Raw genomic sequence first — 56,493 nt, 5'->3', positions numbered from 1 at the left:
GATTTAGAGCCGGGGGATTTAATCAGGGTATCCGTTATAATGATCCCAATATAGGGGTTGATGGCTTTGATAATCCATACAGTTATACAGAGACATCCTATAAAGGAACATACTGGGCTCCGTATATAGCCCCGAAGCTTTATCTCCCGATAGCATATGACGATAAAAAGGACCGGGCTAAATATATTTTTATAGAAAACAGGTTTTCATATACCCGTATCAACCTGAATAAAGCAAAAGGAATGGATGCGGCTGCTCATAAGTACCGCCTGATATACGAAATAAGGTTAGGGTATCAGTTCCCGATAGATGACAGATGGGCTATGAGTTGCTGGCTGGGATACAACACATTTGATTTTTCGAAAGTGAAACCGGAAGTTATTGAATATAAAAACGCAACACCTATACAGATAGGGATAGGCTTTAATTATATTATCAAGCAATAGAGGATAACTACCTGCATGCCCCAATTATTATGTAATTGGAGTAATTAAGTTTAATTAGGAGTCGGTAGGGGCAAAGATTCATTTTTTTTGATTATCTATACATGATTAAAACTGATAAGTAAGCATAAATAGAAAAAGAAAATTCGGATTTATTATAATAATGTTATCTTTGCCGCATTTTAAAACCAAAATATTGTAGATGACCAAGACAGCAATTATAATAGGAAGTTCAGGACTTACAGGCTCACAACTACTAAAAGCATTACTAACCAGTAATGTATATGGAAGGGTTATCAGCTTTGTGCGTAAAGGATCGAAAATATCACATCCTAAACTGGTACAGCATGTCGTCGATTTTGATAATCCTGAATCGTATCAGGATTTGATCGTGGGAAATGATATGTTTTGTTGTATGGGAACAACAATTAAGAAAGCCGGGACCGAAGAGGCTTTTGAGAAAGTAGACCTGCACTACCCTGTTCAGTTTGCTAAAGCCGCAGTAAATAGAGGTATAAAACAATATTCAATTATTTCGTCGGTTGGGGCGAATTCAAAGTCCGGTAATTTCTATTTGCGGACAAAGGGCAGGTGTGAAGAAGAATTAAGAAAACTTCCGTTCCAGTCTATTTCCATATTTCGTCCTTCGTTGCTGCTGGGAAACAGGAAAGAATTCAGGCTTGGGGAAAAACTGGGTGAATATGTTATGAAGATATTCGGGGTTTTCTTTGTGGGTAAGCTGAAAAGATATAAACCCATTGACGTGAAAAAAGTGGCGTATGCCATGTTTGATACCGCTCAAAAAAATACAGTAGGCTACCATATTTACGAATCCGAAGAGATTGCCGAAATATACACGGAGAGCCATAGATAAAGTCCGGACTCCTTTCCTCCCCAAAATTGTATTATATAAACAGTTAAGTATTACTGAATACTTATTCGTCCTTACATAATATTTCTGGAAAATGCGGCAGTAATTTTTATTGATTACTTATTTCTGTAAATTTTTTCCTGTTCATTATTAATTCATTATCTTTATGGAATAGATAATCTCTTGTAACCATGGAGGATAAAAACATGAAAGTCGAAATAAGACAGGAGGAAGCATGTGACTTTCCGGCAGTTTACGATATCAATCTAAAAGCATTCAACAGAAAAGAAGAGGCGCGGCTTGCAGACCGTTTACGCCTGAGTGACGGATTTATACCCGAACTTTCACTTGTCGCGATAGTGGAGAATAAGATAGTAGGGCATATCTTATTTACAAAAATCAGTATAATAGATGAGGAAAAACGTCAGGATAGCCTTGCTCTGGCTCCCATGGCAGTGAGCCCGGATATGCAGCGCAAGGGCGTTGGAGGGCAGCTGATCCGTTTCGGCCTGGATAAGGCCCGGCAGCTTGGATATAAGTCCGTTGTTGTTTTAGGGCATACCGGGTATTACCCGCGTTTTGGCTTTGTCCCTACAAGTAAATGGGGTATAAAGCCTCCGTTCAATGTTCCTGCCGATGTATTTATGGCAAAAGAATTAATTGATGGCGGCTTGTCGGATATTAAGGGGATAGTAAAGTATGCCCGGGAATTTGAAGAACTGTAAAGCCTTACTGTTCGTTTTCTATTATTCTTTTCAATTTATCCGGAGTCAGTATTTCATTTGTAAAGAATTTTCCGTTGATGAAAACACAATAGCTTGTCACCGGGGCTAAATGGTTTTGTGCCATTTCTTTTGTCGTGATCTGATGTAGCCGTACCGGATAATCGGAAGCCAGGATAACGGGTTCTAATAATTTTGTATATGGCACGGTAAACGGACATTGTGCCGTATAGAAGATGTCAATCCCTTTTATTCCGTCTCCCATTCCTTTGCGCGCCGAATCATTGAAGCGGGGTAGGGGCGCATCTTTGTCGAAGCGTTTTACGGCCAGTTCGAAGAAAGGAGGGCAGCTATCGCTTATTTCATATCCATGACACAACATAAACGCCTTGTCGGAAAGGAATGGCTTTTTCTTTTGCCCGACAATCAATACTACACCTTTATATCCGTTTTTGAGTGCGTCGGCCTCGCAACCGGCGAGTAATTGTTTCCCGTAGCCCTTTCCTTTAAACGAACCGGATACCCAGAAACAATTAATATATAAGTATCCGTCTGCCATTATCGGTACCCATGCATTGACCGCGGGAATATATTCTATAAACACTTTCCCCCGGGCATCGAGTTTCTTAAACCTCAGTCCTTCCTGCATACGGCAACTGAGCCATTCTTTTTTAGCAGCAACACCTGTTTCGGTTGATTTGCTGCTTATCGAGCAGCAGATGTGTTCGGTTGCAATATTCCCGGGAGATAGTGTAATTATATTCATCTTATACTGATTTTAGAACGTTCTTTTTGCGGTTTCTAAAACTCTAACAGTTGATATGATCTATCACATGGTTTACGGCTTTATCGTACCCGTCTTGAGTTGTTTTTCTCATTCTTTTATGCAGATGCCCAGCGTTTTAATGTGGGGAAATATTCCTTCATCTGAGCAACAGCCTGTTCTTTGGTTAGTTTTTGTTCAGTATCCTTGTTGAAATCGTCCAGATATTGTACGCAATGTTCTATCATCTCGTCCATTGTAATATCTTCGGTGAACTCACCGTCTGTGAAGCAATACCGGCAATATTCATGATTCTTGCTTTGGTCGGCGTTTGTTCCGAAATCTTCATCTGCATTTAGGGGCATGCCACAGCTTTGGCAAAATTGTTGGTTCATAATGTTCTGTTTTAATGGTTAATAATCTTAATGCAAAGAAAAGGATTTATACGACATGTCAGGTTGTCCATTCTTGCTAAATTAGGATATTTTTATCCGGCCGGTTAATTAAAGTTAAACGGGATTGTTGCGATTAATCCTTTTTGTCGTTATCATATCAAAGATACAAAGAGATGAAATTCAGTATTCACCTTTTAATATTTAAAGTTATGAAAAAGTTTTTATTAGCATTCGCATTATTCATAGGTGTTACATCATTTTATAACACTGCCGAAGCTCAAAATATAAATGTAAGTATCAATATAGGCCGTCAGCCGGCGTGGGGCCCTGTGGGATATGATTATGTAGGATATTATTATTTCCCGGATATAGATTGTTACTACGACGTGAATGTAGGTTTATTCTATTATTTCGACAGGGGGAGATGGATTTCTGCACGTTACTTACCATACGGATACCGTAATTATGACTTGTACGGACTATATAAAGTGGTGTTGAATGTGCGTGATCCGTGGAGATATCACCATATCCACTACAGAGATTATGCCCGCTACAGAGGACACCGTAACCAGATCGTAATACGTGACAGCCGTGACCACCGTTATCATGATAGCCGTAATAACAGGGTGATTTGGTATTCAGACAGCAGGAAAGACCATAAAAATAACAGTGGCCGTCCAAATTATAATTATAACAACCGTAAGGACAATAATTATCGCCCTGACAATAACTATAACAATAGCAGAAAAGATAATAACCGCAACAAGGATAAGAATTACAACAGCGGTCAAAAGAATGACAATAAGCGATCCGACTACGGTAACCGTGATAACCGTTCCAACAGGAATGACAATGTAAAGAGCCGCCCGTCTACAAGCCGCGACAATAACCGTAACAGTAAGGCTACGCAGTCATCTTCGGGTAGGAGTGATTTTAGGATGGCGTCGAGTACAGGCTCGGAAAGAAGTAACAGGAGATAATTAAATATAGGTTTAGGTGAATGGTTTTTTGAATGAAAGTGACAGGTGTATATCTATCAGGATATACACCTTAATCTTTATAAAATTGAAAAGCTTATCGTACCTTTGTATATATAAACACAAATAACACAAACCCCAATAATGAGAAAATATCTATTGATTATAGTTCTTCTTCTCGGCTTTACGCAGCTGATGAAATCACAGGACAGCCTGTCTGTACAATCTTTCCCAAAAGAAAATATTGTAGGCAGATGGGTTGAGGCTGAACGTACGGAAGGTGAGAAGACAAAACCTGCCGGAGAATTTCCCGATACATATATATTCCGCGATAATATGGTGTTTCACAAAGGTGAAGCTGCAGAAGGAGTCATCGTATTTAATATAACCGGAAGATATGAATTGGAAGGTGATTCTGTAACCATCTACTATAACAATTATTTGCTGAATAAGGCGAACAGGACAAAACCGAAGAGAATCCGCTTTACAGTGCTGTCTGTCTCTGATAAGGAGATGCTTGTCCAGGTGAAAGATTATGACTATGAATACAAAATGCTGTTGAACAAGCAGGCTCAATAGTACAATATATCAGGTATTTTGTCGTTTATATTCCTGTAAAGTTGTTAAATATAGATGTTTAAGCATTGCATAAACATAAAAAAACATATGGACAGATGAATCTTGCGACAGAATTGTATATCTTTGCCATTTAATTAAAACACAATAGTCCATTACTACAAAACGATGAAGAAAATCTTATTTATTCTATTTTTCTCATTACTTGGGTTATCCGGTTGCGTCAATAATGGTGATGAGCCTGATCAGCCTGTGATACCTCAGCCGGAACCTCCGGTAAATGCGGCAGCAGATGACCTGATAGGTACCTGGGAGACTTATTATTACAAGAAAGATATAATCTATATTTATTCGCCAGGCGAACAGCAGATATTTCCCGGCTTGCGGCTTGTTGATTATGACGGGTACAGGACCGAGTTCTATCTCGATCCGGCAGATAATAAATACAAATTTAAAAGTTATAATGTAATCGATCATTTAAATGATGAAGGAACATATTCGGCAAGTAGCGACACCATATACTTTAAATTTACTTATTTGGGCGGTGTGGCAACGGATACCACAACAAAACAGATCATCCGCCGCTTAGACCCGTCGAAGGGAATACTTAAGACGGAAGATATTTATCCGGGAACTATAGCGAATACAGGTATGAAATTTATAGTAACAGACATGAAGGCCCAGCGAAATGTCGCAATTGCCCCTACATTTACAGATGTATCGAAGGTGATGGTCAATACATACTTCGATGAATTGTCGGAGGCTCCTTGGGATGTAAAGGCATGTGCCTATTATTACAATGGTCTGTACCAGCCCGGTGAGACGGCGAAAATGGAGGAAGCCCTGACAAAAACTCAAACTTCATATAGATTCTATAAAGATGCGCAGGGGAAGAAGTTTTGTGTCATTAGTTCTCTAAATCCGGAGACAAACGAAATAGAAGCTGATAAGAACTCCCCTTATCCAATAATCATAGTAGATGATGTGATCTATTTTTTCTACACGGATAAAGTAACAGGAGAAATGAAAGACTTTGCGGCATGGGTGACCGAATGGAAGACTGCTAACGGAGCCCGGACATATATAGATAAGAGAAGCGAGAGGCTTGGCAATGATATATCTGCGATAGTAACAAGGGACCTTCTTCTTGTCCAGAGAAAAAACTGAGAGAACTTATATCGATAGACAGGATAGGGCGGTAATAACAATATTATTGCTCTGTTTTTTTATATATCCATTTGTTATCAGCTATGGAGAGGATGAGTGAATCTTCGGACAGGATTTCGATATCCAGACTTCGGAAAGGGATCTCGCCTTGATACAGATCCAATTCATAATTGTGAATTATAAACCTGAAAACCAGGGAGTCTTTCCTTTCAGACATATGCTGGGTACATTTATCCCCATCAAAAATAAGGTAGGTACGGTCTTTATTATAATCTACATCTACATTGTCGTAGATAGTTCTGTCCACATCTGCCAATATCCATTTTCCTTGTATAAGTGAGGTGTTTACCTTATCTGCATTGTAAGGGGTACAACCGCAGAGCAGGTATCCGGCAAGGGATAGGATGAAAATGTAAGCATCTCTTTTCATAGATTATATGTATTGAATGCAAATTAACGAATAAATTCTCATTATATATACCTTGTAGAAAAAAACCGGACAATAATTAAATATATTGTTTTTACTGCTATATTTGCTTAAACGTAATGTATAATCGATATGAAAACAATAGGTAATATTATCTGGGTATTGTTCGGAGGCTTTATGATAGCTTTGGAATACTTTATAGCAGGCTTTCTGATGATGATCACGATCATAGGTATTCCATTCGGTATCCAGTCTTTCAAACTGGGTATTCTTGCATTATGGCCTTTTGGCAGCAAGGTTGTAGAGGATGAAAGCTCTATTGGCTGCCTTAATCTGATAATGAATATTATCTGGATCATTATCGGTGGATTCTGGATTGCGCTTACTCATTTGTTTTGGGGAATTGTATTCTGTATCACAATAATTGGCATTCCTTTTGGTAAGCAACACTTCAAGCTGATACATCTGGCACTGTTTCCTTTCGGGAAAAAGGTAGAATAGGTGCGATACCGGGTGTGCAATCAGAACGAATTTTTACTTATTTAGACCTGAAACCCTCTTGTAAACTTCTACCCCGTGTGGTTACAGAGCTTATATCCTGATATTTCCCCAGGGCATCGGCCTGTAGTACTGTGCACGGAAAAGGACTTTCGAAGCATACAAAACGTCCGTCAGGTATTTCCGGGGACTTACTGATATAAATGGTTGCCCCATTGTCCAGTTTGTAAGGAAGAAACTCATCTGTATATAGGGTAAGCGATTTGAGTAGTTCCCTGTAAGGGTACTGCCTTATAATGATGTCGGATACAGGCCTGCTATTTGCTTTAGGGGTTTTTAAGTCAAACATATTGTAAAACTTGATAGAACGGCTTACAGCCCAGTATCCCATAAGAAGGGCAAAAGCTGCAGTAAGTATTGTACCCGTTTTAGGGTACAGTTTTTCTTCTCTTGTAGCGAGTAAAAGATAGCAGATATAATATATAATAGCAAACAATATTCCTCCTATAAACCGGGGGTCGGGCCCTCCCATATACCATAATCCTATTATTACCAGTAATACGATATAGACGAAATAGATATTCTTGTTCAGGTACCTCTTCTTCATCAGAGAATATACGACAACAACAGGGGAGAGCAGGGTAGGAACTATAAAAATGAGATTCATTCCCCACTTGTATATTCCGCCGAAACTACTTAATTCCGGATTTAAAATCTGCCACACAACATCTTTCAAGACACCTATCCCGCACGAAAGGATAAAATCTTTTTCTTCAATGGCGACAAATGCAGGAAGTTTCCAATCAACAGAAAATATATCTATTTCGTGAAGCGGAAAAACCAGATAGCCCGAAATAATAACGTTTCTGGTAAACCAAAGTGCCAGTATTACAGCAAGGATGAAACTCAGGAATAAGACTGCGCGGTATTCTTTACTCCGGATCAACCGTCCCAATATATATAACGAAATGAGGCCAAGCGGAATTGTGGTAAGTTTGAATGTGATCAAGGCTATCGGAATAACTATGAAAAATAATTTTTTGTTATCCGGTGAGTTTGGATATAATAACAGTTTTGCTATCAGGTATAGTGATACCAGGCTGGGTATGGCATCGGTAGATGTTGCCGCCAATGAATAGCCGAATGTGAAGATGTATCCTGTTATTACCAATAAAAGCAGGATGCGTTTTATCTCATAGCCGGATTGTATGATCTCCTTTATTGTCCAGCATATTATAGCCGCTAATACCAACACCTGCAGACTATATACTCCTTCGCCAAAAAGAACCCGTAGGCTGAAAATAGCCGACAGTAAAAGGTAATTGGAATTGAAACTAAACCGATGTTCTATATTTCCCAATCCGGGTACTATGGCAAATTCCTCATTCCAGCGTATATTCTGTTGATGGTAGAGCAGGGAGTCGAATACGCCTACCTGCCATATGATGGCAACCATCAGGCTGATAATGGGTATAATGAAAATGGCTGACTGAAAAGCATGTAAATGGACAAAGCTTGATTTTACTTTGCGGACGACAGCCCGAAGGTGATTTCTCCTTATGATCCAGTATATAATGCATGCTGTAATTAGTGCCGATAATATATAATGATTGGACGGCAACCAGAATGAAGTAATGGATACCGGTATCAGGGTAAAGCACATTCCAAGCAGGAATGTATCCGTAAGTCCATATTGTTCATCTTGTTTGCAAAGTCTGTTATATAAGGAGATAAAAATGTCTCCCAAAGAAAGGAAAACTACCGCGATAGCAATCCATGATATAATTATAGCGAGCATCTTCGACTAAATTTGATTACAAAGATACGGATTTTCTTTTAAATTTTCTTTATTGCTGATAATCACATACAAAGAAGAAAGTATAGTCGCCGACAGTTTCACTATCGACTTGTAACCACCTGATATTATTTTTGGCCGGAGTTGTTTTAGCGATGCGTTTCCCAGTAGAGTCATAGTCTTCGACCGATAGTATTCTGAATCTTTTGTTTGTACACTCATACAGGCAGTTATAAATACAGTAACTGAAATCATTCCATTTATCGGCTTTCTCAGTTTTCCCCATTTTAGTATATTCAGCCCTGATCTTGTCTATATACAACTTCTTGCTTTCCGGGCTTATATAAACCCTTTTCTCGCGGGCATAGGCTACCGCACCTTCGTGCCGTATGCTGGCTGTATCCGTATATATTTCCACATCTTCGGCTACAGCAATGTTAAACCACCCTTCATATTTTGGATGTACACTGCTTGTTGTGGATTTACAGCTCGATAAAAATAGTATAAGGCTTATGAGAAAGACAATGTATTTCATATTATTCTGTTATTGTTTATAGTTAAAACAAAGATAGGTTATCAAAAGATTATATATTGGTAAATAGCTTATAATTTTTAAGAAAGTTTATCTATAGATAGGAGCTGTTAGCCTTTAGCTTACAGCTTATAGTTCTTTGAAAGAATGAAATGGCCCCTCCAACTTCCCCAAGGGGCAGGGCTGTTAAGTTCTCTTCTTTGTTCTGTTATTTTCTGCTGTCATTGGCTCCGCTTCGCTCTGCCGAACGTTGTTTCTGAGTGGAACGAAGGACCCCGACCCTGAGAAACGAGATGTTTCACTCCGTTCAACATGACACAGAGGGTATAAATAATTAGAACTTAACAGCCCTGCCCCCAAAGGGGACTTACAGAGAGGGAAAAAAGTAACGGATAGAAAATAGTGGAAAAAGTGTAACTTTTGTAACTTTTTAACAGTTACGAGTTTGCCTCGCCTTCGCTTCGGCGAATGTTATTTCTGCGCCCTTTGGGCAGTTACAAGTTACAAGTTACGAGTAGACAAGATACGAGATACAAGATACGGGTTGTTAACTGCTTACTGTTGACTGTTAACTGATATATCTGTTACCTTTTTAGGTATGCCAGATGAATTTGTATTGATTATACTGTTTGCTACTAATGTTTTACGTGTGGTAGTTGAAGTCCTGTATAAATTTAAAAAAAAGTTTCCATTTTCTATTGCATATATAAAAATATGCCATATATTTGCAGTGTACTAATAAACTAATACACTAAATGTATGATAAAAATAAATGACTTAAGCTTCTATTACAATAAGAAACGGCCTGTATTTGAGCATGTTTCTTTTGATATGCAAGGGGGGATATACGGTCTGTTAGGCGAAAATGGAGTGGGCAAAACCACTTTGTTACATTTAATTAGCGGATTATGCTTTCCGAAAAATGGTAGTTGTAAAGTTTTTGAGTATGAATCCGCATATAGAAATCCGGAGATGTTGAAGCAGCTTTTCTTTTTGCCGGAAGAGTTTCAGGCTCAGAATATGCTGATAAAAGACTTTATAAGATATAACTCATCTTTCTATCCCAATTTCAGTGAAACACAGTTCGACGTTTATCTGAATGACTTTCACGTAGAAAAGGACAGGAAAATGGCTGAATTATCTTTCGGACAAAAAAAGAAAGTAATGATAGCATTTGCTCTCGCGCTTAATACACCAATTACTTTGCTGGATGAGCCTACAAATGGTTTGGATATTCCATCCAAGGCGCAGTTCAGGAAAATAGTGGCTTCAGCATTCGAAGAAAACAGATGCATCCTGATCTCCACGCATCAGGTACGTGATCTTGAAAGCCTTATAGACCCTATTATTATACTGGATCGTAATCAGGTGTTGTTGAATAATTCGGTGGAAGAGATTACTCAAAAACTTTTGTTCTCGTACACATCTTCCAAGCCGGAAGAAGCGCTGTATTGTGAGCAGACAATGCAAGGTTATGCATCGGTGCAGGTAAATAAATATAAGGAAGAAAGTACCCTGAACATAGAAACTCTGTTTAATACGGTTGTTAATAATAAGACGAAAATTAAGGAATTATTTAACTCTAATCAGTGATAGAATGAATGCTATATTTAATATAAATCGTTTTTGGGAACTGGAAAAACGTAACTTTTTTTTGTCCAGGATGCAATATATCTATATTGCGGGCGGACTTACAGGCCTGTACTTTTTATCCATGCTTTTGAATGTACTGACAAACAATAGTAATTTGATCTGGTTGATAAATTTTATTGCGGGTACGATCATAATAGCGGGTCCTTGCTTTTTTGAAAAGTCGAGGGGAAAGCATTCGAGTATTTTCGATTTCACATTACCGTCATCAACTTTCGAAAAATTTATAAGTCTCTGGACTAAATATGTGATTGTACTGCCGCTAATGATTTTCATATTATTGCTATTGCTGAATATTATAACAGGTTTTATCCCGGTGGATGGGGTACAGGCACATGCTAAGGAAATGAGATTGACAGAAAATCTTTATGCATTCAAAACTTTATCTACGGTGCTGTTTTTCCAATCTATATTCATGTGTGGATATTATTACTTCAAGCGGTATGCCTTTGCCAAGACCTCTGTTGTTTTATTAATACTGTTTATAGTAGTCGTATTCGGCGCGATACTGATGGTGCATCTGTCCATGCAGCATGGTAATATGACTTTTAATCTGGACAGCGACCAGCAACAGTCTTTCAGGGTCGGTTACGAAGCCGGGCATTCAATGGGTTTTATCGCTTTTACTTCCGATGTCATAGTTAAAACCTGCAGTATTGTAATAAATGTGGTTGTTCCTGTGGGTATGTGGATTGTATCCTTTTTTAAACTGAGAGAAACTGAAATTTAACATTATGGATTTTAAATCAAATAAACCGATATATCTGCAAATAGTAGACTTCTGCTTCCAGAAGATGTTGACCGGTGAATGGGCGGAAGAGGAACGTGTGCCTTCTGTCAGGGAATTGGGGACAACATTGCAGGTGAATCCCAATACCGCTATGCGGGCGTTTGAATATATGCAGACAGAAAATATCATTTACTCAAAGCGTGGTATGGGATATTATGTGGCGGAAAGTGCCCGTAAACAGATACTGAATCTTCAGAAGAAAGAATTCTTCGAGGAAATGCTTCCTGAAACTTTCAAGACTATGGAATTGCTGGATATCAGTATAGATGAAGTGGTTGATAGGTATAATAAGTCAAAAGGATAGAGATATTATGAAAAAATATGCAAATAAAATTTTAGCCGTTATGATAGCAATCGTTGTAGTATGTATAGTTGTTATAGTGTACAAACTTATTGATATACTAACAGCGTCTCTGTGACAAAAATAATAAGGGAAGGGAGCCCCGACACCATATAAAATACCCATTCTTTCCCTGATAAGAATGGGTGTTGATTTTTATTTCTTGTCTTCGGTTCCTTCGGTTTGTTTGCTTTGCTCTTTCGCAGGAGTGCTGCTTCTTGACGAGGTACTGTTGCCGGAGCCATAAGACGGGCGTTCTGTTCCGCCGGACGATGGTCTACCGCTATTTCCGGGTTTATTATCTTCCGTCGGTCTGGTACTAGGCCTGCCTGAATTGGAGGTATTGTTATCCGGACGATTTGAAGGCCTGTTGTTTTCCGGCCTGTTTGGTTGTGATGGCCGGTTAGGCATTGGCCTGTTCGGATAAGTGGTGTATGGCGGACGCGGAGAAATTCCGGCAGGAGGAACGTCTTCATACATGAAATCGTACCGCGATAATCGTCCGTTCCAGAATTCTATCGCATAGGCTTCATTTCTGTAAGTATAGTATTCGTACACATCCAGCTGTCCGTCTTGTGTGTAAGAAGATGATAATACTCGTATAGGTGCGCCCATTATCTGGTTCACCTCATTCTGGGTCATTCCTACAGACAGGCTCGATACATCTGCAAGCCGCATAGTGCCACAGGCAGAGAATAACAGAACTATAAATATAATGATGAATGCTGACTTTTTCATAACAGTTCTTTTTGGTAGTTTAGTTTCCTATTAGAATAGAGAAGGGTATGAAAGGTTTAACTCTGTTTAGATAAATTATGAGATATCCTATTTCCCTTTTCCGAAATATACAACCTGTTTCACAACAGCGTTCGTTATGCGTATAGACGATATTAACCGTCCTGTGTTTTCTGAAAATACATCGACATTCCATACATGTGTAGAACGTCCTTTGTGTTGGATTACGCCTTTGGCGCGGACTGTGTCACCTACATTCGCACTCGATATATGACTGGCGCTTATCTGCATACCAAAGCATCGTTCATCGCTTGCGCATACGTTATTAGAGCCTGCCCCTGCCAGCGATTCGGCGAGAGAGATCGTTGCCCCGCCATGCAGAACGCCCATTGTTTGGGTCATCTGCTGGGTGACAGGCATAATCGCTTCAAGAGACATTGGGTCATCAGATTCTATGAATGTGATGTTCAATGTCTCCAGAAAAGTATTCTTCATTCGCTCTTGTATATTGTTTGTATCGAGCCTCATTCTTTATTAATTCTGGCCTACGAGAAAACCATTAGCTATGATGGCACCGTCCCCTTCCAGTTCTATTATATAGGTTTGGGTTGGTTCCATTATGCCTTGTATAACGGTAATTTCTACATAGTCTGTACTTGTTACATTATAGAAAAGCGCGAACTCTCCTAATTGACAACGTTTTACATCCGGATATTTTTTATTCGACTTAGTCAGTTCAGGATCAACTGATACCCAGCCTTTTTCGGCAAGGAACGGGCAATCGCTGGTCATGGTAAGTTGCACTCCGCTGCTCAGTGTAACGCGTACAAGGCGATTATACATTATTTTGTTTATACTTTTTACCTTCTTTTCTTCGTATACTTTATCTTTGATATTGAATGATAGGACAATATCTCCAACTTCCAGGTTTTCAATATTCTTTTTCTTGTCATCAAACATTGTTATTTTTGTGCCCGCAGCCAGGCTACTACTCTGCGCAGCCACACTCATATTGAGCCCAAGAAAGCAGATAAGTGTGAAAAGGAAAAATCTGATTTTCATATTAATTTCGTTTTTCTATGTAAAGTTTTGTACAAAGATAGAAATATTTTGCAAAATGTCCCTGACTGACAATATATATCGGCAAATATATTTATAATAACCGGACAATCACTCTACGGTAACCGATTTTGCCAGATTCCGCGGCATATCCACATCCCTGTTTTTATTGACGGCTATGTGATATGCGAGCAATTGCAGGGGAATCGATGTCAACAATGGATCGAGGCACTCTTCTGTAGCCGGAACTTCGATATAATGGTCGGCCAGTGCTTTCATCGTTTCATCACCTTCATTAATAATAGCTATGACACGGCCTTTACGGGCCTTTATCTCCTGTATATTGCTTACCACTTTCTCATAAATGACGCTGTGTGTAGCAATTGTTACTACCGGCATTTCGTTATCTATCAAAGCGATAGGACCGTGTTTCATCTCTGCGGCAGGATAACCTTCGGCATGGATGTATGATATTTCTTTCAGCTTTAAAGCTCCTTCGAGGGCAATGGGATAGTTATATCCACGTCCCAGATAGATAAAGTTTTGTGCATAAGTAAAAATCAGGGAAAGTTCTTTCACCTTATCGCTCAATGCCAAAATATGCTCGATTTTCGAAGGAATGTTCTGGAGTTCTTTTATTACTTCCAGATACTTACTTCCGGTAATTGTGCCTTTTTCTTTCGCTATGGTCAGGGCCATCATTGTCAATACGGTGACCTGGGCTGTAAATGCCTTTGTGGAAGCGACCCCGATTTCGTGTCCGCAATGTGTATATGAACCGGAGTCGGTATTGCGGGGAATGGAAGAACCTACCACATTGCAAACTCCATAAACAAATGCACCTGCTTTACGGGCCAGATCGATAGCTGCAAGCGAATCTGCTGTTTCTCCCGACTGGGAAATAGCTATGACAATATCATCAGGGCAGATTACCGGATTACGGTATCTGAATTCCGAAGCATATTCCACTTCCACCGGAATACGGCAGAATTCTTCGAACAGATATTCTCCTATCAACCCGGCATGCCAGGATGTGCCACATGCTATGATTATGATACGCCGTGCATTTATAAATTTATCTTTATGGTCAATGATGCCGGAAAGCGTTACATTTGTACCCTCGATATTGATTCGTCCGCTCATGCAATTTTTCAGGGTTTCGGGTTGTTCGAATATTTCCTTTAGCATAAAGTGGGGATATCCTCCTCTTTCTAGCTGGCTGAGATTCATTTCCAGCTCTTTCACTTTCGGAGTACGCTCGATATTTGATATAGTGACAATCTTAGGAGCTTCATCCCGTTTGATTACAGTTATTTCTTCATTATCCAGATAGACTACCTTTTTTGTGTATTCGATAATCGGAGATGCATCAGAACCTATAAAGAACTCTCCTTCGCCGATGCCTATTACTAAAGGACTGCTTTTGCGGGCAGCGATAATCTGGTTCGGATTCCCTTTCTCTATTACTGCAATCGCATATGCGCCCACTACCTGATTCAGGGCTATCTGTACTGCAGTGAACAGGTCGCAGTGATTTATCTGTTTTATATATTCAATCAGTTGTACCAGGACTTCAGTATCGGTACTACTATGAAAAGAATATCCTTTATTTATTAATTCAGCTTTTAAGACAGCATAGTTTTCTATGATCCCGTTATGGATAAGCGCCAGTGATTCCGATTGTGAATAATGGGGATGCGCGTTGGCATTGCTGGGTTCTCCGTGCGTAGCCCAACGGGTGTGTGCAATTCCTATTGTACCCGTTACATCTTTGTCACGGGCATATTCTTCAAGATCTTGTACCCGTCCCTTAGCTTTATATACCGATAATTTATTTTCATCGTTAATGATAGCAACCCCGGCGCTGTCATAACCTCTGTATTCAAGCCTGTGTAATCCCTTTATTAAGATAGGATAAGCCTCGCGAAAACCAATATAACCTACTATGCCACACATATATTTATATATTTTTTATGCAAAGATAAACAAAAAGGCTTTTTTTAAACGTTAAGTTGTGTCTTTAACAACTTTATTCCATTTTATTTCATGTTTTTTTATCTTTGTGTTACTTGATATAGTTTCTACAAACTAAATTTATAACCTGATGTATTTAATCTTGACAGGTTGTCTTATTATTTTTTTGCTAACCAATTAACAAAGACCTCTCAGATCCTTTTTTATTTTAACCTGTATTTGCAATTCATAGTTAAAAAGTAACAAAGGTAACAGATATATCAGTTAACAGTAAACAGTTAACAACTCGTATCTGGTATCTTGTCTACTCGTAACTTGTAACTGCCCGAAGGGCGAAGTAACTCGTAACTGTTAAAAGGTAACAAAGGTAACAGATATATCAGTTAACAGTAAACAGTAAACAGTTAACAACTCGTATCTGGTGTCTTGTCTATTCGTAACTTCCCCAAAAGGTAACAAAGGTAACACATGTTTCAGTTAACAGTAAACAGTTAGCAGTCAACAACTGGTAAGATGTGAAACCTTTGCGTCTTTGCGCCTTTGCGTGAAACAAAACAGGGTGTCAGTCAATTCATAACTCGTAACTGCCCTAGGGCGTAGTAACTCGTAACTGTTAAAAAGTTACAAAAGTTACACTTTTTCCACTATTTTCTATCCGTTACTTTTTTCCCTCTCTGTAAGTCCCCTTTGGGGGCAGGGCTGTTAAGTTCTAATTATTTATACCCTCTGTGTCATGTTGAACGGAGTGAAACATCTCGTTTCTCAGGGTCGGGATACTTCGTTCCACTCAGGATGACAGCAGAAAATAACAGAACAAAGAAGAGAACTTAACAGCCCTGCCCCTTGGGGAAGTTGGAGGGGCCTATCATTCTTTCAAAGAACTATAAGCTATAAGCTAAAGGCTAACAGCTCCTATCTATAGATAAACTTTCTTAAAAAATATAACTATGTGTTTGCTTAATCGTGTTAACCTGTTACTTTTGAATGGAAGAGGTAATTAAAAAAGTTTTAGAAATTGTGCTTATCAGGTATATAAGCCATAGATTGAAAAAAACAAATATATAATGATATACAGATACTTGACCTTTACAATTGCATTGATCATCAGTTTATCGGCACTTTCGGCACAAAACGGAGTGTCCGCAAAGCTTGTCCCCGTAGAAACCGGATCGGAAAATATAATAGCACCTCAATTTCCGGGAGGAGAGGCCGGATTATATAAGTTTCTGGAGAGTAATATCAGATATCCTTATCTTTTGCTAAAGATAGAAATGGAAGGCGACCTCGACATAAAGTTCACGATAGACAAGGATGGAACGGTGCGGGAGGTTGGAATCACAAGAGGATTTGATCCCGTTGCCGACGATGAAGTAATACGTGTGGTGAAAGCTATGCCCGGATGGACACCTGCCACCGATTCCGGTCAGCCTGTAAAAATGGAGCAAAAGCTTACTGTCAGTTTTAAGGCAGATGAAGATCTGAAGAAAAGGGCGAAAGAACAGCGGGAAAAAGAAGCGAACGATAATTTTTATGTTGGCTCTCTTGTAACTAATGAAACAGATTTATCGGTAAGAAAATCGGATGGGATTGTTGCCGCCATAATATCCCAAGGGGATACTTTATTGAATAAAGCCCCTCAGTTTCCCGGAGGAAGGGAAGCTCTGGAAGCATATCTGCAATCTAACCTGAAATACCCTAAACGGGCTATTCAGATGGGGATAGAAGGGCGGGTCATATATAATATATTGATCTCGGAACAAGGGGAGATATCCCGGATAGCCTTATTCAAAGGTATATTCCGTGATTGTAACGAAGAGGCTTTTTACCTGATAAAGAAGATGCCTAAATGGATTCCCGGTCTTAAAGAAGGTAAGCCTGCACCGATGGAAGTGATGTTGCCTATTCCTTTTGTGTTGCCAAAATAGTTTTTTTTTCGGAAAGAACGAACTTTCCGGATATTTCTTTGTTCTATTTACTGTAACTATTATAATAACAGTATATGAAAGTATTAGAAAGGAATACAGATTTAGGATTGCTCATTCTCCGGTTGAGTATCGGTGTATTGATGTTGATGCATGGTGTAGCCAAATTGATGCATGGCGCAGGAGGTATAGAACAGATGCTGGAAGCCAGTGGGTTACCATCTTCTATCGTTTATGGTGTATATATAGGGGAGGTAATAGCCCCGTTGTTTATTATATTTGGTTTTGGTACGCGTATCGCGGCAGCTATATTTGCATTCAATATGCTTGTAGCTGTAGGGATGGCGCATAGTGCGGACATATTTACGGTTAACGAAGCAGGCGGCTGGACTATCGAGTTGCAGGCTTTGTATTTCTTTGGTGCGGTAGCCCTGATATTTACCGGAGGTGGTAAATATGCTCTTAGCAATAAGAAACTCTGGGATTAAATATTTACCCATCGATATATTGCGGCTGATACATGATGTGTCGGCCGTTTTTGTTATCCTATAATTGCTTGAAATAAACATTATTTACTTAAATTTGGATTTGGATTAATGATAATAACCGCTATGGGAAACGATCATATTATTATATAAATATGAAGTATAAAAAATAAACCCCTATATAAGGATATAATAAATGCTTCCTTGTGATGATGGAAAGGTAAAATGTTAAACATAATTGCATCTTTCGTGTTAAATATATTGAAAATAGAATCACATAATTAAAAATTTATAAATTATCAAATCACTGGTTTTATGACTATAAAAGAACAATACTGGCAATATTCCCTGATTATTATCATCCTTTTCATGGGAGTGATTCTCTTTCATTATTTTTCACCTCTCTTTAGCGGTATATTGGGTGCGTCGACCGTATATATTCTGGTAAGGAAGCAGATGTTTTATTTAACCGGAAAAAAGAGGTTAGGGAGGAATTTGGCAGCTTCGCTTATATTGATAGAGGTGGTTATGTGTTTTCTTATTCCTCTGGCTATTGCCGTGTGGTTATTGATCCAGGAATTGCAGGGTATAAATTTAAACCTTACCTCGTCTATAGAATCTGTCCAGGAAGTAATAGCCATGGTGAAAGAGCGCACCGGTTACAATATATTAAGTACGGACAACCTTGTGAGCGCTGCCGCCTATCTGCCCAAAATAGGACAGATACTTATCGGTAGTGTGAGCAGTTTTGCCGTCAATTCAGTAGTAATGTTATTTGTCCTCTATTTTATGTTGATCGGAGGAACGCGAATGGAGACTTACCTGAATGATTTACTGCCATTTAATAATGAAAACAAAAAAGATGTCCTTCGCGAAATCGATGTAATGGTAAAATCGAATGCTATAGGTATTCCTTTGCTGGCATCCATACAAGGTATTTTTGCAACTCTCGGTTATATCATATTTGGAGTTCCCGATCCTATACTTTTCGGGTTTCTTACATGCTTTGCTACTATTATTCCTATTGTGGGAACGATGTTTATCTGGCTGCCGCTTGTTATTTATATGGCCATTACCGGGGATTGGCTGAATGCGCTCGGTCTGACGGCTTATTCATTGATTGTTATTTCCAATGTCGATAATCTGCTGCGCTTTGTTCTTCAGAAGAAGATTGCAAATACACATCCGCTGATTACCGTATTTGGTGTTGTGATAGGATTGCCGGTATTTGGGTTCTGGGGTGTTATCTTCGGCCCGCTGTTCCTGTCAATGTTTATACTGTTGGTAGATATATTCAAACGCGGCTATCTCGACAGTGACAGGTAGGGATTTTTCTTGAGACATATACATTTTAATATTACTGCTTATGAAAAAAACACTGTTTCTGCTTATTGTAAGCATCATATTTTGCGCAAACCTATTTCCCCAGCAGGCTTTATGGGGAGGTTCCGAAATTGTTTCTCCGGAGGTACATGAGAATAATACTGTGACTTTCAGATTGCATGCTCCTAATGCAAGAGAAGTAAAAATATCCGGAGATTGGATACAGCAGCCTGTAGCTATGAATAAAGATGATAAAGGTCTGTGGTCATATACGACCGGACCGCTTCATTCCGATCTTTACAGTTATTCCTTCTGGGTAGATAGTTTGAAGACAGATGATCCAAGCAATGTTTATATCAACAGGGATGTCTCCACCCTTTCCAACATATTTATAATCGGAGGGGGGAATGGAGACTTATATAAAGTGAATAAAGTCCCTCACGGCTCAGTGACGCGCCGGTGGTATTCTTCTCCCGGAAATGATATGCAGCGCAGAATTACAATCTATACGCCTGCCGGATACGAAACCGGCAAAGAAAAATACCCGGTGCTGTATCTGCTTCATGGCATGGGTGGCGATGAAGAAGCATGGATGGCTCTCGGGCGGACTTCCCAGATACTCGATAATCTGATTGCACAGGGTAAAGCAAAGCCGGTGATAGTGGTAATGACAAATGGTAATGTAGCTCAGGAAGCGGCTCCCGGTGAATCGAGCCTGGGTTTTTACAAACCGTCTTTCATGCTTCCGCACACGATGGATGGAAAGATGGAAGAGACCTTCAAAGATGTGATAAGTTTTGTGGAAGACAGTTACCGGGTTATAAAAGATAAATCGGGCAGGGCAATAGCCGGCCTGTCGATGGGAGGTTTTCATTCTTTGCATATTTCCCGCTATTATCCCGATACTTTCGATTATATCGGCCTTTTTTCTCCGGCGATCATGCCGCGTCAGGATGTTGAGTCGCCTGTATATAAAGATATTGACGCTACATTGGAGGCCCAGAATAAGAACGGGGTAAAGTTATACTGGATTGCTATAGGAAAAACCGATTTCCTGTACAAGGATGTAACCGGCTACCGGGCAAAACTGGATAGTCTCAATTTCAAATATGTCTATCATGAAAGTGAAGGCGGGCATACATGGAGCAACTGGCGAGATTATATGATAGAATTTGTTCCGCAATTGTTTAAATAGGTAACCGGGAGTAAGGATTAACAGGTCGGTGACCTAAAAAATAAGGCTTGGGAATCCCAGGCCCTATTTTTATATCTAAACCGAACACTACATTAAGCCTTAGCCTTGGCTTTAGCTTCAATGCCGGATAGTTCGTTCGCTAATTTCCCTGCTACATCGGCAGTTACCTCATTGATTTTTTTTGCCCCTTTTCTTACTTCTTGTCTGGCGCGTACTCCGGCGCGCAAGGCTTTGCTCTTACCTACGACAAGGGTATGGTCTAATTCAGCTTTAGCTTTACCTGTAGCGTTATTTACTTTGGTGCGCAATTCTTCGCGGGTTTCTTCATCCGATAGCTTAAGTGCTGCATACACTCCCAGTGCACCGACAGCAAGTCCCAATATAAAACCTTTCATAATGTTATCTATTTTGTGGATTAGTAAATTTCTTATTAACAAATATAGGATATTTATTAAAATAACAATCAAATGGAGGCTATTGTTTATCCTTAAATAACTAAATTGTTAAAATATGGTTTAAGGAATAAGACTTTGCCAATAAGGTTTTATTAGGGGATTAATACAGGATCATAATAGCCAGGCCTATGCCGAGTACTATGAGGAAAACGGCGCTTATTGCTGTCAGAAAGCGGGCAGTCTTCCGTCCGAACATATTGACCAATCCATCGATTTTTTTCAGATTGTATGTAGTGGTATTTACATCTCCAAAAATCCAGTTCCAGTCGAAAATGCATGCCAGGAGAAGGAATATGCCTATTGCTATACAAAACAGGGGGAGTATAACCGGGTGTTGATCGTAATAGTCTTGTATTGTGTCTTTAAGGTTATCCATCAGAAGAATTATCTATTATTTTTTTTATTAAAAATACTTCCGAATAAAGGAAAGATAAGTATTACAGGAATGAATTTTACAGGAAAATCAAAAACGAAGTAAGCAATAGCAAATCCTATCATTAATATAATAGTGATAAGAAGTACCCATTGTGTAAATCCCCAATTATGACTTTTTCCCTTTTTATCGTCCATTTGTATTCCGGTTGTATCTTTTATACAAAACTAGCGAATATTTTCCTCAAGTATATATTTTCCTCGATGAAATGCTTATTTTTAATTCAAAAATATATTTATGATTCAATATTTTACTATATTTGTTGCTGTGATTTATTTTTATACCGGATAATATAGTTGCTAAGTTAAAATTTAATAGCGGATAGTATGGAATTTAAAGACAGGTTGAAGCATTTATTGGAGAAAGAGGGCGTCACCGCTTACCGTATATGGAAAGATACAGCGATAACCAAGGGTACAATCGCCAATTATATAGAAGGCAAGACGAATCCTAATAAGTCAAATATTGCCATCTTGGCAGCATATTTTAAAGTGAATGAAGAGTGGCTTGCCAATGGGACAGGATATATGAACCGCCCTGAAAAAGTACGGGGCGAAGAGCCATACCTTACCACCAAGTCGGGACTGAAGTATTATGAAATGTCGAACGGGAAGTATCGTATGCGGGTACCTTTTATCCCTGTAAAAGCGTATGCCAAATATATCGACGATTGCCGCGACGTGGAGTATGTAAGCGATGAATTCGAAGAATTTGACTTTATTGTAGACAAGATAGGGCATGGCCGTTATTTTGCTTTTGAGATAAAGGGCGATAGTATGGACAATGATTCTAAGCGTAGTCTCAGTAATGGTGATATTGTGCTGGCCCGGGAGTTGGGCAAAGAACATTGGCGCAACAAACTGCATACCGAGGATTTTCCAAATTGGGTAATAGTGCTTAATAATACGATACTATGCAAGCAAATAATCAGCCAGGATCTGGAGAAAGGTACCATAATCTGCCATTCCCTGAATCCATCACCGGAATATGCTGATTTCGAGCTTAAACTCGATGATGTCTGCCAGTTGTGCAACATTGTGCAGCGGATGTCCAGCACTTTTTAAAAGGAATGATCTATAAGGATATCTCTTTCGTGTAAGCCTTTAAGTCCGGGAAAAACTCATTATAGCTTTCGGCTATTTCCTTATAATGATTTTCGAAATCGGTGAATATATGCGCATTGTCGGGCAGATAGGCCGCCCGTTGCTGCAGCCGGCCGAAGCTGCGCTCTATCATCCAGTTGTAGCGGTAGTTGAAAAACCAGTCCTCACTTTTCATATACATGAACATACTGCAAAATCTGGATGGCAGAATTTCTGCGTATTGTTCGATCTGTGAATAACATTTAGCCGCGAATCCTTTCCAGCCTTCTTCCGGCTCGTTCAACTTATCTAAAGCCAGAAAATGATCGTACGAGACATCCAGAAAAGGACCTGCATATTTATGAGCCGACGACCGGAATACCTCCATCGCCCGCAAGGTAACCGGATGGCTGTCGGTGTATGCGTCAATGTGCCTGTGTATATGTATTCCATGCTGTATCCGTTCGGGATATTGCTCTATTTGTTTGCCTTTTACCAGATCGGCAATCATATTCCCAATCAGTATATCAGGATCTCCGAACGACAAATATGCATGTGCCAGAAAATTCATGTTTTTGTACTTTACGAATGAGAGGCAAAGATAGCGTTTTTATCGGTATAACGGCTTATAAAAAGAACCCCTCTGTTTAAGAAGGGTTTTTTATTCATGTTTCTTTTTAAGTTTGTTTACAGCCGACTCCAGCGATTCGGTAGGCTCTATAATATTGAAATCTTCCCAGAAGTTTTTATCTGAGAAATCACTGACCTTATCCGACAAGGACTGGTTTTGCTTGAATGCCAGTTTGTTCGGGATGTTGGTTATATCTTCTTCTTTACGGTCGGTTACCACCATCTCGGAAACTACCTCGTAGTTGGTGGAGAAGAAAAAGAAACGTTTCTTCCAGTCACATTTAAAGCGGATATCATTCCGTATATAATTGAGGTAGCTGCGTCCTCCCCGCTCTCTGTATGTGACGATGAATGATACTTCTTCCGGCTTGAAGTGCAGCTTTGCCGGTTTTTTTATCAGGATAGCCTGCGTGGCTTTGTTGCGGTCATCCATATTCAGACTGAATTCAGCCCTCGAAAAAGTGAGAGTCTGCTTGTCTATATAATATTTTCCATGATACAATGCATATGGAAGGATTGGGATAGGTGTAAAACTGATGACATAATGAAGCCGCTCATTTATCATCACACTTTCTTCCATTGTGTAGGCGTAGTGGTCTAAAGTTTCGGCATCCAGCAAAATGTCATCCGTGTTTTTCACTACGTCTAAATAAACAGCAAGGGTAGGGCCTCCCAGAAGCTTAACTACAAGTGTATCGCCAGGCTTGGGGCTAATCAGCTTTCTGCCCTTGAAGATTTGTACCTTATCTCTTCGCGTGTCTGCTTTATAGGAAGACTTATAAATATCGATGACCGCTTCGGAGATATTAATGTAATTCCGCCCTTTTTTTACTGTTTCCCGGTAGAATCCGGTCAATAAGTTTGGATTTAGGCTATAGTTATCTTCGATTTTTTGAATGGCTGCTTTTACCAGTTCACGGGGATTAGTCGGATGTACAACTACTTCCGACAGCTTATTCTCGTTTGCCGTAAGCAGTATTGTTACATTATACATATTTCGTCCCTCGATAGGCAGAATATAGTTTATATAACCTATATGTGATATTTCTACCGCCTTAGCCCGTACGCCGTCTTTTATTTTGATTGTAAATTCCCCGTCGGCGTTGGTGATAGTTCCGATATTTGTACCCGGGACGGATACGCTTACATATTCCATATTTTTTTTAGTACGTCTATCTTTCACCACCCCGCTTATTGAGGTGTAATCCACACCGACCTGTGCCCATAATGGAACTGCAAAAAAGAGAAACAGGAGCAATATGGCTGAATGTGCAGTAGGTTTATAATTTGCTTTCATGTTCTTCAGCTATTTAGTTAAGTACCAGATTCCTGCTTATATAATATAAACATACGGGATTATTATAATGTTTAATGACTAACAAGAGTTGCACAATGCTTATCACGACTAAAAGATAATAATAAAATCTGAATAAATCGCTGTTTACCTTTGGGATTTTCACTGGACAGAAGGTGCCGTCACCAGAGCCTTTATCTGTTCAGAAATAGAGTTGACCGGGAAGTGTTTTTCGAAAAACAGGCTTGGCAATGCAGTTAATGGGTGCGTAAGTATCAATAAATAATGTTGTATTATGCTTTGGGCTATGATAATATTACTTTTTTTGTTTACATTTGCAATCAGCGTCGGTATATTTTCTAATATTCAAACATCATCATATATAAAAATAGATGCGAATCTTTTGGTACATTACGAAACAAGGCTATAACAAAACAATTTTAGAGGAACATCCACATGGAATTATTATATCCACAGGAACATCTCACCTGCTATAATTACGAAAAAGGAGAAAGGCCTACAATAGAGAAAGTCGGTATAAAAAAAGGACAGAAATGGGAATTGTTTTCCATTGACAATAAAGCTTTTTTTGTACTGAATGGCAGTTTGCGTTTTTCTTTTGGGGAATTTTCCGGAAGAAGTATAATTGCAGGCAAGATAATGTTGATTCCATCGGGGAGCCAGATGGTTTTCCGTGCTGAGGAAGATTGTGTTTTTATCATTATCCGTTTACATGATACGAAGCATCTGTGCGATTGCTTTTCTTTAGATGTTTTGCTCCGGGAGAAAACAGATGGTTTTGAACCTGATTTGTATTATCTGGACATAAATGAAAGGGTAGAATCTTTTCTTTCATTTTTGGATATTTGTATGACCGACGGCTTGAAATGTACATATTATTTCGAGTTGAAGGCCAAAGAGTTTTATTTTCTTCTACGGGCTTATTACGAAAAGGCAGATCTTTTAGGCTTTTTCTATCCCTTGCTTAGTAAAGATATTTCCTTCTCCGATCTGGTTATAAAAAATCATTACAAAGCCAAGACTGTTCAGGAACTGGCCGATTTGACCCATTACAGTCTTTCCGGCTTTCAGAAACGATTTAAGAAAGTATTTGGCGTATCGGCATATCATTGGATGAAAGACGTGCGCTCAAAATCCATATATCATCAGATAAACAGTACTGAGAAATCATTCAAAGAAATAAGTGATGAATATGGTTTCTCTTCACCTTCCCACTTTAACGACTTTTGCAAAGTCCATTTTGGTACAACACCGGGCAGGATTCGCCGAAAAAAAACTGCAAATAAAATATAGTATGGCAGAAAGGCACGAATTCTGAAAAAGCGGGTGTTTTTATGTAATGATAGAGGCTCGTAATTCCGTACATTTGTAATGTAAATATATGAGGAAAATATATTTATTTAAATGAAGACCTGAATAGGTTGTAGTTTAACTCTATTATTGTGTAGTTTTGTAAAGTTTGTGTTAAGGTTGGAAAGTCTGCGAAGGGAATTTGCGGACTTTTTACATTATTATTGTATCCGGGATCAGATTACACAGTCCGTGTATTATCTTTTAAACAAGTAGTAGGTTTAGGTTAAACAAATTACCATCTGCTGGTTTTATCGCTTCGCGCTTCTAAAAAGCAAAAAGCAATCAGAGTCAGCTTTTTGTGTCTTTGGAAACGGGTTTTTGGCTACGGAGACAAAAGTTTTCAACAGAGTCTTTTATTCCATCATAATCTATAAGATTATTATTATCTTTGTTTGAATAATGAGTTATAAATTACATATTATTCAGCGTATATCTTCATATGGGGGATTGCAGCCTGTAAGTTCTGGATATTCATTTAAAGTAGATTTTCAGATATGAAATATATATCGGTTTTTTGCGGTTCATCATCAGGAAACGAGAGCGTTTTTGTGGAACAGGCAATATTATTAGGGAAAATTATAGCCCGCAGAGGATATGGCGTTATCTATGGAGGTGCACATGTAGGATTGATGGGTGCTGTAGCCAATGGCGCACTGGAAGAAAATGGTGAGGTAATTGGCGTAATACCCGAATTCCTTAAACAAAAGGAATTGGAGCATAAAAATATAACCAAAATGCATATCGTAGAAACGATGCATGCACGTAAAGCTTTAATGAATGAACTTAGTGATGCAGTGATAGCCCTCCCAGGAGGCTACGGAACTATGGAGGAACTGTTTGAAATGCTTACATGGGCGCAGTTGGCCTTGCATAAGAAACCTGTAGCTTTGCTTAATACGGGAGGATATTACGACCCTTTGGTAGCCATGTCCGAAAAAATGATAGAAAAGGGGTTCCTGAAAGATGAATATAGGGATATCATGATTGTAGAAAGTAATGTAGATACCCTATTAGATAAGATGGAATTGTTCGTACCCCTCAAAAACGATAAATGGTTCGAAGTAAAGTAAGACGGTAGCGACCGTGACACAACCATAATTAACACAACTAACAAAACAAACTAAATGAGAACTATTTTTTTTATTGTACTCTCATTGCCCATTGTTGCAATGGGGTATGCACAAAAACAGGAAGGTAAGGTAAGTAAGTTTCGCTTAGAAAGAAACAAGAATATAAATACCAGAAGCGGTTATAATCACTTTATGCTCGATATAGTAAAAGATATAGATGTAGTTTATACACAGTATGAAGAACTGGTACAGAGGGTTTGGGATAATAAAGTCGATATGGATTTACATAAGACCTCCGGCGCCCCGCTCAAAGAGATGAATAACATCCGTACCGAAATAGTGAACATGCCGATATATCCGGGTGGACTCGAATACCGTAATTCTGTTCTCGATTACCTGGAGGCTGTAAAGCAAAAGATAGTGGTATTGGAAAAATTCGGTATTCTCGGGGCCGACGCCAATTCCGATATACAACTGTATTATGAGACAAGCCGTAAATTTCAGGAGGCGGATAATGTTACTATAGATAAACGAAATAAGGTGAGAAGGCAGAAGACGATTTATGAGCGAACTGCATATGTTGAATAGTTAATAATAAGAATTATGGCATTAAACATAGGGGATAAGATCCCGGATATATTAGGAATAAATCAAGACGGGGAAACCGTTAAATCCAGCGACTATGCGGGACAAAAACTCGTACTCTATTTTTATCCTAAAGACAGTACCCCCGGATGTACCGCAGAGGCATGTAGTTTCAGGGATAATTTTTCGAAGCTGCGTAAAGCCGGATATCAGATACTGGGAGTAAGTGTGGATGATGAGAAAGCCCATAAGAAGTTTATAGAGAAGCAACAATTACCATTCCCTCTAATAGCCGATACTGGCAAGAAACTGGTAGAGGCATTTGGAGTCTGGGGTGAGAAAACATTTATGGGGCGTAAATTCATGGGTACTTTCCGTACAACATTCCTTATCGATGAATCAGGGACTATCGAGCAAATAATAGGCCCTAAAGAGATAAAGACCAAAGAGCATGCGGAGCAAATATTAAAACAATTATAAACAAACCAAAAGAAAGAAACTGATAATGGCAGAAGAGAAAGAAAAGAAAGCTGCGCCGAATACAGAGAAACTTAAAGCTCTGCAGGCTGCAATGGATAAAATAGAGAAAAGCTACGGTAAAGGCTCGATAATGAAAATGGGAGATGATAAGGTGGATGAAATTTCTGTCATTCCTACAGGTTCTATCGCGTTGAATGCCGCTCTTGGAGTGGGAGGATATCCTCGTGGCAGGGTAATCGAAATATACGGCCCCGAATCGTCCGGAAAAACAACATTGGCCATACATGCTATTGCCGAAGCCCAAAAAGCCGGAGGTATCGCAGCGTTTATCGATGCAGAGCATGCTTTCGACCGCTTCTATGCAGAGAAATTGGGAGTGGATATAGAGAACCTTTATATTTCCCAGCCTGATAGCGGAGAGCAGGCATTGGAGATCGCGGAGCAGTTGATTCGTTCGTCGGCTATAGATATCGTAGTGATAGACTCTGTGGCTGCACTGACACCGAAGGCTGAGCTCGAAGGTGAAATGGGAGACTCTAAAATGGGGCTTCAGGCCCGTCTGATGTCTCAGGCTTTACGTAAGTTGACGGCAGCTATCAATAAAACCAGTACCACATGTGTCTTTATCAACCAGTTACGTGACAAAATCGGAGTTATGTTCGGTTCGCCGGAAACAACAACGGGAGGTAATGCCCTCAAGTACTATGCTTCTGTACGTCTCGATATCCGTCGTATCGGCCAGCTAAAAGACGGTGATGAAGTGAAAGGTAGCCAGACCCGTGTGAAGGTAGCCAAGAATAAAGTTGCCCCACCATTCCGTAAAGCTGAATTCGACATCATGTACGGAGAGGGAATTTCCCGTTCCGGTGAGATTATCGACCTCGGTGCCGAACTAGGGATCATCAAGAAGAGCGGCTCATGGTACAGTTACAATGATACAAAGTTGGGGCAAGGACGTGAAGCGGCAAAGGATATGGTGAAAGACAATCCGGAGCTTGCCGAAGAACTTGAAAACCTGATTTTTGCAGCATTGCAGGCAAAGAAATAAGAATACTTCATTAGATAAAGAGGCCTCGGAGAATTACCATCCGAGGCTTTTTTTATTGCTTATTTTTTGTTGCTGCTGTTCATCACTTTTTGTACGTCTTCTGCCGTGAAATTACCCATGATACGGATGACCGTACATTCTTCGGGGGCATTGATGAACATTATCAGGTCTTTGAAGTTATCCTTCTCCTTACGGGCGTAAAAGGTTATATTATCGCCTTTATCTTTAATGGCCATCAGAGTCTCGTATGTTTTGCCCTTCGTAAGTCCTTCAAATTCCATTCTGATGAGTTTTGCCGCGTCCTTACTTTGGCTGCTGTAGATCTCCAGTTGTTCCAGTTTTCCGGCCAGTGATTTTATATCGGCACCGCCGGCTCCGACATCCATCTTCGGCATCATGCTGAGTAATGCCTTGGAGATGTAGACGGTGGAGATGTCCTTGCTATCCGAAAGCCTGTCGAACATATTGTTTTGCGATTGCATAGTAGCAAAACCGGCCAGGAGCAATATAGCTGTAATGAACACTTTTATTTTCATGATTCTTTATCTTTTTTGCGATTAAGCGTTTTGTTTAATATTTCATTTGATTTGTCAAGGCTTGAAGTGACTATGGCCAGCTGGTTCACACCCTTATTAAAGTTAGAAGACAATAGTATAAGTGCGTCTTCTGCTTCTTTTAAGGCTTTCTTATCAGCTTCACTGAGGTTTTCTGCTGTTTGCTGCTTTGGGCTTACTGTTGGTTGGCCTGCATCAGGCTTATTGTTGAAGTAGAATGTAACGGAAATCAATACGGCTATACAGGCTGCTGCGCTTCCTACCCATCTCAGCAGATGCTTTCTGTTAGATCCGGCATTTATCTCTGCTTTCTGTTTTTCTTCCGAAGCAAGATTGTCAATAAGGTTTTCCAGTTTCGTCTCCAAAGCCGGAGGTACATCGATCGGTTCTGCCTGATACATGCTGAGGAAAACTTCTTTCTCATCCAGTAGTTCATCGGCGACATATTCACTGCTAAAATATTCCAGCAATCTCAGTTCTTCTGCGGCAGTTGTTTCTCCGTTGTAGAAAGCATCCAGCATTATTTTTATTTCGTCCGTTTTCATCACTGTTGTATTTTTATGAATTGTTCGCGTATCGTTTTTCTTGCCCTTGAGAGTATTACCCTAATATTTCCCGGGCTGATTCCCGTTATCTGTTCTATTTCTTCATCCGAATACCCGTCCCAATGCTTCATTATCATAACTTGCCGTTGCTGTTCAGGCAACCTGTTTATCAGTTTTTTTACCCGTTCGGCTTCATCCTGTACTTCTATCTGTTTGACCAGGGAATCCGTTTCGGGAATATCTGTGTCATAATTGGTATGGTGATCGTTTTTTGTTTTCCGTAAAAAATCCAGGCATGTGTTTCTGAGTATAATAATGGAGAAAGCTTCGGTATTTTCTATATTCTGCATATCCCCGCGTTTATTCCAGAGCTTTATAAATGTTTCCTGGACTATGTCCTCGGCATTTGCGGCATCCTGTACAATACGATAAGCTATTCGATACAATTTTTGATGATATGGGAGAAATACTTTTTTAAAAGTTTCCGCATCCATCTATTTCTTGTTCTTCGTCTGTTCTTTAACTATATCCTCCAAATCGGATTGCTCCAGTCTGCCACTCATTTTTACCAAAACGATATCGTCTTCATCCACGACAAAGATATATACGTCCGATACTGCTTCCCCGTTCTTCTTAGCTATGATGCGTACATTATCTTCACCGTCCTTGACTCTTACCAGTGTAGAATATATATCATCATCTTTGAATGAGTTCAGGTTCTCCAGTACCGTATTTCTTGTATCGGGAGCACCCTCCTCCAATGTGACCACCTGTATAGAATCTATCTTCTGCATAAACGAAGGCATTTTTGATTTCAATTCCCCTGTCGGGTCCTGAGCCTGAGCCTGCGCCATGGAAGCACCCAGCATGGTCTTGTCTACTACCTGACGTTGCGCCTTTTCATTTTTTGCCACTTCTTCCATCAGACGATCCAGGTCCTGAGCTGTTGCGATATGGGTTCCTGCTAATATTAGGATAAAAAATACTATAAACTTTTTCATAAATCGATTGTGTTTTACTTTGTTATTTTTATTTGTCGTATTTGTTTACCAGTTCGGCAATGTCATTATCTTTTATTTTACCCGAAAACCGGATTATTGCAGGGTCGTGTTCGTCCATGCATAATATTATCATTTCTTTGATGGTATCTTTATCTTTCTTTACCATAATGCGTACACCATCACTTTTATCTTTGGCATAAATCAGGGTTTCATAACCTCCTCCGTCTTTCAGCTTATTGAATTGTTTCGCTAAATCTTTTTTCAGGCCATTGTCACAAGACGATAAATCATATATCTCCATAGAATGTATCCCCCTTGCTACCGGTATGTCGCCTGCACCACCAAATGCTTTACCCAGAGACATCATGAACTTTCCTATTTTTACTTTCTCTATATTTTCAGTTTTAGTCAGCTTCTTCAATAACTGGTCTATATTCTGTGCCGGTGCAGCCAGTATAATGCCAAAAAGAAACACTGAACAAAATAAATATTTTTTCATAACAGTTCCTATATAAAAGTTAGTAAATTAATAATAGATGCGCGCTTTCATCTGCTTTCAAATACTAAGACGGAACAGTCCGGAAATTTGTTACAGCAAAAAGAACTAAAAAAGAAATTAAAATTTATTCACCTGTTATACAGTGTTTTAATATTGTAATTTTTGTCCGGAAGTTGAAAAAGGTAACAAAGGTAACACTTATTTCAGTTAACAGTAAACAGTCAGCAGTTAACAGTAAACAGTATTTCATGCAGAGACGCTAAGACGCAAAAGGTAACAAAGGTAACAGTCTTTTTAGTCTTTGTGCCCTTTGTGATTTCCTTCGTGTACTTAGTGGTTAAATCTCTTTACCACAAGGGGCACAAAGATTTACACAAAGAGCACTATATAAAAAGTAACAAAGGTAACAGATATATCAGTAAACAGTAAACAGTCAACAACTCGTATTTTGTATCTCGTATCTTGTCTACTTGCAACCCATAACTGCCCGAAGGGCGCAGTAACTCGTAACTATATCAAAAAAGTTACAAAAGTTACACTTTTTCCACTATTTTTTATCTGTTACTTTTTTCCCTCTCTGTAAGTCCCCTTAGGAGATTGAGGGGGCTCGTTCATCCTTTCAAAGAGCTATCAGCTAACAGCCAAAGGCTATCAGCTAATATATAGATAAACTTTTATAAAACTAAAACAGAAAAGAAAAAGCCACAGGTTCTGCCTGTAGCTTTTCATATTGGAATGGAGGTTGGGGAAATTATTCCACAGTGCCTTTTGTAAATTCAAGAACAACATTTCCGTCTTTGAAGAAAGTCAGTTTATCTCCGTTCAATCCTGCTTGCAGAGGACTGGCGAGAAGTCCTGTAAATAAATCTTCCCCTTTCAGGCTGGGACAAGCCATTTTTGTAGACATTACCGGACCAAAAGTAACAGTGTTTTCCTGTAATGTATATGCTGTGCGGTATGTGTTACAGCCACCGTTGCCAAATGCTCTTCCGTCTGCCGTAAATTCCATTGTAGGGGTCTTTCCTGTAAACAGTGTGGCCATATCACCACCTGCTATAGATGTAAGAGTCCATACACCTGCCAGATTTTCCGCATTTACGATATTCGTAGCAGCAGTTATCTTGGGCGCTTCACCTTTTTCGAATTGTAGTATTACGGTCTTATCTTCAGACAGCGTCAGTAATCCATCTTTGTCTATCGATAAGATGAGGTCGGGAGTAGAAAGCGCAGTAAAAAACTGGGGTTCTTTATTCGCCTGTACACACATCATCATTGTAGCAGCCAGATTAGGCGCTGAAAATTCATTCTTATCAGTCAGCGTAAAAGCTCCGGTAAATCCGTTACACCCGCCATTACCGGCAATCAGGTTTTTGGAAAAATCGAATTGTAGATAGGGCAATGTTCCTGCAAATGCAGTTTTAGCATCTTCGCCTTTCAGTTTTTTTAGGGTCCAATAACCTTCGAGTTGGGTTTTATCAACTGGCTTTACCGAATTGCAGCTTTGTAAGCCGAATGTAAGTGTTATAATTGCGATAACAAGAATCGCAGGATTTAAAATACGTTTCATAATTGATATTTTAATAATAATTCTATTCCTTTAGCTCAAATCTGTCGGCATCTTTCCATACAGGGAATTTTGCCCTGAATTGTTCCAACTCCGATTTTGATATACAAATAGTTCTTACCTCCCCGAGGTTCAGACCGAGAGAAAGTATTTCATTCCCTTTAGCATCGATAATTTTTGAGCCGCCTTCGTGTGCCAACCCGTTTCCATCTTTTCCTATGCGGTTTACACCACATACATAACTCATGTTTTCCAGTGCACGGGCTGTTAGCAGGGTATTCCATACTTTTGCCCGCGAAGCCGGCCAGTTAGCCGTATATATAAGCAGGTCATACTCATTGTTAATATTTCTGGCCCATACGGGAAACCGTAAGTCGTAACAAATAAGTAAACAGATACTGAAGCCTTTATGTTCAAAAATCAAACGTTCACCTCCTGCCGAAAAAGATTGAGGTTCGGCCCCCATGCGAAAGAGATGGTGTTTATCGTAATAGAATTCCTTATCAGGACTAATGAAAAATCCCCGGTTGTAAAAGTTCCCGTTATCTTTGGCAATATAACTTCCACATACGGCAACATCATATTGCCTGGCCCATTGCTTCAATAAGGTTATAGAGGTGCCGCTAACCGGTTCGGCCAGATTGCGGCTGTTCATGGAAAAGCCTGTAGTACACATTTCGGGCAGGGTTATAACGTCTGTTTTTCCCTCGAGCCCCGATACAACAGTGTGTATGTAATCAAGGTTTTTCTGTTTATTTTCCCATGCAATGTCGTATTGCACAAGACTGATCCTGAGCTTACGGTCTTGTAGCATAGCATTTTTTTTAGTGAAAAGTGAAAAATATTTTTCGTTTTTTCACTCTTTGTTTTTCATTTTAAAGAAAAATACTCCGGATGCTTCGCAGTTACTCCTTTATAACAGTCTTTAATTATATTCAGATCGGCGTCCACGTCTCCTGTGGGCACCAGTATTTTCTTGAAATCAGCTTCTTTTTTTCCGTAATCGAGTGCCGCAACAACGATCGGTACGTTAGCAGCCAGGGCTATAAAATAGAATCCTTTTTTCCATTCCGCATTCAACTTTCGGGTAGCTTCGGGGGTTATAGCCAGTTGGAAGCTATCTTTCTCAGCATATATCTCCGACATCTGTTCTGTCAGAGAAGTTTTCCGGGAACGGTCCACGGGGATACCGCCTAGTCCTTTGAAAATAAGATTCATAGGGAAGAAGAACCATTCTTTTTTTATCAGGAACGATGCTTTTCTTCCTAATGCACTATAAACTGTCAACCCTAAAGGCAAATCCCAGTTGCTGGTATGCGGAGCTACACAAATGACACATTTTTCAGGAAGGTCTGTATGCCCTGTAATTCTCCAGCCGGTAAGGCGGAGAATAAATTTACTAAAACTTTTCATTAACCCAATGACGCTATTTCTTTGGCAATTGAATTTGTTTGTTCCTGAATGTCAACTCTTAATTTTTTGTAATAAGATTTAACCCTGCCTTTTACTTCTTTACCTTCATTTACATTCACCCGTTTCAACAGATCATTCTGTACTTCTACTATACGGGTAATGACTTTATCGGCTGCCTCCTTGTCTGCATCGACTACGAATATCTTATAAAACAGACAGTCTGTATATAATAATTCTATCGTTGCAATTATACTTTTTTTTAGTTTTCGCCTGCTACTCATAAGAAAATATTTTTTATACGTTTATATCTTTATTATCTTTGTGCTCCTTTTTAAAGGAAAGAGAGATTTAATGTCTTGTCTTTAAATCATAACCGGCACCGGCGTTTTATTTAGACATACAATAAATAGATCTGGAACCTTAGGTTGCGGAGCAAAGGTACTAAAAAAGATACTGATAAACTTACGCATTGAAAATTAATAAGTATTAAATTAAAGAAACCACAAAACGATACAGTATATAGCATAATATGGCAAAACAAAATGATAATCCCGACTATATCTTCGAAACAAGTTGGGAGGTTTGCAACAAAGTAGGAGGGATATATACGGTATTATCTACCCGGGCTAAGTCGATGCAGGATATATGCAGGGACAAAGTTATATTTATAGGACCGGATGTATGGACTGAAAAAGAAAGTCCGTGGTTTAAAGAAGATAAAACCCTTTTGCCGGACTGGAAAAAAACTGCGATGAAGCAGGACCGGTTGAACATTCGTGTCGGCCGTTGGGATGTTCCCGGACAACCTATCGTGGTGCTTGTCGACTTTAACCAGTTTTTTCCCGCTAAGGATGCGATTTATGGTGACATGTGGCATAAATTCGGCGTGGATTCCCTGCATGCCTATGGTGACTATGACGAGTCCTGTATGTTTGCATATGCTTCAGGTGCTGTCATCGAAAGTTTTTATAAATATCACAAACTTCAGGATGAAAATGTAGTCGCCCACTTCAACGAATGGATGCTGGGAATGGGTGCACTGTATATAAAAGACCGCCTGCCCAAAGTGGGGACGCTCTTTACTACGCACGCCACGTCTATCGGGCGTTCTATAGCCGGAAACGGCAAACCTCTTTACAATTATCTGTCGGCCTATGATAGCGACCAGATGGCGCGCGAGCTGAACATGGAAGCAAAGCATTCCATAGAAAAGGTTGCCGCGCAGCATGTCGACTGTTTTACGACAGTGAGCGATATTACAGCCCGTGAGTGCCGCCAGTTGCTTCATCGCGATCCTGTAGTGACGCCTAACGGATTCGAAAAAGATTTTATCCCGGTAGGACAGGAGCACGAAGAAAAACGCCTTGCCGCCCGTAAGAAACTTATAAACGTAGCAGAAAAATTATTGGGATATGATATCCAGGAAGACGCTTTACTGGTTGCAACCAGCGGGCGTTATGAATATCGCAACAAAGGTATAGATGTATTCATCGACGCCATGCACCGCTTGGAGCAGATAAAGCAACTCGAAAAAGACGTGATTGCGTTCATAATGGTGCCAGCGTGGATTAGCGGGCCCCGTGCCGATCTGCAGGACAGGTTAAAACTGAAGAAGACTCCGGTTGCTGCTCTCAGCCATCCGCATATAACTCATTGGCTCCGCAATATGAACCACGATTCGGTATTGAACCAGATCAGTTATCTGAAAATGGAAAATAAAGCGGAAGACCGGGTGAAAATTATTTTTGTTCCGTCTTATCTCAACGGCAATGATGGTATATTCAATATGCCGTATTATGATTTGCTTATCGGCTTGGATGTCACTGTATTCCCTTCTTACTATGAGCCCTGGGGCTATACGCCACACGAAAGCATTGCATTCTCCGTACCTACCATTACTACTTCCCTGGCCGGATTCGGACTCTGGATGCGTAAGATGGGCGATGAAAAAGGAATGGATGACGGAGCAGAGGTTATAACCCGTGATGATTACAACTTTATTGAAGTATCGGAAGATATCTGCAACCGCGTATTCGAAATGACGACAAAAAGTAATGAACAGGAGAGGATACTGCGTCAGGCGGCTTTGGACAGGGCTGATATGGCCGATTGGAAACATTTCTTCAAATATTATCAGGATGCTTACCGCCTTGCCCTGGCCGAAGCCGCAAACAGGACCTGATTTTTCCGGCTTATTGCAAACGTTTGCAATAAGCCGGGGAAACTTAAACAAAATATATAGGGAAAAGAAGCATCAGATTTATTATATTTGTAGCTTCGCGAAATTAAACAAACCACAAAACATATCCGTTATAAAAGGAGCGAGGATAGGAATCTATACAGTTTAAATAATATATTTATGAGAATTAAAGCAAGTTATTCTAACACTCCCTCTTGGAGGAGTGCTTATACACAAGTGAATCTGCCGAAAGAATTGCTGCCATTGGAAAAAATGGCACGTAACCTGTGGTGGGTATGGAACAACGACGCAACAGACCTTTTCGCCGAATTTGATCCTGAACTTTGGAGAAAAAGCGAACACAATCCGGTTATCTTACTACAGAAAATTTCTTACGAAAGAATTGATGAAATCCTTAAAGACTCTATCCTGATGGATAAAGTGAAAAAAGTGATTAAGAATTTCGAATCATATATAGCCGAAAAATTTGATAAAGCAAAACCATCCGTTGCATATTTCAGTATGGAATATGGTTTTTCGCATGTATTGAAGATTTATTCAGGAGGTCTTGGGGTATTGGCCGGCGACTATCTGAAAGAAGCCAGTGATAGCCACGTAGACCTCACAGGGGTTGGTTTCCTGTACCGTTATGGATATTTCACTCAGTCTATTTCTCCTGATGGCCAACAGGTGGCTAATTATGAGCCACAGAATTTTGGCGAATTACCGCTCGATCCGGTATTGAACGAAGACGGAAACCAGATGATCCTGGCTGTGCCGTACCCTGATAGGGATATCTATGCAAATGTATGGAGAGTGAACGTAGGCCGTATTAGCCTGTATTTGCTTGATACCGATCTGGATCTGAACAGTGAATATGACCGTCCAATTACTCACCAGCTATATGGCGGAGACTGGGAGAACCGTCTGAAACAGGAATACTTGTTAGGTATCGGTGGTATTTTGCTACTTAACAAACTGGGAATTAAGAAAGAAATATATCATTGTAATGAAGGCCATGCCGCATTGATTAATGTTCAGCGTCTGCTTGATCTTATCGAAGGTGAAGGGCTTACATTCAATCAGGCATTGGAAGTTGTACGTGCTTCGGGTCTGTACACAGTGCATACTCCGGTTCCGGCAGGACACGACTATTTCGATGAAGGTTTGCTCGGTAAATATCTTGGCAGCTATCCGGCCCGCCTGGGTATCTCATGGCAGGATTTTGTAGATATGGGGCGTGAGCATCCGGGAAGCGGGGAAAAATTCAGTATGAGTGTGTTTGCGCTCAATACCTGTCTCGAAGCCAATGGCGTAAGTTACCTGCATGGAATCGTTTCGCGCCATATGTTCCAGCCTGTATGGCCGGGATACTTTCCTGAAGAGCTACATGTAGGACATGTAACCAATGGTGTACACATGCCGACATGGACTGCAAAGGAAATGAAAGAACTATATGAGAGGACATTCGATAAGAATTTCTATAACGACCAGTCTAATCATGAAATATGGGATAATATATACAGCGTACCCGATGCTGAAATATGGAAACTGCGTCTGGCGATGAAGAAGCGTTTGGTTTCTTATGTTCAGGAGCAAATGAAAGAAGGATGGATAAAGAACCAGAAAGCGCCGTCCGCAATATTCAATATTGTGGATAAAATCAATCCGGATGCGCTGTTGGTAGGTTTTGGCCGACGTTTTGCGACATATAAGCGCGCTCATTTGTTGTTTACCGATCTCGACCGTTTGTCGAAACTTGTAAATAACGAAAAATATCCGATACAGTTCCTGTACACAGGAAAAGCCCACCCGGCCGATGGAGCCGGACAAGGTTTGATCAAGCAGATTGTAGAGATCTCGCGCCGTCCTGAATTTTTCGGAAAGATCATTTTCCTTGAAAACTATGATATGCGTCTTGCCAAACGCCTTATTTCGGGTGTTGATATCTGGTTGAATACACCGACACGCCCATTGGAGGCTTCCGGTACATCCGGCGAAAAAGCTGAGATGAACGGAGTGCTCAACTTCTCTGTCCTTGACGGATGGTGGTATGAAGGCTACCGTAAGGATGCCGGCTGGTGCCTGACAGAAAAGCGGACTTATACCAATCAGGCATATCAGGATGAACTGGATGCCTCGGAAATATATGCTATGTTCGAGAACGAGATACTGCCGTTGTATTATGCCCGTAATTCGAAAGGATATTCCCCCGAATGGATTCAATATATCAAGAACTCTATCGCCAATATCGCGCCGGAATATACAACCAAGCGTATGATCGACGATTATATCAAGAACTTCTATAAACCCGAAGAAGGCCGTTCTAAACTGGTTACAGCCAATAACTATTCTAAGGCTAAGGAATTGGCTGCATGGAAAGAAGATACCGCCGCTAATTGGGATAAATTCACCGTAGAGCAATTGACGTTTAACGGACAGGATTTAAGAGACGGGGCCGGGCTTTCTTCTCCTAACCTTACCGAAGGTGAAAAGATGAAAGTGGAAGTAGTCCTTGATAAAAAGGAAATGAAAGGTGATTTGGGTGTAGAATGCGTACTGACTGAATATGACGCGGAGAAGAAGGTTGATAAATTCATATCGGCTCAGGAATTCAGGTTAGTAAAGCAGGAAGGTTCGAAACTGTATTTCGAAATGAATGCTGAAGCTAAAATACCGGGCTTGTGTAATTTCGCATACCGTGTATTCCCTAAACATCCGGACATGGCTCACCGCATGGATTTTGCATATGTGCGTTGGATCTGAAAACTTTAGATATAAGATAGTGGGGGCGGCTTCGTAATGAAGCCGCTTTCTTTTTGTTTATGATATAACTTATTGCTAATTTTGAAACCGTTTTCCACTAAAATTATATCAATGAAAAAAATTATCTTATTTTCTGTCGGATTATTAGCCGCAATTTCATCAAATGCCCAGATGAAGCCCGAAAGTACCGAATGGTATTATCCTCAACCGCCGAAAGTTATTCCGGCAAAAGTTTTAAACCAGCCGCCTTCCGACGCTATTGTTTTGTTTGATGGGAAGGATTTGTCAAAATGGGTTTCTACGGGTGGAGGAGATGCCAAATGGAAAGTGTCGGATGGGGCGATGGTGATCGTTCCGGGTTCGGGAGGTGTTTCTACCAAAGAATATTTTGGAGATTGCCAGTTACATATTGAGTTTAAATCTCCTGCTCCCGAAAAATACAACGGGCAGAACAGAGGCAATAGCGGTATTTTCCTGCAAAGTACCTATGAAGTACAGGTCTTGGACGGAGATAACAATCCCACCTATGTAAACGGAATGGTAGGTAGTATCTACAAACAGGTTGCCCCTGATGTCGACGCTTACACAAAAAATGGAGAATGGCAGGTATATGATATTTACTGGAAAGCTCCAGTATTCGGCACCGGCGGTAAACTGGAGTCTCCGGCTATGATAACTGTTGTGCTTAATGGTGTTTTGATCCAGAATAATTATATACTGAAAGGGGATACTCCATATATTGGTTTTCCAAAGTATGAGGCCCACGGGCGCTTACCTTTGATGCTTCAGGATCATGGTACAGCTGTTGCTTTCCGTAATATATGGATTCGAAATCTATAGAGGACATATTCTGATAAGAATAAAAACTGACAGATTTGGCTACGAGGTCATTATGTAACAGTTTTGAAACAAAAACGTTACATAATGGCCTTATAGATAATATATATATAGTATAAGCGCATTTTTTCGGTCAAAAAGATATTTGTTTCAAAGTTATTCCTTATATTTGTATCGTGAATTAGGTTATTGATAATTTACAAGTATAACGAACAAAGAATACCATGGATAAGATGGGATTTCTTTGTTTTTTTTATGCCTGTAAGTGAATAAAGATTGTTTTTAAATTAAATTTTTTTGGTTATGAAAAGGTTATCAATTTTATTTGTAGCGATACTGGCGTTCAGTATCAGTTCATTTGCGAGCAACGATTATGAGGTTTTATGGGTGTTGAATAACAAAACAACATTCAATACAGTAACCGATTATGTAAAGGCTAGTCCTGAACAGAAGGAGCAGTTGGGAAACATATTCTATGATTCGGCTGAGAGATTAAAAAATGCGTTGCAGGATAACGACAAAGAGGGGGCTTGGAAAGCCTTGGCCTTCAATTTGGCAAACACTAGATCTGTATTATCTGCACAGCAATACCGTAAATATCTGGCAATATTAAATGCTACATATCAGCAGACACAAGGTGTTCTTGTAGCTAATAAATAAAGATGTGATGTTAATTAAACAAATTGGAGGGAAGGATTTATTCTTCCCTTTATTTTTTCAAAACAGTTCAAATCCTTCTTTGTATGTCCTGAATTTCAATTCCGGAAGCAATTCCTTTCTCATACGACTCGTATCTCCATAATAAGACACCATTCCTATTTTTACAAAATCAACGGTCAGCGGGCTTCGGGTACCAAAAAGGGTAGAGAATGCTTCAAAACCCCGGGCTGCCGTCATTATCATCCATACCGGCATACGCCACGGTTTGCGGTTTCCTTTATAGATTGTTATATCGTCAAGGAATTGTTGCAGAGTTTGCACCCCCTCATCCCCAATATGATAAATCCCTTTTATATCGGGGTTTAGAGTGGCCGCAATAGTTGCATCCACAAAATCGGGTTTCGAGATGAGATGTATATAGGTCGGTTTCCTCCACACTCCCAGTAACCAGTGGCGGGCAAACCATTGTGCTGCATCTATCATAAGGATTCCTTTGCCGTAGACCATCCCTACACGTAAAGAGACGGCTTCGAAATCATATTTCTCTCCATACCGGAACAAGAGTTTTTCTTCCTCGAGACGTGTTTTTGCATGCATCGATTCCGGTTTCCCATCCAATACGCCGGTCGCCGGATCTTCCGGGCTGCGTTCACCTTCTACATGGGGGAAACTGATGAGGATAATGCGTTTTACTTTCTGCCCGATAGCGACATCTAATAAATTGTTGAAATATTGCGTATTCGTAGTCGGCAGGAATTTTTCGGGATTCGCTTTGAATAATATTCCCGCAAAATGAACGATTACATCGACATTTTCGAGTGCATCGCGCAATGTCTCCTTGTTTGCTAAATCTACTTTAAAAACGGATATATTCTCTTTCTCTTTCAGATTATCGGCGGCATCTTTTTTATGTATCAGCAAGTTCAGATTTACATTCATATCTTTCATTCCCTGAGCTAATAATCCGCCAAGGTTGCCTGCCGCTCCCGTTATTGCTATTCGTTTCATGTTAAGTTTAGTTTAAACTGTAAAGATAAGTTTAGTTTATTGCTATATGGTCATTTATTGAAACTATAATATCAAATTTTGTAATGCGGTATGCTATTTTTTTTATAATTTTAGTTTCCCGATTTAGGCTTGGAATACCTGTATATTAATAATATAAACATTAAACACCATGAAAGAACTAAAAATGTTTATCGACGGCAAATTTATAGAAAACGCATCCGGAAAATGGATAGACGTACTGAACCCGTCGACAGAAGAAGTAATCTCTCGACAACCTGAAGGAACGGTTGAAGATGCCCGCAAGGCAATCGATGCTGCCGAAAAGGCGCAGGACAAATGGGCCGCCACTCCTGCTGTGGAAAGGGCGGGTTACCTGATAAAAATTGCAGCAGGAATCCGTAAAAGAGAAAAAGAACTGACTGATATAATCGTTCGTGAAGGAGGAAAAACACAGGGGCTGGCAAATGTAGAAGTCCTTTTCACAGCCGATTACCTCGAATATATGGCAGGATGGGCACGCAGATATGAAGGTGAAATTATCCAGAGCGACCGTCCGCACGAAAATATTTTCCTGTTTAAAAAACCGATCGGGGTTACAACCGGTATTCTTCCGTGGAATTTCCCGTTCTTCCTCATAGCCCGTAAAGCAGCTCCGGCATTGGTGACGGGAAACACAATAGTGGTAAAACCGAGCCAGATCACACCCGAAAACGCATATGTATTTGCCCAAATAGTTGAAGAAACAGGCCTCCCTGCCGGAGTATTCAACCTGATAATGGGACGTGGTTCGGTTATCGGGCACGAACTGGCTGCCAATCCGAAAGTAGGTATGGTGAGTCTTACAGGTAGTGTAGGAGCAGGCGTACAAACTATGGCTGCTGCATCGGCAAATGTTACTAAAGTTTCGCTCGAACTGGGAGGTAAAGCTCCGGCTATCGTTATGGACGATGCCGACCTCGATCTCGCGGTGAAATCGATAATCGCATCCCGTGTTATCAATACAGGGCAGGTTTGTAACTGTGCCGAACGGGTATATGTACACAAGAAAGTGAAAGACATATTCCTTGAGAAGTTGGTTGCGGGTATGAAAGCTGTAAAAGCCGGTAATCCTTCCGAAGTAGTGGATTTGGATATGGGGCCGCTTGTAGAAGCTAATGCATTGAAGTCGGTGGAAGAAAAAGTAGCGAAAGCGATAAACCAGGGCTGTAAACTTCTTTGTGGCGGCAAGCGTATCGGAACGAAAGGCTATTTCTTCGAGCCTACTGTTCTTGCGGAAGCTACTCAGAAAATGGATATTATACAGGAAGAAACATTTGGCCCGGTATTGCCTGTCGTTGAATTTTCCGATATAAACGACGTTATTGAATGGGCTAACGATTGTGAATATGGACTGACATCCTCCGTTTATACTCAGAACCTGGATACAGCTTTCAAACTGGTAAGAGCGCTTAAATTCGGTGAAACATACATCAATCGTGAAAACTTCGAGGCTATGCAGGGATTCCATGCCGGATGGCGTAAATCGGGAATCGGCGGCGCCGATGGTAAACACGGACTTGAAGAATATCTTCAGACACATGTAGTGTATCTGGAAACAAAAGGCTGATAAGTCTAATAATAAAAAACTCAAAGTCTGCTGGCTTTGAGTTTTTTATATTATTACCTTTATAGCGATCAACTAATTTAAGATAAAGATGAAAGTAGGATTATTTATCCCCTGCTATGTAAATGCCATATATCCCGAAGTGGGGGTAGCCTCATACAAGCTCCTCGATTATCTGGGTGTGGATGTGGATTATCCCATCGATCAGACTTGTTGCGGGCAACCTATGGCAAATGCAGGTTTTGAAGACAAAGCCATTCCTTTGGCAAAACAGTTCGAAGAACTTTTCGGCAAATACGACTATATTGTCGCTCCGTCGGCCAGTTGCGCCGCTTTTGTAAAAGAAAATTATCCCCGCCTGCTGGAGAAAGAACAGCATTTTTGCCGGACAAGCGGAAAAATATATGACCTGTGCGAGTTCCTTCACGATATATTGAAAGTGGACAAACTTCCGGGTAACTTCCCTCATAAAGTGAGTGTACATAACAGTTGCCACGGCGTACGGGAATTGCATTTATCTTCGGCAAGCGAATTGAATATTCCCCGTTACTCAAAGGTCAGGGATTTACTGTCCTTAATAGAGGGAGTAGAAGTGCTGGAACCTCAGAAAGTCGACGAATGCTGCGGCTTTGGAGGAATGTTCTCTATCGAAGAGCCTTCCGTATCTGTATGTATGGGGCAGGATAAAGTAAGGAACCATATGGCTACCGGGGCAGAATATATAACCGGAGCCGATAGTTCATGCCTGATGCATATGCAGGGAGTGGTTAGCAGAGAGAAACTTCCGGTTAAGTTTATTCATGTTATTCAAATTTTAGCTGCGGGACTATGAGTACAAAACATACGAAGGCGGCAGACCGCTTTATTGCTGATAAAGAGCAGGAAAGATGGCATAACGAAACCCTTTGGATGGTACGGGAGAAACGTGACCGTATGGCAATGGCTATCCCCGAATGGGAGCACTTGCGTGAACTGGCTGCGAAGGTGAAGATGCATACGATTACCCATCTCGACCAATATCTTGGAAAATTTGTCAGTAATGCCGAATCCAACGGTGTAATTATTCATTGGGCAAAAGATGCGACGGAACATAACCAAATTGTTTATGATATCCTGTCGAAACATAATGTAAAGAAGCTGGTAAAAAGTAAATCCATGCTTACGGAAGAATGTCATTTGAATCCGTTCCTCATAGAAAAAGGTATCGATGTGGTCGAGAGTGATTTGGGTGAGCGCATTCTCCAGCTGATGAATGAGCCGCCGAGCCACATTGTAATGCCTGCGATTCACCTGAAGCGGCAGGAAGTCGGCAAACTCTTCGAAGATAAATTGCATACCGAAAAAGATAACAGTGACCCTACATACCTTACCCGCGCAGCCCGTCAGCATTTGCGCAACGAATTCCTGACAGCCGGTGCAAGTATGACAGGAGCTAACTTCGGTGTGGCGGAGACTGGTGACGTAATAGTCTGTACCAACGAAGGGAATGCTGATATGGGTACCTCTCTGCCCAAAGTACACATTGTATCGATGGGAATAGAGAAAATTATACCGGATCTCAAAGCCCTGAGTATATATACCCGTTTACTCGCCCGTTCGGCCACGGGACAGCCTGTAACGACCTATACTTCCCATTTCCGGAAGCCGCGCAAAGGTTGCGGGATGCATATCATACTGGTCGATAACGGACGAAGCGAGATACTCGGAAATAAAGAACATATACAAACGCTGAAATGTATCCGTTGCGGGGCATGCATGAATACGTGTCCGGTGTACCGGAGAAGCGGCGGGTATTCCTATACTTATTTTATACCCGGTCCTATAGGTATTAATCTGGGGATGCTGAAATCGCCGGAGGAATACGCTGATAACGTTTCGGCCTGTTCGCTTTGTTATTCGTGTAACAATGTCTGTCCGGTAAAAATAGATCTGGCAGATCAGATATACCGTTGGCGGCAGAATCTCGATTCGTTTCACAAGGCGGATAAGATGAAGAAGATGATGTCGTGGGGCATGAAATTCCTGTTTATGCACCCGGCTTTATACAAAACAGGGCTGAAATTTGCACCGGTTGTAAATCACCTGCCGCGATTTATGCTGTATAACGGATTGAACGACTGGGGTAAAGGACGGGAACTACCACGCTTTGCCAGCGAATCGTTTACCGATATGTGGAAAAAGGGGAAAGTACAGACTAAAAACAGATAAGGATGAGCAGTAAAAACGATATATTAGAAAATATAAGGCAACATATAACCGACAGGTATAAAATGCCCGATATAGATATAGAAGGGATACAGTATCCCGATAAAATAGCCCAATTTATAGACGTAAGCAAGGTTGTGGGAGGAGATGCCATTATCCTGAATGATGATGAAGATATAAATAAAGTTATCGGCTCTCTGTATGCGGACGCTAAAGTGATAGCCTCCAACTTACCGGATATAACCATTGCAACCGTTAATCCGGATAATGTTGCGGACCCGTACGAATTGAACGGGACCGACCTGGCTATAATAGAGGGAGAGGTGGGCGTTGCCGAAAACGGATGTGTCTGGATTCCGCAAAATGTAAAGGAGAAAGTAGTATATTTTATTTCGGAATATCTTGTTATCGTACTTGATAAGGAGAATGTGGTGAATAATATGCATGAAGCCTATGATAAACTCACATTCAACGATTATGGCTTCGGCGTATTTATCTCCGGTCCGTCCAAAACGGCTGATATAGAGCAGTCGCTGGTTGTAGGCGCACATGGTGCAAAAGGAGTGACCGTGATATTGAAGTAGAGAATGCAGGTGTGAAAGATTTTTCGCCCTTCTCTAATTCAACACAATATTATTATTAAATAAAAAGCGTGAGTTTATGCTCACGCCTCTTATCCAAAAAATCAATCCATATGTAATAATAAATACAGGGCAGTAAAAAACTGCTTGACTATTTATTCTCTGTAGTTACTTTCAAAGTCACTTCTATATTGTTTCGTGTAGCATTGGAGTAAGGGCATACCTGATGTGCCTCTTTAACCAGTTCTTCAGCTTCTTGCTGGCTGATCCCTTTTATATGTACATCCATTTCCACAGCCAGTTGAAAGCCTCCACCTTCTTTAGAGCCGATGCTTACCCTGGCGGTTACTTCCGGTTTTATGTGAATTTTTTTTGCTAATGAAACATGGCTTAATGCGCTGCCGAAGCAGGCGGAATAACCTGCTGCAAAAAGTTGTTCAGGGTTTGTGTAATTACCACCCGGGCCACCCATTTCTTTTGGAGGTCTCACTTCCAGGTTCAGTACTCCGTCCGAAGACTTGACACTACCGCTTCTTCCTCCAACAGAAGTAGCTACTGCTGTGTACATTTTTTCCATACTACTGTTTTTTATAATTTGCCTGATTAATATAATAAAACAATAGTAAGACTTGTATTGTTCAATGATAGCTATAATAAAGGAAAATAAGATTTAACAGGGCAATGGCGCAAAGTTTATATTTTTTGAAAAAGTTTATCTATAGAGTGGAGCTGTTAGCCTTTAGCTTATAGCTTATAGTTCTTTGAAAGAATGATAGTCCCCTCCAACTTCCCCAAGGGGCAGGGCTGTTAAGTTCTCTTCTTTGTTCTGTTATTTTCTGCTGTCATCCTGAGTGGAACGAAGTATCCCGACCCTGAGAAACGAGATGTTTCACTCCGTTCAACATGACACAGAGGGTATAAATAATTAGAACTTAACAGCCCTGCCCCCAAAGGGGACTTACAGAGAGGGAAAAAAGGAACAGATAAAAAATAGTGGAAAAAGTGTAACTTTTGTAACTTTTTTGATATAGTTACGAGTTACTTCGCCCTTCGGGCAGTTACGGGTTGCAAGTAGACAAGATACGAGATACAAGATACGGGTTGTTTACTGTTTACTGTTTACTGTTAACTGATATATCTGTTACCTTTGTTACCTTTTGCGTCTTAGCGTCTCTGCGTGAAATACTGTTGACTGCTGACTGTTAACTGAAATAAATGTTACCTTTTAACTATATATAGTTAAAAAATACAAAAATAACAGAATAAAAATAGTAAAAAAAGTGTCAGATGTGTCAAGTTTTAATACTTTATGGTTAATAAATGTAAATATTTAACAGGTGGTTCAGTTACCAATTTTCGTGCATTTATCCTAAAGGCTTAAAGGGATACCCCTTATTTTTATAAAAGCACTATCTTTGTACAAAATGGAAGATTATGATACTAAATATACAAAATGAAACTGCACCGCTGAAAACCGTTGTGCTGGGACAACCGTATTCATTGGGAAAAGAACCTGCACTGGAGGATACATATGATGCCAAATCGTATGAGTCCGTACTGAATGGGACCTATCCGCAAGAGGAGAGTATCGCTGATGAAATGACCGCATTTGAAAAAGTTTTCTTAAAGTACGATGTGGAAGTTCTTCGTCCTCTTATTTTGCCCAACTGTAACCAGGTCTACGCCCGTGATGTAGCATTTGTAATTGACGATAAGATCATCACATCAAATATTATACCCGACCGGGCAGATGAACAGGAGGCATATGCGCCTATCTATAGCCGGATAGCTTTCAATAAAATATATAACCTGCCGGAGAAAGCGCATGTAGAAGGCGGAGATGTGGTACTATATGGTGATACCGTCTTTGTGGGCACATATATGGAAAGAGATTACCCCGAATACAAAACTGCCAGAACAAACGCGTACGCAATAGCATTCCTTCGGGAATTATATCCTGAGAAGAATTTTGTGGCACTAGAGTTGGAAAAAGATGATACTGATCCTCGTAAAGGCATCCTGCATCTCGATTGTACTTTCATGCCTGTCGGCAATGGCAAGGCTATTATCTATAAAGATGGTTTCAAGCACGAAAAAGACTATCATTATCTGGTTGATTTCTTCGGTAGGAAGAATATTTTCGAGGTTACACAGGAAGAAATGTATTATATGAATACGAATATATTTTCCATATCTCCTACGGTTGTTGTAAGCGAGGAACGTTTTACGCGCCTTAACCGACATCTGGCCGATGAATGGGGGTTGACAGTAGAGGTTGTCCCTTATTTCGAAATATCCAAAATGGGCGGGTTGCTCCGTTGCTCTACATTGCCGTTAGTAAGGGAATAATCCGGTATGAAAATGAATATGCTGAAATCCCTGATTCTCCTATTAGCTTTTGTGCTTGTACCCATTGCTGCATCCGCGCAGATGATCGGCGCAGGCATACAAGCGGCAAAAAGTGAGAAAGTTCAGTTTGCAGCCAATGTACATACCAGATATTATACATATAAAGGAGATGTAAATTTTTTCTTGTTCGGAGGCTTGGATTATACAGGAGGTAGTACTAAACTTTCCGGATTGAATACGAAGGCTATTTCACCCACATTGGATTTTGCAAGTATGGTCTTTGGAGATTATGCCGATAGAAGTATTTTGTGGTTATCGTGCGATGCGGGGTATTTACGAAACTTCCATGAGAAGAAGTCGAGCGGGATTGTGCTTACTCCCAATATTATGTGCGCGTATAGTTTGTTTTATATAAAGACAGGGTACGATATGAATGTATCGCGCGGCAACAATCAATTTTTCGTACGCTTGGGACTCATTCTTTCTTTATGATAATAAAGATGAGTCATAAGTTATGAATTACAAGTTGTACGGATATTAAACATTTATAATTCATAACTTATAACTCATCATTCATAAACTTATTTTGCGTCGGGGTAAAGTCCTTTCCACCAGCTATTATCGTCCTTCAGCCATTTGGCAAACCATGCCATGATGGAATTGTTCCATTCCACACGCCGCTTGTAGTTCATTACTCCGTGGTTTTCGTCTTTCACCTGTATGAATTCTGCCGGGCGTCCCAATATCTTCAAAGCTGTGTACATCTGGATACTTTCGCCTATAGGCACATTGGTGTCGACCGTACCGTGCGTAAACAGAATAGGAGTGTGTACTTTGTCGGCGCTGAACAACGGACTTTGCTTTACATACAGGTCGGGATTATTCCACGGATAGCTGTGCGCGCTTGCACCCGAACTATAAGTGTATCCCCAGTATCCTTCGCCCCAGTAGCTGCTGATGGAACTGATTCCCGCGTGGGATACGGCAGCCGCGAATATATCTGTCCGGGTTTGCAGGTACATGGTCATAAATCCGCCGTATGAGGCGCCTACACAGCCGATCTTCTTATCATTTACATATGGGTGTTCTTTGACAAACTGTTTTACGCCTTCTATGATATCTTCGGCTGTACGTTTACCCCATGCATTGACATGTAAGGCTGCAAACTTCTGTCCGAATCCGGTTGCGCCGCTCGGCTGTATAATATATACCACATAGCCTTGCGATGCAAACACATGAGCAGGATACGGCCCCTCAAATGTACGGGAAGTAGGGCTGGTACCTCCGTAGTAATATACGATCATCGGATATTTCTTGGACGCGTCGAAGTCTGGCGGCAGGTAACAACTGCCTTTTATCTCTGTTCCTGCGGAATTGGTAAAGTTCCAGTCTTCTACTTTTCCAAGGGACATTTCCGATAACCTGTCGTTGTATGGGTCGGCTATCATTGTCGACTTTTGGTTTTTTACATCATACAGATAAGCACGGGTAGAGTTTGACCGGCTCACACCGAAATAGATTGCGGACAGAGCATTGTCAGCCGTAGAGAATGAACGGATGACTTCTTCATTCAATGGTAATTTAGTGAAAGTCTTGCCGGAAGGATTGTATGCATACATATTCACGTAGTCCTTGTCGGTAGTACGGAAATAGATCAGATTGTCTTTCTTGTTCCAGAAACTATTATCGATGCTCGGATCGAAGTTCTTTGTGATCGGGTCAATCTGTTTTGTGCTCAAATCCATGATAAATGCGAGACCATTATAGCTATTGGCAATTTGTCCGGCATCTATATTTTGTCCTATACCGCCGAAGGCTTCGCCTGAACCCGAAATGAGGACCTTTTTCCCGTCAGGAGAGAAAGACGCGCCATGTGCAAAGCCTTCGTTTGTCCATAAAGTATCTACAGTCATAGTGGGCAAATCCAACTTGAGCATTGTGTATTTACGGAACGGACGTTCGGTCACTGTTTCATCGGTAAAAGAAACCAGAAGCTGTTTTGAGTCGGCACTGATATCGTTGAGCCATGTGGTATGCGAGCCATATGTAAGTTGCTGGCTTAGACCCGATCTGATGTCGTATTTATAGATGAACGAACGGTTGGTGTATCCCGGCTGACGGTTTTCCGGTGATAATAAAAGTTTCAAATCCCCTTTGGTCTCTTCGCCCTTTTCCTGTTTGGTATAGAAAAGGGTTCTTTCATCCGGGGAGAAAGTCATATACTCGTCCGGAATGTTCTTTGCAAAGACCGTTTCCTGTAATGTCGCCGGATCAATGGTAATCAGATTTGTACCATCTTCGGTTTTTAGTGTGTAGAACATTTTTTCGCTTACAGGCATCCAGCTTAACTGTTTTTTACTGCCATCGGTATCCAGAAGGATTTGTTTGCCTGTAGTGACATTATGTAATTCGGTTGTGGATACGCCTTTCTCTCCGAATGTATTTCTGTACGAAATCAAAGCGTATTGTCCGTTTGGCGACATGCTGGTATTGGTTACCCTTTTACCTAAGAGCATATCAGTAAAGTTTACAAACCTTTTGCTTGTATTTTGGGCCGAAAAAGAAGTTTTGTCGTCATCCTTCTCATTTTCCAATACAATTTTGAAGATGGGGGAGGATTTATCTTCCGCCGAAGCCAGTAGCTTGATTACAACACGGCTGGATAGGGGATACGGATTGAAAGTAGCCGTAACTTCTTTTTCATTCCTGAAGTTTTCTTCTCTGGTGGTTTTCGATGTGCTGAGCTTACCATCCACATATAGCTCAAACATATTCGCAGAGGTTATCTTTAAGGATAATTTCGCATAGCGGTTGGCTTGTACGTAGAATGAGAATAGCTGGAAAGTATAACCTTCCCTTGGCTTCTCCGCATAAAAATATCCGGCAGTGTCGGATCTGAGAGGTCTTACAAAAGCGGTTTGCTCAGGAATGGTCAGACTCATTTTCAATAAATCCTTTTCCGAATACTTATCTCCTTTCAGATTGGTAGAGTCTACAATTAACGGATTGATAACAGCAACGGGCGGAGCTGCATATATCTGAGGCAATTTTTGTTTGGTCTGAGAAAACATTCCTATAGCCGATATAAGGCATAGGGCAATAATCGACAATCGTAATTTCATATATTTTATAATATTTTATAGTTTAGACGATAAAGATATGAATTATACGATAGACAACCGGAATAATGGTGGTGAAAAGCATCTCTTTAACAAGATGTTTTATAGCAGGGGCGTCTTTATTTAAGGATAATGTATTATCTTTGAACGTATAATACGTACACATATAGTAAACACTATCATTGATATAAAAAATGAAGATCTTAGCACGCTATATTATTTTTTCTTTATCAGCTATTATATTCTTTTCTTGTACAGGCGGCGACTTGATGCTTTATCGTGAAAAAGAGCCGGAACCCGAACCCGAGCCCGAACCGGAATATTACTGGTTGCTGGAAAGTGTAGACTACCCGGAATATAATATTCAGTCGATGCAGTTCCGTAACGACTTTATCCTGACTTATAATGATGCGGACTCTATAATCGTAATAGATAATGATGGGGGAGACTACATTCAGGTTGATTATAAAGACAAATTTTTCTCATTTTCCCGCGTAAGGAATTCTTCCGCAACAAGCCGGACCTCTGATAGCCTGCTGATTTATCTGAATGAAAACAAGCAGATAGATTATGCCTTGCATGTGACCAATATAGAGACATTTAAGGATGGCGAACTAATATCGAACAGAAGAACACAGAACGATTCCACGGTCTGTAAATATAATGCAGAAGGATATATGACCAATATGGATCATTATGATTATAGTGGAAATAATAACTCCCTGTCATATGCTGAAGAATATGTGATTACAGATGGTAATATAACCGAAGTAACTTCATCGGCCGGTTATCATCATATATATACATATGACAAGACTGCATATATTCAGTCGGCAAGCTATGTATATGAAATGCCTCTGAATACAATAAGTATAAAGAGCAGGGGAGGGTGTTGGTTTATGTCCAGTTTGCCTTTTCTGTCGGCTAAATATCTTGGAAAGGCTAGCGTGAATAATGTATCGCGAACGGTAATAAAGAAAATAGACCGGAACGGGGCGGAGTCCGACTATGCTGACATCGTGTATAAATATGTTCTCGATGAGAATAATATGTTAAGTACAGCTACACTTTCGGGAGTAGTTAACGGTCAAAATATTCCCGATAACTATGTATCTAAATTCTCTCATTTCGGAAAAGATAAGAAATAAGATGAAAAGTCCGGTTCTATGCCGGACTTTCTTGTTTAATCCCGGCTTAGCTACAAGTAATGAATGAGAAATTGAGAGATGTTCATTACCTAACCAAGCCGGGAGGCTAAGGGGGCAGCCTTATATTTTCAGATATTATTTTCTTTCGGGTGTATCCAATACTTCTCCTGTCTCTTTACTGACTTTTACTATATCGCCTTTTGTTCCGCTGATATACCATATTCCGTTATCCAGGCTTACCGAAAACGGTTCCTGTCCGGTTAGCAATGGTCTGGCTATCGCCATAACCGACAGTATGGTTGGTACGGCATCATTATAGGCTGTCAATGTAGAAGACTGGTGTTCCGGCCACTCTATGGATTGAGCCAATACTTCAATGTTATTTTTGTATTTATCTCTGGGATTACCTTTGAACTGATAGAATATAGCAGAGGCTATCATCGATATCAGACAGATGGGGTATATTGCAGTCTTACTCATAATAATGTAAGTTTTATCGGTTGCATCATATAGAGGAATGTATAGCATATATTCCACAACAAGACTATTATTTTTTTTGATGGAAAATAAAAAAAGCGCTGAGATTCAAATATTTCAGCGCTTACAGTATTGAAGTATAACTTTTATTTTTTAGCGTCCAGTATTTCAAGAAGTATTTCCGGTTCGTCTGTGGTAATGTAATCGATTTCCTGATTGAGCATTGTTTGCATATCTTCTACTTTATTCACAGTCCAAGCATTGGTCAGTAATCCCATGGATTTTGCTTTTTTTGCTAGATCCGTATCTTTAAGAAAATGGCTATAGTGATAATCTATACCAGACATTCTTTCCGCTTCCAGTTCTTCCAGCGTTTTATCGGCTTCCAGATAAAGGATTTTTGCCGTTGGGTCCAGTTCCCTGATGCGTTTTGCCGCATCGAAGCTGAATGTTATATAGTCGGTCCATGCCTGCGCATTCATACGGTGTACTATATGGACAGCCGAATCGGCAACGGCTTCGCAACGTTCTTTTCCTTTTTGCGAAGCTTTAACTTCCAGTATCAGGCGGGTCTTATTCTGTTCTTTGATACATTTGATATATTCTTCAAGGCTTGGCAGTCTATCACCGTCTTTCAATGCTATTTTGTGTAGTTCTCCGGCAGTAGTTTCTTCTACTTTTTTACCTCCTATCTCGGGGTCGTGTGAGAGAATAACTTTATTGTCGGAAGACAGCCATACATCAAATTCGGAGCCTTCGCAGCCTATTTCTATCGCTTTTTTCAATGATTTTAATGAGTTCTGGCTGGCATCATGGTTTTTCCATGCCCCACGGTGTGCGATTACCTTGTTTCGGATAAAGTCGTCTCTGACCAGTTCGAAGGTTTTCTCTCCGTCTTTGGTCTTTACAGTAACTTCGAAACGCCAGGGAGAGGATTCTGTCAGAGCGGCATTTTTTTTCAGGGAGATGTATCCGTCCTTGCTTATTGTGAATAAACTGGAATTGTCTTTTGTCAACGAGATTTTTTCTCCTGCGGGAATGTTGAATTTTCCAATAGATATTCCCTTCTTATTTTTTGGAATCAGATAATTATCCAGTGTCAATAATTCTTTTCCTGATTGTGAATGCATACCGGCATGACTTGATAATAAAATAAAAAATAAAAATAATAACTTTTTCATGATTACATTTTTAGACATTAATCGTATATAAACTATATTGTGGATATATGCGGTAATAAAATATTACAGATGAAAAACAGGCAAACATATATATATACTATAAAAATTTATCTATATCTAAGAATAGATAGTGATATTGGATAATCAAAGATAAAAAGTAAGAAATGAAAAAGCGTGTAGAATCTGTTACTTTTGTTACTTTTTTTATTAATAAATTAAAAATGGTTTATTTACCAGCTGATTATGGGTTATAGAAAGAAAAGTGACAGGTGTGTATTATTTGTAAAAAGTGTTACTTTTGTTACCTTTTTTGATTATTACGATACTATATTTTAAATTTAGTTGGGATACTTTTGTCATTTCATTTTTGAAAGATTTATTTCTCTGATCTTGAAAAAATATTTCCAATTAATATTTATTCTATCAGATGACATTTTATTACCTTTACGTTAAAAATTAAGACTATGAATACCTACTCTAACTTTCAAAAGTATCTGCAAAACGAACTTGCTGATATACAATCGGCAGGACTGTACAAGAATGAACGTATAATCGTGTCTCCACAGGGAGCATCTATCCGTGTAAGTACCGGACAGGAAGTGCTGAACTTCTGCGCAAATAATTATCTGGGGTTATCAGATAATAAGGAATTGATCGAAGCCGCCAAAGAGGCGATGGATTCCCGGGGCTTCGGGATGTCTTCGGTCCGGTTTATATGCGGTACCCAGGATTTGCATAAGCAACTCGAAGCAGCCATCGCAAAGTTTTTCGGCATGGAAGATTCCATCTTGTATGCGGCCTGCTTTGATGCCAATGGCGGGGTATTCGAGCCATTGTTGAGCGATCAGGACGCCATTATATCCGATTCATTGAATCATGCCTCCATAATAGATGGCGTACGTCTGTGTAAAGCTGTTCGCTACCGTTATGCAAATGCGGATATGGAAGACCTCGAGAAACAGTTGAAACTGGCACAATCGCAACGTTTCCGGCTGATAGTTACAGACGGTGTGTTCTCTATGGACGGTAATGTAGCCCCGATGGATAAAATATACGAACTGGCACAGAAATACAATGCCATGATAATGATAGACGAATCTCATTCAGCGGGTGTTGTGGGCAGGACCGGACGAGGCACTACCGAGTTATTCAATCTGCGTGGTAAGGTTGAAATTATCACGGGTACTTTAGGTAAATCGTTTGGGGGAGCTATCGGCGGATTTACAACAGGTAAAAAGGAGATAATAGATATGCTTCGCCAGCGTTCACGTCCTTATTTATTCTCAAATTCGCTACCTCCTGCAATCACAGCGGCGGGGATTAAGATGTTCGAGATGATGGAACGCACGAATGAACTACAAGATAAACTGCATGCTAATACAGACTATTTCGTAGAAAAGATGAAAGCGGCAGGCTTTGATATCAAACCAACACAATCATCCATCTGCGCGGTGATGCTGTATGATGCGAAGTTATCCCAGGATATGGCAGCCCGGTTATTGGATGAAGGTATTTATGTTACAGGATTCTATTATCCGGTAGTGCCTAAAGACTTGGCGCGTATCCGTGTGCAGATATCTGCCGGTCATGAAAAAGAACATCTTGATAAATGTATAACGGCATTCACAAAAATAGGAAGAGAATTAGGTGTAATAAAATAAACGATGAATAACATTCTTATAGTAGGCAGTACGGGTCAGATCGGCTCGGAACT

General features: G+C 40.2%; 59 protein-coding genes (1 of these 59 only partly in view). 32 read left to right on the top strand and 27 right to left on the bottom strand.

The genetic code is table 11. From position 1 onward, the window contains the following. The 3 genes from ACFO6W_RS18500 to ACFO6W_RS18490 form a co-directional block, all read left to right on the top strand. Positions 1 to 446, top strand: partial view of a hypothetical protein gene (locus tag ACFO6W_RS18500; RefSeq protein ID WP_379999140.1) — the 3' portion only. 208 nt of this gene lie to the left of the window's left edge; the window shows 446 of its 654 coding nt (coding positions 209-654); its start codon lies off the left edge, out of view; it ends in the stop codon at positions 444 to 446. A 199-nt stretch (positions 447 to 645) separates the two neighbouring features. Then, positions 646 to 1,317 (top strand): oxidoreductase, encoded by a 672-nt coding sequence (locus ACFO6W_RS18495; RefSeq protein WP_379999138.1) that lies wholly within the window; start codon positions 646 to 648, stop codon positions 1,315 to 1,317. A gap of 203 nt (positions 1,318 to 1,520) precedes the next feature. Next, positions 1,521 to 2,039 (top strand): GNAT family N-acetyltransferase, encoded by a 519-nt coding sequence (locus ACFO6W_RS18490; RefSeq protein WP_379999136.1) that lies wholly within the window; start codon positions 1,521 to 1,523, stop codon positions 2,037 to 2,039. A gap of 4 nt (positions 2,040 to 2,043) precedes the next feature. Here the strand turns inward: ACFO6W_RS18490 and ACFO6W_RS18485 are convergent, their stop codons facing one another. After that, entirely contained in the window at positions 2,044 to 2,802 is a 759-nt protein-coding gene (locus ACFO6W_RS18485; protein ID WP_379999134.1) for a GNAT family N-acetyltransferase, read from the bottom strand. 116 nt (positions 2,803 to 2,918) lie between these two features. Continuing rightward, positions 2,919 to 3,194 (bottom strand): zinc ribbon domain-containing protein, encoded by a 276-nt coding sequence (locus ACFO6W_RS18480; RefSeq protein WP_379999132.1) that lies wholly within the window; start codon positions 3,192 to 3,194, stop codon positions 2,919 to 2,921. A gap of 209 nt (positions 3,195 to 3,403) precedes the next feature. Between ACFO6W_RS18480 and ACFO6W_RS18475 the strand changes: the two genes are divergently transcribed. The 3 genes from ACFO6W_RS18475 to ACFO6W_RS18465 all read left to right on the top strand — a co-directional run bounded on the left by ACFO6W_RS18475 (position 3,404) and on the right by ACFO6W_RS18465 (position 5,914). Continuing rightward, positions 3,404 to 4,174 (top strand): hypothetical protein, encoded by a 771-nt coding sequence (locus ACFO6W_RS18475; protein WP_379999130.1) that lies wholly within the window; start codon positions 3,404 to 3,406, stop codon positions 4,172 to 4,174. A 141-nt stretch (positions 4,175 to 4,315) separates the two neighbouring features. Beyond that, positions 4,316 to 4,750: a hypothetical protein gene (locus ACFO6W_RS18470; RefSeq protein ID WP_379999128.1), complete on the top strand. Its 435-nt coding sequence runs from the start codon at positions 4,316 to 4,318 to the stop codon at positions 4,748 to 4,750. A 165-nt stretch (positions 4,751 to 4,915) separates the two neighbouring features. Continuing rightward, the gene (locus tag ACFO6W_RS18465; protein WP_379999126.1) at positions 4,916 to 5,914 is read left to right on the top strand and encodes a hypothetical protein; all 999 of its coding nucleotides are present in this window, start codon (positions 4,916 to 4,918) and stop codon (positions 5,912 to 5,914) included. A 43-nt stretch (positions 5,915 to 5,957) separates the two neighbouring features. Here ACFO6W_RS18465 and ACFO6W_RS18460 read toward each other — a convergent pair whose 3' ends face one another. Beyond that, the gene (locus tag ACFO6W_RS18460) at positions 5,958 to 6,344 is read right to left on the bottom strand and encodes a hypothetical protein (RefSeq protein WP_379999124.1); all 387 of its coding nucleotides are present in this window, start codon (positions 6,342 to 6,344) and stop codon (positions 5,958 to 5,960) included. 129 nt (positions 6,345 to 6,473) lie between these two features. Between ACFO6W_RS18460 and ACFO6W_RS18455 the strand changes: the two genes are divergently transcribed. Next, positions 6,474 to 6,842, top strand: coding sequence for a YccF domain-containing protein (locus ACFO6W_RS18455; protein WP_379999122.1), 369 nt, complete (start codon positions 6,474 to 6,476; stop codon positions 6,840 to 6,842). Positions 6,843 to 6,879: 37 nt separating this feature from the next. Here ACFO6W_RS18455 and ACFO6W_RS18450 read toward each other — a convergent pair whose 3' ends face one another. Next, positions 6,880 to 8,637: an LIC_10190 family membrane protein gene (locus ACFO6W_RS18450; protein WP_379999120.1), complete on the bottom strand. Its 1,758-nt coding sequence runs from the start codon at positions 8,635 to 8,637 to the stop codon at positions 6,880 to 6,882. 49 nt (positions 8,638 to 8,686) lie between these two features. Beyond that, positions 8,687 to 9,169: a surface-adhesin E family protein gene (locus ACFO6W_RS18445; protein ID WP_379999117.1), complete on the bottom strand. Its 483-nt coding sequence runs from the start codon at positions 9,167 to 9,169 to the stop codon at positions 8,687 to 8,689. Positions 9,170 to 9,925: 756 nt separating this feature from the next. Between ACFO6W_RS18445 and ACFO6W_RS18440 the strand changes: the two genes are divergently transcribed. From ACFO6W_RS18440 to ACFO6W_RS18430, 3 genes are read left to right on the top strand one after another with little or no spacing between them, the layout of a single operon-like run. Next, complete coding sequence (locus tag ACFO6W_RS18440; protein ID WP_379999115.1) at positions 9,926 to 10,759, top strand: ABC transporter ATP-binding protein; 834 nt, start codon at positions 9,926 to 9,928, stop codon at positions 10,757 to 10,759. A gap of 4 nt (positions 10,760 to 10,763) precedes the next feature. Further along, complete coding sequence (locus tag ACFO6W_RS18435) at positions 10,764 to 11,546, top strand: hypothetical protein (protein WP_379999113.1); 783 nt, start codon at positions 10,764 to 10,766, stop codon at positions 11,544 to 11,546. 4 nt (positions 11,547 to 11,550) lie between these two features. Next, positions 11,551 to 11,910 carry a GntR family transcriptional regulator gene (locus ACFO6W_RS18430; protein WP_379999111.1) on the top strand — a complete coding sequence of 120 codons (360 nt, stop codon included), beginning with the start codon at positions 11,551 to 11,553 and terminating at the stop codon, positions 11,908 to 11,910. A gap of 192 nt (positions 11,911 to 12,102) precedes the next feature. Here ACFO6W_RS18430 and ACFO6W_RS18425 read toward each other — a convergent pair whose 3' ends face one another. From ACFO6W_RS18425 to glmS, 4 genes are all read right to left on the bottom strand, one after another. Beyond that, a complete protein-coding gene (locus ACFO6W_RS18425) occupies positions 12,103 to 12,684 on the bottom strand; it encodes a hypothetical protein (protein ID WP_379999109.1) in 582 nt (193 codons plus the stop codon). Positions 12,685 to 12,771: 87 nt separating this feature from the next. After that, positions 12,772 to 13,176 carry a PaaI family thioesterase gene (locus ACFO6W_RS18420; protein WP_379999107.1) on the bottom strand — a complete coding sequence of 135 codons (405 nt, stop codon included), beginning with the start codon at positions 13,174 to 13,176 and terminating at the stop codon, positions 12,772 to 12,774. Between the two features lie 39 nt (positions 13,177 to 13,215). Beyond that, positions 13,216 to 13,743, bottom strand: a complete 528-nt coding sequence (locus ACFO6W_RS18415) for a Hint domain-containing protein (protein ID WP_379999105.1) — start codon at positions 13,741 to 13,743, stop codon at positions 13,216 to 13,218. 108 nt (positions 13,744 to 13,851) lie between these two features. Beyond that, entirely contained in the window at positions 13,852 to 15,696 is a 1,845-nt protein-coding gene (glmS, locus tag ACFO6W_RS18410) for a glutamine--fructose-6-phosphate transaminase (isomerizing) (protein WP_379999103.1), read from the bottom strand. A 1,082-nt stretch (positions 15,697 to 16,778) separates the two neighbouring features. On the opposite strand from glmS, the gene ACFO6W_RS18405 reads away from it, so the two are divergent. The 4 genes from ACFO6W_RS18405 to ACFO6W_RS18390 all read left to right on the top strand — a co-directional run bounded on the left by ACFO6W_RS18405 (position 16,779) and on the right by ACFO6W_RS18390 (position 20,639). Next, positions 16,779 to 17,639, top strand: coding sequence for an energy transducer TonB (locus ACFO6W_RS18405; RefSeq protein WP_379999101.1), 861 nt, complete (start codon positions 16,779 to 16,781; stop codon positions 17,637 to 17,639). 74 nt (positions 17,640 to 17,713) lie between these two features. Then, positions 17,714 to 18,124 (top strand): DoxX family protein, encoded by a 411-nt coding sequence (locus ACFO6W_RS18400; protein WP_379999099.1) that lies wholly within the window; start codon positions 17,714 to 17,716, stop codon positions 18,122 to 18,124. Positions 18,125 to 18,436: 312 nt separating this feature from the next. Beyond that, positions 18,437 to 19,447 (top strand): AI-2E family transporter, encoded by a 1,011-nt coding sequence (locus ACFO6W_RS18395; protein WP_379999097.1) that lies wholly within the window; start codon positions 18,437 to 18,439, stop codon positions 19,445 to 19,447. A 40-nt stretch (positions 19,448 to 19,487) separates the two neighbouring features. After that, complete coding sequence (locus tag ACFO6W_RS18390) at positions 19,488 to 20,639, top strand: esterase (RefSeq protein WP_379999095.1); 1,152 nt, start codon at positions 19,488 to 19,490, stop codon at positions 20,637 to 20,639. A 92-nt stretch (positions 20,640 to 20,731) separates the two neighbouring features. On the opposite strand, the gene ACFO6W_RS18385 is transcribed toward ACFO6W_RS18390, so the two are convergent. Continuing rightward, entirely contained in the window at positions 20,732 to 21,034 is a 303-nt protein-coding gene (locus ACFO6W_RS18385; protein WP_379999093.1) for a hypothetical protein, read from the bottom strand. Between the two features lie 160 nt (positions 21,035 to 21,194). Beyond that, on the bottom strand, positions 21,195 to 21,470 hold the full coding sequence (locus ACFO6W_RS18380; protein WP_379999091.1) for an immunity 17 family protein: 276 nt from the start codon (positions 21,468 to 21,470) through the stop codon (positions 21,195 to 21,197). A gap of 383 nt (positions 21,471 to 21,853) precedes the next feature. Between ACFO6W_RS18380 and ACFO6W_RS18375 the strand changes: the two genes are divergently transcribed. Then, on the top strand, positions 21,854 to 22,591 hold the full coding sequence (locus ACFO6W_RS18375) for a LexA family transcriptional regulator (protein ID WP_379999089.1): 738 nt from the start codon (positions 21,854 to 21,856) through the stop codon (positions 22,589 to 22,591). Between the two features lie 10 nt (positions 22,592 to 22,601). Here the strand turns inward: ACFO6W_RS18375 and ACFO6W_RS18370 are convergent, their stop codons facing one another. After that, entirely contained in the window at positions 22,602 to 23,180 is a 579-nt protein-coding gene (locus ACFO6W_RS18370; protein ID WP_379999087.1) for an acyl carrier protein phosphodiesterase, read from the bottom strand. 90 nt (positions 23,181 to 23,270) lie between these two features. Further along, on the bottom strand, positions 23,271 to 24,536 hold the full coding sequence (locus ACFO6W_RS18365; RefSeq protein WP_379999085.1) for a carboxypeptidase-like regulatory domain-containing protein: 1,266 nt from the start codon (positions 24,534 to 24,536) through the stop codon (positions 23,271 to 23,273). A gap of 453 nt (positions 24,537 to 24,989) precedes the next feature. Between ACFO6W_RS18365 and ACFO6W_RS18360 the strand changes: the two genes are divergently transcribed. The 5 genes from ACFO6W_RS18360 to recA all read left to right on the top strand — a co-directional run bounded on the left by ACFO6W_RS18360 (position 24,990) and on the right by recA (position 29,090). Next, positions 24,990 to 25,847: a helix-turn-helix domain-containing protein gene (locus tag ACFO6W_RS18360; protein WP_379999083.1), complete on the top strand. Its 858-nt coding sequence runs from the start codon at positions 24,990 to 24,992 to the stop codon at positions 25,845 to 25,847. A 554-nt stretch (positions 25,848 to 26,401) separates the two neighbouring features. Further along, a complete protein-coding gene (locus ACFO6W_RS18355; protein WP_379999081.1) occupies positions 26,402 to 26,977 on the top strand; it encodes an LOG family protein in 576 nt (191 codons plus the stop codon). Between the two features lie 54 nt (positions 26,978 to 27,031). Continuing rightward, positions 27,032 to 27,565, top strand: a complete 534-nt coding sequence (locus ACFO6W_RS18350; RefSeq protein ID WP_379999080.1) for a hypothetical protein — start codon at positions 27,032 to 27,034, stop codon at positions 27,563 to 27,565. A 15-nt stretch (positions 27,566 to 27,580) separates the two neighbouring features. Then, positions 27,581 to 28,042: a thioredoxin-dependent thiol peroxidase gene (gene bcp / locus ACFO6W_RS18345; protein WP_379999078.1), complete on the top strand. Its 462-nt coding sequence runs from the start codon at positions 27,581 to 27,583 to the stop codon at positions 28,040 to 28,042. A gap of 25 nt (positions 28,043 to 28,067) precedes the next feature. Further along, positions 28,068 to 29,090, top strand: coding sequence for a recombinase RecA (gene recA, locus ACFO6W_RS18340; RefSeq protein WP_379999076.1), 1,023 nt, complete (start codon positions 28,068 to 28,070; stop codon positions 29,088 to 29,090). 59 nt (positions 29,091 to 29,149) lie between these two features. Here recA and ACFO6W_RS18335 read toward each other — a convergent pair whose 3' ends face one another. The 9 genes from ACFO6W_RS18335 to ACFO6W_RS18295 form a co-directional block, all read right to left on the bottom strand. Beyond that, positions 29,150 to 29,626 (bottom strand): DUF4252 domain-containing protein, encoded by a 477-nt coding sequence (locus tag ACFO6W_RS18335; RefSeq protein WP_379999074.1) that lies wholly within the window; start codon positions 29,624 to 29,626, stop codon positions 29,150 to 29,152. Next, entirely contained in the window at positions 29,623 to 30,189 is a 567-nt protein-coding gene (locus ACFO6W_RS18330) for a hypothetical protein (RefSeq protein WP_379999072.1), read from the bottom strand. The genes ACFO6W_RS18335 and ACFO6W_RS18330 overlap by 4 nt, the downstream gene beginning before the upstream one ends. Next, positions 30,189 to 30,683: an RNA polymerase sigma factor gene (locus tag ACFO6W_RS18325; protein ID WP_379999070.1), complete on the bottom strand. Its 495-nt coding sequence runs from the start codon at positions 30,681 to 30,683 to the stop codon at positions 30,189 to 30,191. Before ACFO6W_RS18325 ends, ACFO6W_RS18330 begins: the two co-directional genes overlap by 1 nt. Further along, a complete protein-coding gene (locus tag ACFO6W_RS18320; protein ID WP_379999068.1) occupies positions 30,684 to 31,190 on the bottom strand; it encodes a DUF4252 domain-containing protein in 507 nt (168 codons plus the stop codon). It abuts the gene before it with no gap. 28 nt (positions 31,191 to 31,218) lie between these two features. Beyond that, complete coding sequence (locus ACFO6W_RS18315) at positions 31,219 to 31,689, bottom strand: DUF4252 domain-containing protein (RefSeq protein WP_379999066.1); 471 nt, start codon at positions 31,687 to 31,689, stop codon at positions 31,219 to 31,221. Positions 31,690 to 32,440: 751 nt separating this feature from the next. Next, entirely contained in the window at positions 32,441 to 33,256 is an 816-nt protein-coding gene (locus ACFO6W_RS18310) for an META domain-containing protein (protein WP_379999064.1), read from the bottom strand. A gap of 22 nt (positions 33,257 to 33,278) precedes the next feature. After that, on the bottom strand, positions 33,279 to 34,067 hold the full coding sequence (locus ACFO6W_RS18305) for a nitrilase family protein (RefSeq protein WP_379999062.1): 789 nt from the start codon (positions 34,065 to 34,067) through the stop codon (positions 33,279 to 33,281). A gap of 56 nt (positions 34,068 to 34,123) precedes the next feature. Continuing rightward, positions 34,124 to 34,666, bottom strand: coding sequence for a 1-acyl-sn-glycerol-3-phosphate acyltransferase (locus ACFO6W_RS18300; RefSeq protein WP_379999060.1), 543 nt, complete (start codon positions 34,664 to 34,666; stop codon positions 34,124 to 34,126). Beyond that, positions 34,666 to 34,947: a hypothetical protein gene (locus ACFO6W_RS18295; RefSeq protein WP_379999058.1), complete on the bottom strand. Its 282-nt coding sequence runs from the start codon at positions 34,945 to 34,947 to the stop codon at positions 34,666 to 34,668. Before ACFO6W_RS18295 ends, ACFO6W_RS18300 begins: the two co-directional genes overlap by 1 nt. Positions 34,948 to 35,195: 248 nt before the next feature. Here ACFO6W_RS18295 and ACFO6W_RS18290 point away from each other — a divergent pair, with 248 nt between their 5' ends. The 4 genes from ACFO6W_RS18290 (at position 35,196) to ACFO6W_RS18275 (ending at position 41,108) form a co-directional block, all read left to right on the top strand. After that, positions 35,196 to 36,848 carry a glycogen/starch synthase gene (locus ACFO6W_RS18290; RefSeq protein ID WP_379999056.1) on the top strand — a complete coding sequence of 551 codons (1,653 nt, stop codon included), beginning with the start codon at positions 35,196 to 35,198 and terminating at the stop codon, positions 36,846 to 36,848. Between the two features lie 177 nt (positions 36,849 to 37,025). After that, complete coding sequence (glgP, locus tag ACFO6W_RS18285) at positions 37,026 to 39,611, top strand: alpha-glucan family phosphorylase (protein WP_379999054.1); 2,586 nt, start codon at positions 37,026 to 37,028, stop codon at positions 39,609 to 39,611. Between the two features lie 111 nt (positions 39,612 to 39,722). Next, positions 39,723 to 40,451, top strand: a complete 729-nt coding sequence (locus tag ACFO6W_RS18280) for a 3-keto-disaccharide hydrolase (protein WP_379999052.1) — start codon at positions 39,723 to 39,725, stop codon at positions 40,449 to 40,451. A 300-nt stretch (positions 40,452 to 40,751) separates the two neighbouring features. After that, entirely contained in the window at positions 40,752 to 41,108 is a 357-nt protein-coding gene (locus ACFO6W_RS18275; protein WP_379999050.1) for a hypothetical protein, read from the top strand. Positions 41,109 to 41,165: 57 nt separating this feature from the next. Here ACFO6W_RS18275 and ACFO6W_RS18270 read toward each other — a convergent pair whose 3' ends face one another. After that, positions 41,166 to 42,116 (bottom strand): NAD-dependent epimerase/dehydratase family protein, encoded by a 951-nt coding sequence (locus ACFO6W_RS18270; RefSeq protein WP_379999048.1) that lies wholly within the window; start codon positions 42,114 to 42,116, stop codon positions 41,166 to 41,168. Positions 42,117 to 42,285: 169 nt separating this feature from the next. Here ACFO6W_RS18270 and aldA point away from each other — a divergent pair, with 169 nt between their 5' ends. From aldA to ACFO6W_RS18250, 4 genes are all read left to right on the top strand, one after another. Then, positions 42,286 to 43,722, top strand: a complete 1,437-nt coding sequence (aldA, locus tag ACFO6W_RS18265) for an aldehyde dehydrogenase (protein WP_379999046.1) — start codon at positions 42,286 to 42,288, stop codon at positions 43,720 to 43,722. Between the two features lie 88 nt (positions 43,723 to 43,810). Further along, the gene (locus ACFO6W_RS18260; protein WP_379999044.1) at positions 43,811 to 44,551 is read left to right on the top strand and encodes a (Fe-S)-binding protein; all 741 of its coding nucleotides are present in this window, start codon (positions 43,811 to 43,813) and stop codon (positions 44,549 to 44,551) included. Beyond that, positions 44,548 to 45,927 carry a lactate utilization protein B gene (locus ACFO6W_RS18255; protein ID WP_379999042.1) on the top strand — a complete coding sequence of 460 codons (1,380 nt, stop codon included), beginning with the start codon at positions 44,548 to 44,550 and terminating at the stop codon, positions 45,925 to 45,927. Before ACFO6W_RS18260 ends, ACFO6W_RS18255 begins: the two co-directional genes overlap by 4 nt. Before the next feature lie 2 nt (positions 45,928 to 45,929). Beyond that, positions 45,930 to 46,508, top strand: a complete 579-nt coding sequence (locus tag ACFO6W_RS18250) for a LutC/YkgG family protein (protein WP_379999040.1) — start codon at positions 45,930 to 45,932, stop codon at positions 46,506 to 46,508. A 148-nt stretch (positions 46,509 to 46,656) separates the two neighbouring features. On the opposite strand, the gene ACFO6W_RS18245 is transcribed toward ACFO6W_RS18250, so the two are convergent. Beyond that, complete coding sequence (locus ACFO6W_RS18245) at positions 46,657 to 47,082, bottom strand: organic hydroperoxide resistance protein (RefSeq protein WP_379999038.1); 426 nt, start codon at positions 47,080 to 47,082, stop codon at positions 46,657 to 46,659. A gap of 857 nt (positions 47,083 to 47,939) precedes the next feature. Between ACFO6W_RS18245 and ACFO6W_RS18240 the strand changes: the two genes are divergently transcribed. Next, the gene (locus tag ACFO6W_RS18240; RefSeq protein WP_379999036.1) at positions 47,940 to 48,854 is read left to right on the top strand and encodes a dimethylarginine dimethylaminohydrolase family protein; all 915 of its coding nucleotides are present in this window, start codon (positions 47,940 to 47,942) and stop codon (positions 48,852 to 48,854) included. A 12-nt stretch (positions 48,855 to 48,866) separates the two neighbouring features. Further along, entirely contained in the window at positions 48,867 to 49,346 is a 480-nt protein-coding gene (locus ACFO6W_RS18235; protein ID WP_379999034.1) for a hypothetical protein, read from the top strand. Between the two features lie 89 nt (positions 49,347 to 49,435). Here ACFO6W_RS18235 and ACFO6W_RS18230 read toward each other — a convergent pair whose 3' ends face one another. Continuing rightward, positions 49,436 to 51,976 carry an alpha/beta hydrolase family protein gene (locus ACFO6W_RS18230; RefSeq protein WP_379999033.1) on the bottom strand — a complete coding sequence of 847 codons (2,541 nt, stop codon included), beginning with the start codon at positions 51,974 to 51,976 and terminating at the stop codon, positions 49,436 to 49,438. 191 nt (positions 51,977 to 52,167) lie between these two features. On the opposite strand from ACFO6W_RS18230, the gene ACFO6W_RS18225 reads away from it, so the two are divergent. Then, the gene (locus ACFO6W_RS18225) at positions 52,168 to 53,121 is read left to right on the top strand and encodes a hypothetical protein (protein ID WP_379999031.1); all 954 of its coding nucleotides are present in this window, start codon (positions 52,168 to 52,170) and stop codon (positions 53,119 to 53,121) included. Between the two features lie 135 nt (positions 53,122 to 53,256). Here the strand turns inward: ACFO6W_RS18225 and ACFO6W_RS18220 are convergent, their stop codons facing one another. Then, positions 53,257 to 53,601, bottom strand: coding sequence for a hypothetical protein (locus tag ACFO6W_RS18220; RefSeq protein WP_379999029.1), 345 nt, complete (start codon positions 53,599 to 53,601; stop codon positions 53,257 to 53,259). 143 nt (positions 53,602 to 53,744) lie between these two features. After that, the gene (locus ACFO6W_RS18215) at positions 53,745 to 54,779 is read right to left on the bottom strand and encodes a glycerophosphodiester phosphodiesterase family protein (RefSeq protein ID WP_379999027.1); all 1,035 of its coding nucleotides are present in this window, start codon (positions 54,777 to 54,779) and stop codon (positions 53,745 to 53,747) included. Positions 54,780 to 55,243: 464 nt separating this feature from the next. Here ACFO6W_RS18215 and kbl point away from each other — a divergent pair, with 464 nt between their 5' ends. Continuing rightward, a complete protein-coding gene (kbl, locus tag ACFO6W_RS18210; RefSeq protein ID WP_379999025.1) occupies positions 55,244 to 56,440 on the top strand; it encodes a glycine C-acetyltransferase in 1,197 nt (398 codons plus the stop codon). Positions 56,441 to 56,493: the final 53 nt, after the last annotated feature.

This window comes from Dysgonomonas termitidis (assembly GCF_042654545.1).
Taxonomy (GTDB): domain Bacteria; phylum Bacteroidota; class Bacteroidia; order Bacteroidales; family Dysgonomonadaceae; genus Dysgonomonas; species Dysgonomonas termitidis.
This window is presented reverse-complemented; position numbering and strand designations above follow the sequence as displayed.

Excerpts from the sequence above, each read along its gene's own strand:
- ACFO6W_RS18305 (WP_379999062.1), bottom strand. The coding sequence starts at position 34,067 with ATGCTACAAGACCGTAAGCTCAGGATCAGTCTTGTGCAATACGACATT.
- ACFO6W_RS18350 (WP_379999080.1), top strand. The coding sequence starts at position 27,032 with ATGAGAACTATTTTTTTTATTGTACTCTCATTGCCCATTGTTGCAATG.
- ACFO6W_RS18280 (WP_379999052.1), top strand. The coding sequence starts at position 39,723 with ATGAAAAAAATTATCTTATTTTCTGTCGGATTATTAGCCGCAATTTCA.
- ACFO6W_RS18465 (WP_379999126.1), top strand. The coding sequence starts at position 4,916 with ATGAAGAAAATCTTATTTATTCTATTTTTCTCATTACTTGGGTTATCC.
- ACFO6W_RS18485 (WP_379999134.1), bottom strand. The coding sequence starts at position 2,802 with ATGAATATAATTACACTATCTCCCGGGAATATTGCAACCGAACACATC.
- ACFO6W_RS18385 (WP_379999093.1), bottom strand. The coding sequence starts at position 21,034 with ATGAAAGGTTTTATATTGGGACTTGCTGTCGGTGCACTGGGAGTGTAT.
- ACFO6W_RS18300 (WP_379999060.1), bottom strand. The coding sequence starts at position 34,666 with ATGAAAAGTTTTAGTAAATTTATTCTCCGCCTTACCGGCTGGAGAATT.
- ACFO6W_RS18295 (WP_379999058.1), bottom strand. The coding sequence starts at position 34,947 with ATGAGTAGCAGGCGAAAACTAAAAAAAAGTATAATTGCAACGATAGAA.
- aldA (WP_379999046.1), top strand. The coding sequence starts at position 42,286 with ATGAAAGAACTAAAAATGTTTATCGACGGCAAATTTATAGAAAACGCA.
- ACFO6W_RS18490 (WP_379999136.1), top strand. The coding sequence starts at position 1,521 with ATGAAAGTCGAAATAAGACAGGAGGAAGCATGTGACTTTCCGGCAGTT.
- ACFO6W_RS18275 (WP_379999050.1), top strand. The coding sequence starts at position 40,752 with ATGAAAAGGTTATCAATTTTATTTGTAGCGATACTGGCGTTCAGTATC.
- ACFO6W_RS18245 (WP_379999038.1), bottom strand. The coding sequence starts at position 47,082 with ATGGAAAAAATGTACACAGCAGTAGCTACTTCTGTTGGAGGAAGAAGC.
- ACFO6W_RS18270 (WP_379999048.1), bottom strand. The coding sequence starts at position 42,116 with ATGAAACGAATAGCAATAACGGGAGCGGCAGGCAACCTTGGCGGATTA.
- glgP (WP_379999054.1), top strand. The coding sequence starts at position 37,026 with ATGAGAATTAAAGCAAGTTATTCTAACACTCCCTCTTGGAGGAGTGCT.
- ACFO6W_RS18380 (WP_379999091.1), bottom strand. The coding sequence starts at position 21,470 with ATGGATAACCTTAAAGACACAATACAAGACTATTACGATCAACACCCG.
- ACFO6W_RS18320 (WP_379999068.1), bottom strand. The coding sequence starts at position 31,190 with ATGAAAAAGTTTATAGTATTTTTTATCCTAATATTAGCAGGAACCCAT.
- ACFO6W_RS18225 (WP_379999031.1), top strand. The coding sequence starts at position 52,168 with ATGAAGATCTTAGCACGCTATATTATTTTTTCTTTATCAGCTATTATA.
- ACFO6W_RS18335 (WP_379999074.1), bottom strand. The coding sequence starts at position 29,626 with ATGAAAATAAAAGTGTTCATTACAGCTATATTGCTCCTGGCCGGTTTT.
- ACFO6W_RS18260 (WP_379999044.1), top strand. The coding sequence starts at position 43,811 with ATGAAAGTAGGATTATTTATCCCCTGCTATGTAAATGCCATATATCCC.
- ACFO6W_RS18390 (WP_379999095.1), top strand. The coding sequence starts at position 19,488 with ATGAAAAAAACACTGTTTCTGCTTATTGTAAGCATCATATTTTGCGCA.
- ACFO6W_RS18405 (WP_379999101.1), top strand. The coding sequence starts at position 16,779 with ATGATATACAGATACTTGACCTTTACAATTGCATTGATCATCAGTTTA.
- ACFO6W_RS18470 (WP_379999128.1), top strand. The coding sequence starts at position 4,316 with ATGAGAAAATATCTATTGATTATAGTTCTTCTTCTCGGCTTTACGCAG.
- ACFO6W_RS18290 (WP_379999056.1), top strand. The coding sequence starts at position 35,196 with ATGGCAAAACAAAATGATAATCCCGACTATATCTTCGAAACAAGTTGG.
- ACFO6W_RS18330 (WP_379999072.1), bottom strand. The coding sequence starts at position 30,189 with ATGAAAACGGACGAAATAAAAATAATGCTGGATGCTTTCTACAACGGA.
- ACFO6W_RS18430 (WP_379999111.1), top strand. The coding sequence starts at position 11,551 with ATGGATTTTAAATCAAATAAACCGATATATCTGCAAATAGTAGACTTC.
- ACFO6W_RS18435 (WP_379999113.1), top strand. The coding sequence starts at position 10,764 with ATGAATGCTATATTTAATATAAATCGTTTTTGGGAACTGGAAAAACGT.
- ACFO6W_RS18475 (WP_379999130.1), top strand. The coding sequence starts at position 3,404 with ATGAAAAAGTTTTTATTAGCATTCGCATTATTCATAGGTGTTACATCA.
- ACFO6W_RS18425 (WP_379999109.1), bottom strand. The coding sequence starts at position 12,684 with ATGAAAAAGTCAGCATTCATCATTATATTTATAGTTCTGTTATTCTCT.
- ACFO6W_RS18440 (WP_379999115.1), top strand. The coding sequence starts at position 9,926 with ATGATAAAAATAAATGACTTAAGCTTCTATTACAATAAGAAACGGCCT.
- ACFO6W_RS18415 (WP_379999105.1), bottom strand. The coding sequence starts at position 13,743 with ATGAAAATCAGATTTTTCCTTTTCACACTTATCTGCTTTCTTGGGCTC.
- ACFO6W_RS18355 (WP_379999081.1), top strand. The coding sequence starts at position 26,402 with ATGAAATATATATCGGTTTTTTGCGGTTCATCATCAGGAAACGAGAGC.
- ACFO6W_RS18395 (WP_379999097.1), top strand. The coding sequence starts at position 18,437 with ATGACTATAAAAGAACAATACTGGCAATATTCCCTGATTATTATCATC.
- ACFO6W_RS18240 (WP_379999036.1), top strand. The coding sequence starts at position 47,940 with ATGATACTAAATATACAAAATGAAACTGCACCGCTGAAAACCGTTGTG.
- glmS (WP_379999103.1), bottom strand. The coding sequence starts at position 15,696 with ATGTGTGGCATAGTAGGTTATATTGGTTTTCGCGAGGCTTATCCTATC.
- ACFO6W_RS18365 (WP_379999085.1), bottom strand. The coding sequence starts at position 24,536 with ATGAAAGCAAATTATAAACCTACTGCACATTCAGCCATATTGCTCCTG.
- ACFO6W_RS18325 (WP_379999070.1), bottom strand. The coding sequence starts at position 30,683 with ATGGATGCGGAAACTTTTAAAAAAGTATTTCTCCCATATCATCAAAAA.
- ACFO6W_RS18250 (WP_379999040.1), top strand. The coding sequence starts at position 45,930 with ATGAGCAGTAAAAACGATATATTAGAAAATATAAGGCAACATATAACC.
- ACFO6W_RS18400 (WP_379999099.1), top strand. The coding sequence starts at position 17,714 with ATGAAAGTATTAGAAAGGAATACAGATTTAGGATTGCTCATTCTCCGG.
- ACFO6W_RS18310 (WP_379999064.1), bottom strand. The coding sequence starts at position 33,256 with ATGAAACGTATTTTAAATCCTGCGATTCTTGTTATCGCAATTATAACA.
- ACFO6W_RS18450 (WP_379999120.1), bottom strand. The coding sequence starts at position 8,637 with ATGCTCGCTATAATTATATCATGGATTGCTATCGCGGTAGTTTTCCTT.
- ACFO6W_RS18460 (WP_379999124.1), bottom strand. The coding sequence starts at position 6,344 with ATGAAAAGAGATGCTTACATTTTCATCCTATCCCTTGCCGGATACCTG.
- kbl (WP_379999025.1), top strand. The coding sequence starts at position 55,244 with ATGAATACCTACTCTAACTTTCAAAAGTATCTGCAAAACGAACTTGCT.
- ACFO6W_RS18480 (WP_379999132.1), bottom strand. The coding sequence starts at position 3,194 with ATGAACCAACAATTTTGCCAAAGCTGTGGCATGCCCCTAAATGCAGAT.
- ACFO6W_RS18230 (WP_379999033.1), bottom strand. The coding sequence starts at position 51,976 with ATGAAATTACGATTGTCGATTATTGCCCTATGCCTTATATCGGCTATA.
- ACFO6W_RS18215 (WP_379999027.1), bottom strand. The coding sequence starts at position 54,779 with ATGAAAAAGTTATTATTTTTATTTTTTATTTTATTATCAAGTCATGCC.
- ACFO6W_RS18455 (WP_379999122.1), top strand. The coding sequence starts at position 6,474 with ATGAAAACAATAGGTAATATTATCTGGGTATTGTTCGGAGGCTTTATG.
- ACFO6W_RS18315 (WP_379999066.1), bottom strand. The coding sequence starts at position 31,689 with ATGAAAAAATATTTATTTTGTTCAGTGTTTCTTTTTGGCATTATACTG.
- ACFO6W_RS18235 (WP_379999034.1), top strand. The coding sequence starts at position 48,867 with ATGAATATGCTGAAATCCCTGATTCTCCTATTAGCTTTTGTGCTTGTA.
- ACFO6W_RS18220 (WP_379999029.1), bottom strand. The coding sequence starts at position 53,601 with ATGAGTAAGACTGCAATATACCCCATCTGTCTGATATCGATGATAGCC.
- recA (WP_379999076.1), top strand. The coding sequence starts at position 28,068 with ATGGCAGAAGAGAAAGAAAAGAAAGCTGCGCCGAATACAGAGAAACTT.
- ACFO6W_RS18370 (WP_379999087.1), bottom strand. The coding sequence starts at position 23,180 with ATGAATTTTCTGGCACATGCATATTTGTCGTTCGGAGATCCTGATATA.
- ACFO6W_RS18360 (WP_379999083.1), top strand. The coding sequence starts at position 24,990 with ATGGAATTATTATATCCACAGGAACATCTCACCTGCTATAATTACGAA.
- ACFO6W_RS18495 (WP_379999138.1), top strand. The coding sequence starts at position 646 with ATGACCAAGACAGCAATTATAATAGGAAGTTCAGGACTTACAGGCTCA.
- bcp (WP_379999078.1), top strand. The coding sequence starts at position 27,581 with ATGGCATTAAACATAGGGGATAAGATCCCGGATATATTAGGAATAAAT.
- ACFO6W_RS18375 (WP_379999089.1), top strand. The coding sequence starts at position 21,854 with ATGGAATTTAAAGACAGGTTGAAGCATTTATTGGAGAAAGAGGGCGTC.
- ACFO6W_RS18255 (WP_379999042.1), top strand. The coding sequence starts at position 44,548 with ATGAGTACAAAACATACGAAGGCGGCAGACCGCTTTATTGCTGATAAA.
- ACFO6W_RS18445 (WP_379999117.1), bottom strand. The coding sequence starts at position 9,169 with ATGAAATACATTGTCTTTCTCATAAGCCTTATACTATTTTTATCGAGC.
- ACFO6W_RS18420 (WP_379999107.1), bottom strand. The coding sequence starts at position 13,176 with ATGAAGAATACTTTTCTGGAGACATTGAACATCACATTCATAGAATCT.